This is a genomic window from Pseudochelatococcus sp. B33 (assembly GCF_053570585.1).
On the sequence record NZ_JBSEFH010000005.1, the window covers coordinates 56,674 to 114,344 of the forward strand.

General features: G+C 62.9%; 48 protein-coding genes and 4 pseudogenes (2 of these 52 only partly in view). 20 read left to right on the top strand and 32 right to left on the bottom strand.

What is annotated here, in order from left to right:
* From socA to ACUSIJ_RS06695, 5 genes are all read left to right on the top strand, one after another.
* A protein-coding gene (gene socA, locus ACUSIJ_RS06675; RefSeq protein WP_449307605.1) for a type VI toxin-antitoxin system SocA family antitoxin crosses the window boundary here: on the top strand, window positions 1-88 show its end. It extends 464 nt beyond the left edge of the window; the window shows 88 of its 552 coding nt (coding positions 465-552); its start codon lies off the left edge, out of view; its stop codon occupies window positions 86-88.
* Complete coding sequence (gene socB / locus ACUSIJ_RS06680) at window positions 66-791, top strand: type VI toxin-antitoxin system SocB family DNA replication inhibitor toxin (protein ID WP_449307606.1); 726 nt, start codon at window positions 66-68, stop codon at window positions 789-791. The genes socA and socB overlap by 23 nt, the downstream gene beginning before the upstream one ends.
* A 698-nt stretch (window positions 792-1,489) precedes the next feature.
* Complete coding sequence (locus ACUSIJ_RS06685) at window positions 1,490-1,930, top strand: very short patch repair endonuclease (protein ID WP_449307607.1); 441 nt, start codon at window positions 1,490-1,492, stop codon at window positions 1,928-1,930.
* Window positions 1,917-3,077, top strand: a complete 1,161-nt coding sequence (locus ACUSIJ_RS06690; protein ID WP_449307608.1) for a DNA cytosine methyltransferase — start codon at window positions 1,917-1,919, stop codon at window positions 3,075-3,077. The genes ACUSIJ_RS06685 and ACUSIJ_RS06690 overlap by 14 nt, the downstream gene beginning before the upstream one ends.
* Entirely contained in the window at window positions 3,074-3,727 is a 654-nt protein-coding gene (locus ACUSIJ_RS06695; RefSeq protein ID WP_449307609.1) for an Eco29kI family restriction endonuclease, read from the top strand. The genes ACUSIJ_RS06690 and ACUSIJ_RS06695 overlap by 4 nt, the downstream gene beginning before the upstream one ends.
* Before the next feature lie 193 nt (window positions 3,728-3,920).
* On the opposite strand, the gene ACUSIJ_RS06700 is transcribed toward ACUSIJ_RS06695, so the two are convergent.
* The 3 genes from ACUSIJ_RS06700 to ACUSIJ_RS06710 form a co-directional block, all read right to left on the bottom strand.
* Window positions 3,921-4,970: a Shedu immune nuclease family protein gene (locus ACUSIJ_RS06700; RefSeq protein ID WP_449307610.1), complete on the bottom strand. Its 1,050-nt coding sequence runs from the start codon at window positions 4,968-4,970 to the stop codon at window positions 3,921-3,923.
* 284 nt (window positions 4,971-5,254) lie between these two features.
* Complete coding sequence (locus tag ACUSIJ_RS06705; RefSeq protein ID WP_449307611.1) at window positions 5,255-6,703, bottom strand: tyrosine-type recombinase/integrase; 1,449 nt, start codon at window positions 6,701-6,703, stop codon at window positions 5,255-5,257.
* Window positions 6,704-6,961: 258 nt separating this feature from the next.
* Entirely contained in the window at window positions 6,962-7,840 is an 879-nt protein-coding gene (locus ACUSIJ_RS06710) for an amino acid ABC transporter substrate-binding protein (protein ID WP_449307612.1), read from the bottom strand.
* Window positions 7,841-7,967: 127 nt separating this feature from the next.
* Here ACUSIJ_RS06710 and ACUSIJ_RS06715 point away from each other — a divergent pair, with 127 nt between their 5' ends.
* Genes ACUSIJ_RS06715 through ACUSIJ_RS06730 form a run of 4 tightly spaced genes read left to right on the top strand, consistent with a single transcriptional unit; the run spans window position 7,968 to window position 12,595 of the window.
* Window positions 7,968-9,554: a transporter substrate-binding domain-containing protein gene (locus tag ACUSIJ_RS06715; protein WP_449307613.1), complete on the top strand. Its 1,587-nt coding sequence runs from the start codon at window positions 7,968-7,970 to the stop codon at window positions 9,552-9,554.
* Entirely contained in the window at window positions 9,551-10,246 is a 696-nt protein-coding gene (locus tag ACUSIJ_RS06720) for a hypothetical protein (protein WP_449307614.1), read from the top strand. Before ACUSIJ_RS06715 ends, ACUSIJ_RS06720 begins: the two co-directional genes overlap by 4 nt.
* The gene (locus ACUSIJ_RS06725) at window positions 10,224-10,673 is read left to right on the top strand and encodes an ATP-binding protein (RefSeq protein ID WP_449307615.1); all 450 of its coding nucleotides are present in this window, start codon (window positions 10,224-10,226) and stop codon (window positions 10,671-10,673) included. Before ACUSIJ_RS06720 ends, ACUSIJ_RS06725 begins: the two co-directional genes overlap by 23 nt.
* Window positions 10,670-12,595 carry a PP2C family protein-serine/threonine phosphatase gene (locus tag ACUSIJ_RS06730; RefSeq protein ID WP_449307616.1) on the top strand — a complete coding sequence of 642 codons (1,926 nt, stop codon included), beginning with the start codon at window positions 10,670-10,672 and terminating at the stop codon, window positions 12,593-12,595. Before ACUSIJ_RS06725 ends, ACUSIJ_RS06730 begins: the two co-directional genes overlap by 4 nt.
* Here ACUSIJ_RS06730 and ACUSIJ_RS06735 read toward each other — a convergent pair whose 3' ends face one another.
* On the bottom strand, window positions 12,596-12,928 hold the full coding sequence (locus ACUSIJ_RS06735; RefSeq protein ID WP_449307617.1) for an STAS domain-containing protein: 333 nt from the start codon (window positions 12,926-12,928) through the stop codon (window positions 12,596-12,598).
* Between the two features lie 408 nt (window positions 12,929-13,336).
* Between ACUSIJ_RS06735 and ACUSIJ_RS06740 the strand changes: the two genes are divergently transcribed.
* The 3 genes from ACUSIJ_RS06740 (at window position 13,337) to ACUSIJ_RS06750 (ending at window position 16,681) form a co-directional block, all read left to right on the top strand.
* Window positions 13,337-14,032 carry a carbonic anhydrase gene (locus tag ACUSIJ_RS06740; RefSeq protein WP_449307618.1) on the top strand — a complete coding sequence of 232 codons (696 nt, stop codon included), beginning with the start codon at window positions 13,337-13,339 and terminating at the stop codon, window positions 14,030-14,032.
* 26 nt (window positions 14,033-14,058) lie between these two features.
* Window positions 14,059-15,774 (top strand): uracil-xanthine permease family protein, encoded by a 1,716-nt coding sequence (locus ACUSIJ_RS06745; protein ID WP_449307619.1) that lies wholly within the window; start codon window positions 14,059-14,061, stop codon window positions 15,772-15,774.
* An 82-nt stretch (window positions 15,775-15,856) separates the two neighbouring features.
* The gene (locus ACUSIJ_RS06750; protein ID WP_449307620.1) at window positions 15,857-16,681 is read left to right on the top strand and encodes a class I SAM-dependent methyltransferase; all 825 of its coding nucleotides are present in this window, start codon (window positions 15,857-15,859) and stop codon (window positions 16,679-16,681) included.
* A gap of 425 nt (window positions 16,682-17,106) precedes the next feature.
* On the opposite strand, the gene ACUSIJ_RS06755 is transcribed toward ACUSIJ_RS06750, so the two are convergent.
* Window positions 17,107-18,006 (bottom strand): HD domain-containing protein, encoded by a 900-nt coding sequence (locus tag ACUSIJ_RS06755; protein WP_449307621.1) that lies wholly within the window; start codon window positions 18,004-18,006, stop codon window positions 17,107-17,109.
* 434 nt (window positions 18,007-18,440) lie between these two features.
* Window positions 18,441-20,075: a family 16 glycosylhydrolase gene (locus tag ACUSIJ_RS06760; RefSeq protein WP_449307622.1), complete on the bottom strand. Its 1,635-nt coding sequence runs from the start codon at window positions 20,073-20,075 to the stop codon at window positions 18,441-18,443.
* A gap of 946 nt (window positions 20,076-21,021) precedes the next feature.
* On the opposite strand from ACUSIJ_RS06760, the gene ACUSIJ_RS06765 reads away from it, so the two are divergent.
* Complete coding sequence (locus tag ACUSIJ_RS06765) at window positions 21,022-22,212, top strand: MFS transporter (RefSeq protein WP_449307623.1); 1,191 nt, start codon at window positions 21,022-21,024, stop codon at window positions 22,210-22,212.
* Complete coding sequence (locus ACUSIJ_RS06770) at window positions 22,209-23,507, top strand: HdeD family acid-resistance protein (protein ID WP_449307624.1); 1,299 nt, start codon at window positions 22,209-22,211, stop codon at window positions 23,505-23,507. The genes ACUSIJ_RS06765 and ACUSIJ_RS06770 overlap by 4 nt, the downstream gene beginning before the upstream one ends.
* Window positions 23,508-23,601: 94 nt before the next feature.
* Here the strand turns inward: ACUSIJ_RS06770 and ACUSIJ_RS06775 are convergent, their stop codons facing one another.
* Window positions 23,602-24,507 carry a LysR family transcriptional regulator gene (locus tag ACUSIJ_RS06775; protein WP_449307625.1) on the bottom strand — a complete coding sequence of 302 codons (906 nt, stop codon included), beginning with the start codon at window positions 24,505-24,507 and terminating at the stop codon, window positions 23,602-23,604.
* Window positions 24,508-24,601: 94 nt separating this feature from the next.
* On the opposite strand from ACUSIJ_RS06775, the gene ACUSIJ_RS06780 reads away from it, so the two are divergent.
* From ACUSIJ_RS06780 to ACUSIJ_RS06790, 3 genes and pseudogenes are all read left to right on the top strand, one after another.
* Window positions 24,602-25,483 carry an aldo/keto reductase family oxidoreductase gene (locus tag ACUSIJ_RS06780; protein ID WP_449307626.1) on the top strand — a complete coding sequence of 294 codons (882 nt, stop codon included), beginning with the start codon at window positions 24,602-24,604 and terminating at the stop codon, window positions 25,481-25,483.
* A 318-nt stretch (window positions 25,484-25,801) separates the two neighbouring features.
* Window positions 25,802-26,791 carry an ABC transporter substrate-binding protein gene (locus ACUSIJ_RS06785; protein ID WP_449307627.1) on the top strand — a complete coding sequence of 330 codons (990 nt, stop codon included), beginning with the start codon at window positions 25,802-25,804 and terminating at the stop codon, window positions 26,789-26,791.
* 374 nt (window positions 26,792-27,165) lie between these two features.
* Window positions 27,166-27,291 (top strand): annotated as a pseudogene (locus ACUSIJ_RS06790) (IS110 family transposase); the annotation flags it as partial.
* Between the two features lie 195 nt (window positions 27,292-27,486).
* Here the strand turns inward: ACUSIJ_RS06790 and ACUSIJ_RS06795 are convergent.
* The 4 genes from ACUSIJ_RS06795 to ACUSIJ_RS06810 all read right to left on the bottom strand — a co-directional run bounded on the left by ACUSIJ_RS06795 (window position 27,487) and on the right by ACUSIJ_RS06810 (window position 31,527).
* Entirely contained in the window at window positions 27,487-28,347 is an 861-nt protein-coding gene (locus ACUSIJ_RS06795; protein WP_449307628.1) for a p-hydroxycinnamoyl CoA hydratase/lyase, read from the bottom strand.
* 104 nt (window positions 28,348-28,451) lie between these two features.
* Window positions 28,452-29,960: a tripartite tricarboxylate transporter permease gene (locus tag ACUSIJ_RS06800; RefSeq protein ID WP_449307629.1), complete on the bottom strand. Its 1,509-nt coding sequence runs from the start codon at window positions 29,958-29,960 to the stop codon at window positions 28,452-28,454.
* A gap of 4 nt (window positions 29,961-29,964) precedes the next feature.
* A complete protein-coding gene (locus ACUSIJ_RS06805; RefSeq protein ID WP_449307630.1) occupies window positions 29,965-30,414 on the bottom strand; it encodes a tripartite tricarboxylate transporter TctB family protein in 450 nt (149 codons plus the stop codon).
* 138 nt (window positions 30,415-30,552) lie between these two features.
* Window positions 30,553-31,527: a Bug family tripartite tricarboxylate transporter substrate binding protein gene (locus tag ACUSIJ_RS06810; protein ID WP_449307631.1), complete on the bottom strand. Its 975-nt coding sequence runs from the start codon at window positions 31,525-31,527 to the stop codon at window positions 30,553-30,555.
* A 608-nt stretch (window positions 31,528-32,135) separates the two neighbouring features.
* On the opposite strand from ACUSIJ_RS06810, the gene ACUSIJ_RS06815 reads away from it, so the two are divergent.
* Together ACUSIJ_RS06815 and ACUSIJ_RS06820 are read left to right on the top strand one after the other, a co-directional pair.
* Window positions 32,136-32,876 carry an aspartate racemase/maleate isomerase family protein gene (locus ACUSIJ_RS06815; RefSeq protein WP_449307632.1) on the top strand — a complete coding sequence of 247 codons (741 nt, stop codon included), beginning with the start codon at window positions 32,136-32,138 and terminating at the stop codon, window positions 32,874-32,876.
* 59 nt (window positions 32,877-32,935) lie between these two features.
* Window positions 32,936-33,712, top strand: coding sequence for an aspartate/glutamate racemase family protein (locus tag ACUSIJ_RS06820; RefSeq protein ID WP_449307633.1), 777 nt, complete (start codon window positions 32,936-32,938; stop codon window positions 33,710-33,712).
* 51 nt (window positions 33,713-33,763) lie between these two features.
* On the opposite strand, the gene ACUSIJ_RS06825 is transcribed toward ACUSIJ_RS06820, so the two are convergent.
* From ACUSIJ_RS06825 to ACUSIJ_RS06855, 7 genes are all read right to left on the bottom strand, one after another.
* A complete protein-coding gene (locus ACUSIJ_RS06825; protein ID WP_449307634.1) occupies window positions 33,764-34,678 on the bottom strand; it encodes a LysR family transcriptional regulator in 915 nt (304 codons plus the stop codon).
* Between the two features lie 126 nt (window positions 34,679-34,804).
* Complete coding sequence (locus tag ACUSIJ_RS06830; protein WP_449307635.1) at window positions 34,805-35,542, bottom strand: enoyl-CoA hydratase/isomerase family protein; 738 nt, start codon at window positions 35,540-35,542, stop codon at window positions 34,805-34,807.
* Between the two features lie 9 nt (window positions 35,543-35,551).
* Window positions 35,552-37,012 (bottom strand): aldehyde dehydrogenase family protein, encoded by a 1,461-nt coding sequence (locus ACUSIJ_RS06835; RefSeq protein WP_449307636.1) that lies wholly within the window; start codon window positions 37,010-37,012, stop codon window positions 35,552-35,554.
* A gap of 20 nt (window positions 37,013-37,032) precedes the next feature.
* Complete coding sequence (locus ACUSIJ_RS06840; RefSeq protein ID WP_449307637.1) at window positions 37,033-38,157, bottom strand: ABC transporter ATP-binding protein; 1,125 nt, start codon at window positions 38,155-38,157, stop codon at window positions 37,033-37,035.
* Between the two features lie 42 nt (window positions 38,158-38,199).
* Window positions 38,200-40,353, bottom strand: coding sequence for an acetate--CoA ligase family protein (locus ACUSIJ_RS06845; protein ID WP_449307638.1), 2,154 nt, complete (start codon window positions 40,351-40,353; stop codon window positions 38,200-38,202).
* 230 nt (window positions 40,354-40,583) lie between these two features.
* Window positions 40,584-42,371, bottom strand: a complete 1,788-nt coding sequence (locus ACUSIJ_RS06850; RefSeq protein ID WP_449307639.1) for an ABC transporter permease — start codon at window positions 42,369-42,371, stop codon at window positions 40,584-40,586.
* A gap of 22 nt (window positions 42,372-42,393) precedes the next feature.
* Window positions 42,394-43,494, bottom strand: a complete 1,101-nt coding sequence (locus ACUSIJ_RS06855) for an ABC transporter substrate-binding protein (RefSeq protein WP_449307640.1) — start codon at window positions 43,492-43,494, stop codon at window positions 42,394-42,396.
* 60 nt (window positions 43,495-43,554) lie between these two features.
* Here ACUSIJ_RS06855 and ACUSIJ_RS06860 point away from each other — a divergent pair, with 60 nt between their 5' ends.
* Window positions 43,555-45,228: an SMP-30/gluconolactonase/LRE family protein gene (locus ACUSIJ_RS06860; protein WP_449307641.1), complete on the top strand. Its 1,674-nt coding sequence runs from the start codon at window positions 43,555-43,557 to the stop codon at window positions 45,226-45,228.
* Window positions 45,229-45,383: 155 nt separating this feature from the next.
* On the opposite strand, the gene mmsB is transcribed toward ACUSIJ_RS06860, so the two are convergent.
* From mmsB to ACUSIJ_RS06930, 14 genes and pseudogenes are all read right to left on the bottom strand, one after another.
* Window positions 45,384-46,574 carry a multiple monosaccharide ABC transporter permease gene (gene mmsB, locus ACUSIJ_RS06865; protein ID WP_449307642.1) on the bottom strand — a complete coding sequence of 397 codons (1,191 nt, stop codon included), beginning with the start codon at window positions 46,572-46,574 and terminating at the stop codon, window positions 45,384-45,386.
* Window positions 46,571-48,139 (bottom strand): multiple monosaccharide ABC transporter ATP-binding protein, encoded by a 1,569-nt coding sequence (gene mmsA, locus ACUSIJ_RS06870; protein WP_449307643.1) that lies wholly within the window; start codon window positions 48,137-48,139, stop codon window positions 46,571-46,573. Before mmsA ends, mmsB begins: the two co-directional genes overlap by 4 nt.
* Window positions 48,140-48,217: 78 nt before the next feature.
* A complete protein-coding gene (chvE, locus tag ACUSIJ_RS06875; protein WP_449307644.1) occupies window positions 48,218-49,282 on the bottom strand; it encodes a multiple monosaccharide ABC transporter substrate-binding protein in 1,065 nt (354 codons plus the stop codon).
* Window positions 49,283-49,404: 122 nt separating this feature from the next.
* A pseudogene (locus ACUSIJ_RS06880) lies at window positions 49,405-49,551 on the bottom strand (aldose epimerase family protein); the annotation flags it as partial.
* Between the two features lie 158 nt (window positions 49,552-49,709).
* The gene (locus ACUSIJ_RS06885; protein ID WP_449307645.1) at window positions 49,710-50,648 is read right to left on the bottom strand and encodes a Gfo/Idh/MocA family protein; all 939 of its coding nucleotides are present in this window, start codon (window positions 50,646-50,648) and stop codon (window positions 49,710-49,712) included.
* A 3-nt stretch (window positions 50,649-50,651) separates the two neighbouring features.
* Window positions 50,652-50,888: pseudogene (locus tag ACUSIJ_RS06890) on the bottom strand (dihydrodipicolinate synthase family protein); the annotation flags it as partial.
* Window positions 50,889-50,918: 30 nt separating this feature from the next.
* Window positions 50,919-52,658 carry an IlvD/Edd family dehydratase gene (locus ACUSIJ_RS06895; protein ID WP_449307646.1) on the bottom strand — a complete coding sequence of 580 codons (1,740 nt, stop codon included), beginning with the start codon at window positions 52,656-52,658 and terminating at the stop codon, window positions 50,919-50,921.
* Window positions 52,659-52,677: 19 nt separating this feature from the next.
* Complete coding sequence (locus tag ACUSIJ_RS06900; RefSeq protein WP_449307647.1) at window positions 52,678-53,403, bottom strand: FadR/GntR family transcriptional regulator; 726 nt, start codon at window positions 53,401-53,403, stop codon at window positions 52,678-52,680.
* A pseudogene (locus tag ACUSIJ_RS06905) lies at window positions 53,400-53,630 on the bottom strand (sugar ABC transporter permease YjfF); the annotation flags it as partial. The gene ACUSIJ_RS06900 and the pseudogene ACUSIJ_RS06905, both read right to left, overlap by 4 nt.
* Before the next feature lie 116 nt (window positions 53,631-53,746).
* Complete coding sequence (locus ACUSIJ_RS06910) at window positions 53,747-54,226, bottom strand: hypothetical protein (protein WP_449307648.1); 480 nt, start codon at window positions 54,224-54,226, stop codon at window positions 53,747-53,749.
* A gap of 138 nt (window positions 54,227-54,364) precedes the next feature.
* A complete protein-coding gene (gene dgoD / locus ACUSIJ_RS06915) occupies window positions 54,365-55,513 on the bottom strand; it encodes a galactonate dehydratase (protein WP_449307649.1) in 1,149 nt (382 codons plus the stop codon).
* 41 nt (window positions 55,514-55,554) lie between these two features.
* Window positions 55,555-56,190: a 2-dehydro-3-deoxy-6-phosphogalactonate aldolase gene (locus ACUSIJ_RS06920; RefSeq protein ID WP_449307650.1), complete on the bottom strand. Its 636-nt coding sequence runs from the start codon at window positions 56,188-56,190 to the stop codon at window positions 55,555-55,557.
* Window positions 56,187-57,122, bottom strand: a complete 936-nt coding sequence (locus tag ACUSIJ_RS06925; protein ID WP_449307651.1) for a 2-dehydro-3-deoxygalactonokinase — start codon at window positions 57,120-57,122, stop codon at window positions 56,187-56,189. The genes ACUSIJ_RS06920 and ACUSIJ_RS06925 overlap by 4 nt, the downstream gene beginning before the upstream one ends.
* A gap of 65 nt (window positions 57,123-57,187) precedes the next feature.
* Window positions 57,188-57,671 carry the 3' portion of an SMP-30/gluconolactonase/LRE family protein gene (locus tag ACUSIJ_RS06930; protein WP_449307652.1) on the bottom strand. 380 nt of this gene lie beyond the right edge of the window, so 484 of the gene's 864 nt are visible here — the last part of the coding sequence; the start codon falls outside the window, past its right edge; it ends in the stop codon at window positions 57,188-57,190.

The window sequence follows — 57,671 nt, forward strand, 5'->3', positions numbered from 1 at the left end:
CATCGTTAAGAGATTCAAGTTCCATAAGGTTTCCGTTGGCGCGACTCCGGTCGCGGGAGAGCCAGATGAAGATACGCCGCTTACCTGAGATCGATCTTGCCCGCATAGCACCGCTGCCGACCGATCTGAAGCGTCGTGCGCTTGAGCGTTTCAAACTCGGGCATCCGCTGATCACCTACAAGCATGTCCGAGCACTGTTCGCGGACATCTTCAACGTCCAGCCGGACTTGTTCGCAGCAGCCGATCTGACCCCGTGGTCTGTTCTTGAACACCTGATCCAGACGCGCGTAAGGTCGGACGAGGAGCGGAAGGCCAATCTATTGGTCGCCAAGGGGCTGCATATATTCGCGCAGACCAACTCCTTGTTCAGTCGTTCGCATGGTTTCCCCCCGCTGTCGCTCAGTGTCGGTGAGAAGGTAGCATACTGGTTGCCGATGGTGACGGCGATAGACGGCCTTCCGACTATCCTTTTCATTGATCCCCGACGCGGCAAGCGCCTGACGGCTGAGGCACGGCGCTTCGTCTTCTCCATGATGCATGAGCATATTCGGGTCGCGAACCCGGACTTCTCTGACGCACGTCTCGGCATCATCCAGTTTGGCGATGCGGTCGAAGATCAGCGACCCGTCGAGTTGTGGACCGATGAGGGAATTGATCTCTACGGGTTCGACCAACTCGACACGATGGTGCGAGAGACCTATGATATCTGGCACGAGGTCAGCGAGGAACGCGAGGCGGACGTGCGCCGTCGTAGGGCGGCTGGTGGGCATGGCCCGCTATTCGATGAATAGTCTCTGCAGCCGTTGAAACCGCTTCCTGATAGCTTCCCACGCCCCACACCAGAGCGGGCTGTTCTATGCTCTCGCAGCCATACCGTGCGCCCTCGTAGCGCGAGTGCCCCTTCAAACGCCGCGCATAAATATTCCTCAGCTCTGCGCATTCCGGGCTTGCCCACCCATCAACCAGACTGGTAAACACGGACGCATAGGTGAGACAAAAACCGTTGTTTTTCAATGATAAAAGGTGCTGGCGGCTCGTCACGCAAGCGGCACCAAAATCCCCAAGAAAATTCAGTTGGATAGCGTCGTCGGCCTTTATCGCCGGAGACCGGCAGGGGGCTTCGGGTAACGCACGGGGTAGAGGGAACCGAAGGTTTTCCCGGCGAGGCTCTGTCGGCCCTGCGGCAGATTGTCGCGCCGACGCATCTGCTCAGCGGGGCTTCGCGCTTCGCCTCATGCTGCGCACTCACGGAGCAACGCTGATTCACGGGATTGACGTCGAGGCAGCGAGCATGAGGCACCGCCAACCGGCAGGTCCTCGCATATGCGTGTTCGCATCTAACGTCGCAGCGCGAGCAATCGAATTCCTATTTGGGGGAGGATTGATGCCGCGCAGCACCGAGCCCGTGCCGTCGTTTGGCAAACGTGTTGCCCCACCGACAAAGCAAGGGGTATTATAAAAGCAATTATTTCAGTCGAAGTGACTCAGGATGACAGACACACTTTCCCCTTTGGCACGTTCTGAACGAATGTCGCGTATTCGCGACCGAGACACAAAGCCGGAACTTCGGGTGCGACGATTGCTCCATTCTTTGGGCTACCGCTTTCGGCTGCATCGTCGGGACCTCCCTGGTTCACCCGATATCGTATTGCCCCGTCACCATGCAGTCATTTTTGTTCACGGTTGTTTTTGGCATAGGCACGATGATCCGAATTGCCGATTGGCTAGGATGCCAAAATCTCGGCTTGATTTTTGGGGTCCGAAACTCGCTTCGAATCAGGTACGAGATGAACGGGTCAGACAATCCCTGATTGCTCTCGGCTGGCGAGTGCTTGTAGTCTGGGAGTGTGAGATTAAGGACGAGGAAGGACTAAAGAACAAATTCCTTGACTTCCTCGACGGTAAGGTGACAGGCGATGCGGGCAATTGAGCTTTTCGCGGGGGCTGGTGGACTCGGCATGGGCGTGAGTCTCGCCGGATATAGGCCAGAGTTGGTGGTTGAGTGGGATCGCTGGTGCTGTGATACCCTTCGGGAAAATCGCAAGCTAGCCGAGTCGGCGATTTCCTCTTGGCCCTCGCCAATCGAAGATGATATCCGGCACGTCGATTTCCGCGACCTTGAAGGCAAGATTGATCTTGTGACGGGTGGACCGCCATGCCAACCATTTTCAATCGGTGGGCGGCACCGTGCTCATGAGGACAGCCGCGACATGTGGTCGGAAGCGGTCCGCGCCGTGCGCGAGACTAGGCCCCGCGCGTTCATTTTCGAGAATGTGAAGGGCCTGACCCGGGAGGCATTCTCTACTTATCTTGGCTACATTCTATTGCAACTTCAATACCCTTCCCTAGAGCGAGAGAGTGATGAAAGCTGGCAGGATCATCGCGATAGGCTACAGCGGCATCACACCTCTGGTGGGCAAATTGAGTATCGTGTCGTTCATCAACTCGTGAACGCGGCAAATTATGGCGTGGCGCAAAAGCGGGAACGTGTCGTGTTCGTGGGATTCGCTGAGGGTATCACCGCCGATTGGTGCTTCCCTCGGGAAACGCATTCGTTGGACGCGCTGCTATACTCCCAATTCAAGAGCGGTGAATATTGGCATCATTATCAGGTGGCCAAGAAGGACCGTGTCGTCAACGAAAAACTCAAGGTACGAGGCGAAGCCCTAAGGGAAAAGCCAAGCGAAATGCCTTGGCGGACCGTCCGCGAGGCTTTGGATGGCTTACCTGAACCACGGTTGGATGGGGGCTCCCGCGCGTTCCTCAATCATCGGCTCCAGCCCGGCGCCCGCAGCTATGTTGGTCACACGGGCAGTCCACTCGACGAGCCAGCCAAGACATTGAAGGCAGGCGTGCATGGGGTCCCCGGTGGAGAAAATATGCTCAGGCGAGCTGATGGGAGCGTGCGCTACTTCACGGTTAGGGAGAGCGCGCGTTTGCAAGCCTTTCCGGACAATTACGTGCTTCATGGCGCTTGGAGCGAGGCGATGCGCCAACTTGGCAACGCCGTGCCTGTCACGCTTGGTGAAGTGGTGGCCAAATCGGTTCGTGACCACTTATCGGCGGGCTGTGCATGACGGACGGGCCGTATAACCCCCTCGACAAGCTTAACCTCGGCAAATCGGTGGCGGAGGCGCTCCTTGACCAACCTGAGCATCCAATTACCGATATCCCCGTCTTCGATGGGGCAGGAATCTACGTGATCTACTATCGGGGTGATTACCCACTTTATGCTCCGATCAGTAGGGCAAATGCCGCTGAGTTGCGCTGGCCAATATACATCGGCAAAGCTATCCCCAGTGGTTCTCGTCGTGGCTCCAGCTTGTTTTCGGAAACCACGGGTCGGTGGCTGTTCAATCGACTCAGGGAACACCGAGAATCCATCTCTATGGTAGAGCAACATGGACCGAATAACCTTAAGGCTTTCGATTTTCAGGTGAAATTCCTCATTGTCGACGACATTTGGATACCTCTTGGCGAAAGCCTATTGATCGCGACATTCAAGCCCCTTTGGAATCGCGTCCTTGATGGTTTCGGAAATCACGATCCCGGTTCTGGCAGATATAGCGGCCTGCGTCCGCTATGGGACGTTCTTCATCCCGGAAGGGGCTGGGCCATGAAGTGCCGAGAACGGCCAGAGAGCACGGAGGAAATCCAACAACGTGTTGCGTCCTTCTTCCGCCAGCATGAGCCTCCAAGAAGTGGGCACATGGTATTTGACCGATAGACCAGCGTCGCCACAATCGAATTCCGCCACAGCCAGCATTGGATTCGCATTTTTCAATGAGAGCGATCCCTTACATTGCTTAGCGATGGAACTTAACTTATAAAGCTCAAGATATTCAAGAAGAGATGACCTATGAGGCTAATTTCCGTGCTGGGCTGCTTGGAGCAAAGCACTGAGCATGGGCAGTGAATCCTCAAAATGGAATATCTTCTTCATCCTGAAGGATGCCTCCCTGTACGGCTTGATCCGCATTCTCAACGATGAACCTCGCGCGTTCATACAACTCATCAAAGGTCAAAATTTCAGGTTGGCGTAGGTTGCGGCGATAGTCCTCGAACGAACGGTAACGGGCAATATTCACTCCATGTTCACTTTGGAATTCAGCTAGATTGCCGATAATCAAGAAGGACCTTGGCTGAACGACCATGAGGTCCTCACCTGTAGGATTGCCGTCCTGATCAGTGAATTGATGATAGGTTCCCAGTTCATCAAGCGCAACGCGAACATTCTCCTGAGACTGCGCCACAGCACCGGATAGTTCAGCAGTAGGCGCCCATGTTCCGGGGCGATAAGACTCTTTTTTCAGCAGTTGAGTACTGTGCTTCTTAATTTCGACTAAACATAAGGCACTTATTGCGGCCCTCGTCTTCATTATCCCATCAGGGCGCTTGCCGTGTTTGATCAGGCTTGCCCCCCGAATGGTCGCCTGTAGACTTCCACCGTCGAGCCCAGTGGTGAATACGTAAGCAAGACCATATCCAAATATCCATTTATTTTGTTCGAAGAATTTCTGCCAATCAGCTTCTAATACGTTACCATTATTGAGTAATTTTCTGAACTCTTCGAGTTTTTTGCGGCGATAAGCAAGCGCAACGACATCCTCAGTCGTAATCTTACTTCGTGCAAATTCAGCGACTAATTCTGGATTTTCTTCTAACACCTTTCTTGCATCGGCATCTGGCAAATGAACTAAACGCAAGGCGTCAAAATTGACGTTAAATGTACGCTCGTGCGGGATCTCTAGCTTGACGATTCCTGAAAGGAACTCCATTAATCTAGAAATTTGTTCACCGTAAAGTACGACCTGTGTACCCGTAGGGTAATCAGTCTTAGTGTTCCATCGCTGAAACCATAGATGAGAAATATGACGACTGTCTTCGAGAAATTTTGCTTTCACCTGCTGAATGCCGGCGCCTGTGGTATGCAGAATTACTTCATCTTTTTCCTTCATGATCTCAGACATCACTTCCTCCGGAAACACGCGATGTCCAAATCGCCAACTAGAATCCTTCGGGGGGTGCGTGAAGCGTGCTGATATGTAGAGGCGTCCGGGATGTCTCGCTTTGGCATATTCGTAGTCCCTATCTGTATCACTCAAAATGTGGCCCACTTCTATTGCTGCATCTGAGATACCATATAACCAACTTAGGAAGCCGCAAAGTACCACCCTCTCCAGCTTGACCACTTGAGGAACGCATAGTGACGGTCCAGACAGTTTAGCTCTCCAGCCTAAAACAGCTTTCGCGCTTACGAGAATATATATCCGGATTTTTCTGGCAAAATGTCCAGGGTCGCTACCGTTTCCGGGTGTTCCTGCGGCGCCGCCAGCGTCGGCAGCTTCACCGCCTCCACAACCGCCCTTAACTGCTCCCTTAGTGGCCCCGCCGAATACTTCCCAAGGGACATGCCAAGGCGCTTATGCCCGACAAGCGCCTCTATGAAATGCGGAGGCTGTCCCGCCTGCTCCGCCTTCGTGATGAACCAGCGCCGGAAGCTATGGAAGTCAACGCGGCTCTGTCGGGCACCTTCGGGCACGTCGTCGACCCCAACCTTGCGCCGGTAGTTGGTGAAGGCTTTCACGACCTTCTGCGAACGCTCAATCGCGCTGCCCTCCTTCGGGACTGGCAATTCAGGGAACAGGGAAGCTTGGGGGTCTTTGCCCTTCGTCCCCGTGGCTCCGCCACATCGCCGCTCGATGACTTCCGTCAGGGCCGAATGAATGGGCACCATGCGGATGCCTGCGGGGGTCTTGGCAGCGGTGATGTCGAACCAGCCGGTCTCCACGTCCGCCACCGTCAGCCGGGCGATCTCCTCAATCCGCATACCAGACAGGGCCGCAATGGTCATGAAGTCCCGCAGGAACGGGGCGGGTTCCCCGGCAAACAGGGCTTTCATCTCGTCGTCGGTATAGGGCCGCTTAGCGTCCTTCTTGGCCGGTTCGGGTTCTTCAAGGGATTGTCTGGCCCATATGTTGGTGGAGACATATTCCTTGATTTCCAGCCATCGCCAGAACGACGACAGGCAAGAAATATCCTTGTTCGCGGTTCGGGGATTTGCCCCTGTCCCGACGAAAGCCTCCGTAACGTACCGCCCCGCCATCCTGCGGGTGATCCGTTCGACCGCCACGGGGAGCCTAGATTTCGACAACCATGCGTCGAATTTGGAGATGGCCCGCCTGTAGTCGATTTGCTGCCGGGGCTTCATGACCTTCTCGGCAAGCCACTTATCGACAACAGCCATGATGGGTGTCGCCCTGCCGGTGGCGATGTCCACGAAAGCCTCGGCCTTATCGAGACCCTCCCGCCGCTCTATCTCCTCCGCCCTGTCGGAAAGAAGATCACGAGCGACGTTGATGCCTATTTCGATCTCCCGCCCGTGTTCATCCCACTCCGTCACAATAAGCGTGGGGTTCTCTTCCTCTGCGGTAATGCCTTCCCGCCAGTCCAAGGCTTCTTCAATGAGCGGGTCCAGCGTGCGAGCCTTCGCCTGCCGCACCTTCTCCGCCTTGGCAAGCTCGTCCTTCATGTCCGCAACGATCCGGTGTTTCTGCCGGTTCGCTATGGCGAGGCTGTCGGTGTGCAGCGGACGCTTCAGGTGCGCCTTGCCGACAACCTCACGGAGACGGGCAGGGACTTTGATGACGACAAGCCATTGATTGCCGTGTTTCTTGAGGTATTTAGTATCGCGAGGGGCCATCGCTGATTTGCCTTCTATGGAAGATGGTATCCCAGAGGTAGCCCAATCAGGTAGCCCACGTCAACCCACGATTCCTTTGATATTCAAGCATTTCATTGGCTTAGGAGAGGTCAGCATGAGTCTCCTCCCGCCCCAGCCATTCCAATTTAATCAAGAAAAATCAGATAGTTATTACGATAGGCCAAGGAGCCCTCCGTAACACTTTTTGCGGATCATGACGGCATAAGGGCCATGGGGGTCCGCTGGCGGATCAATGCCCTATTGCGCCCAGATGTCGGTCCAGAGCAGGTAATCCCGGGTCGAGCGATCGAGCGGATAGACCATCATACCATCACGGCCGAACCACTTGTGATGGATTTCCATATAGCGGCCGCGGTAATCGGCAAGGCCGCGGGTCAGCTCGATGATCGCGTGATTGACGAGATCGCGCCACGGACTGTCGTTCTGGGGCAGGACGCAGGCCATGGCCTCGTTGCCCAGAGGGGCCGCGCGCGGCAGCAGGACGACGGAGCGGTTCGGTTCCAGCTTGCGCGACAGGCCGAGCAGGATGACGCCGACATTGGCGATGCCCTGCACCTCCCCCCGCTTCAGGGCGTGGAAAGCATCGTCCATGGTCGGATAGGAGCGCGTCGCGATGCCGGGAACGGCGTCGTTGAGGATGGTCGCCGTCGTCGTCCCCTCCGCGACGCCTACCACCAGATCCTTGAGGTTTGACGTGGTGCCCAGCGTGTCGCGGAAGGCGAGGATGCGCGTGCCGTCACGGAAGAAGGGCACGGAGAAGTCGATGGTCTCTTCCCGCGACCAGGTGGGCGTGGTGATCTCGCATACGATATCGAGCTCGCCGTCAGCCACCTTGGGCAGCCGGTTGGCGGGAGTGACCGCGGAAAGCTCCAGCCTGACCGGGCGGCCCAGCCGGGTCTCGACCGTGCGGTGAATTTCCTGGATGAGGTCGACGGAGAAGCCGACGAACTGCCCCTTCTCGTCGACGAAGGCGAACGGCACGGCATCGGTTCTCGTGCCGGCGCGCAACACTCCGGTTTCGGCGATCCGCTCCAGCGTGCCCGCCTGAGCGGCCGTGCCGGCAAGCGCCAGAGCGAGCCCGGCCAGCAAATTCGTCCACCATCTGTTTCCGATCACGGCAATTCCACCCATCGTCGCCCGCACAGGCAAACTACTATCACCTCCGGGCCAAATTGTTTATAGAGAGTTATCGTACCGGGTAATTCCGCCCGGCGCCTGAACCGATGATCCGCGCGCCCTCCCCGTGTCAAAATTCCGCTTCCTGTCTTGTCCCGAGACGGCCTTCCTGCTGATCCGCTGGATGGCGGTGCTGCTGGGCCTCCTCGTTCCGGCGCAGGCGCGGGCCGACCGGCTGGACGACATCCGCCAGCGCGGGGAACTGATTGCGGGTGTGAAGGTCGACTACGAGCCCTTCGGCTATCGCGACGCGGCAGGAAACATCATCGGGTTCGACGCCGATGTCGCCGCCGGCCTCGCCGGTATGCTGGGGGTCGAGCTGCGGCTGGTGCCCATCACCAGTTCCAACCGCCTGCAGAAGCTCGCCGCCGGCGAGATCGACGTCGTCGTCGCCACGCTCGGCGACACCGTCGACCGCCGCCGGCTGGTCCGCATGATCGAGCCGGGCTACTACGGCGGCGGCGCCACCGTGATGGTGCCGGACAACGGTCCCATCCGCGACTGGGCCGACGTCAGGGGCGCGACGCTCTGCGCCGTCCAGGGCGCGCTGTGGAACCGCGTCGTGGCCACCCGCCTGCTGGTCGACATCCGTTCCTTCGGCAACACGCGGGACGCGGAACTCGCCCTGCGCGACCGGGCCTGCGCCGGCTGGCTCTATGACGAAGCGGCGCTGCAGCACCTGATCGCCGGCGGCGCATGGCACGGCTACCGGCTGCTGCCGACCGACTTCGTCGCGCCTTGGGCGATCGCCGTGGCGAATGACGACCGGCTGGCCCGGCTGTTCGACGAGGCCGTGGCCGGCTGGCTACGCGACGGCTACCTGACGGCGCTCGAAGCGAAATGGGGCCTGCCGCCCTCCGCCTATCTGCGCGAGACCGGCGCCCGCTGGACGGTCAAGGACAGGGACGGACAATGGCATTGTCGCCGGCAGGAGGACGGACGCTGGCCGGCCGACTGCCGCGACCTCAACCTGATCGAGGCCCACGAGCTCACCGGCCTCGCCGGCCTTGCGGTGACGCTGCGCGATGAATTCGGCATCGACCTCGTTGCCTTCTACGATCCCTACAACCGCGGGCAGTTCCTGCGCGGCTTGCTGATCAGCGTGGGCCTTGCCCTCCTTGCCGTCGTGGGCAGCCTGCTGACCGGAATCGGCGGGGCCGCAATGATCCGCTCGCGCCTGCCGCTGCTCGCCCCCGCGATCCGGCTGGTGCTTGCCGTGTTGCGCATGACGCCGCCGCTGCTGCAACTCTATCTGGTCTTTTTCGGCATCGGCAGCCTGCTCGCCGCCAGAGGCTTCAGCCTCGGCGCCTTCACCGTCGCCGTCGCCGTGCTCTCCCTCTACGCCGGGGCAGCCAACGCGGTCGCCATGGCGGACGCCGCGAGCACGATCCCGGTGACGGCGGCGCAACGCCTGCACCGTATCGCCCGCCTGGCCTTCCCCGCCGTGATGGGCAATTGCATCAACATCGTCAAGGCGACGGCCATGGCGAGCGCCATCGCCGTGCCCGAACTCGTCCATGTCAGCACCGCGATCATCGCCGACTACGGCAACGGCGCGGAGATGATGAATCTCCTGCTCGCGTGCTACATCGGCATCGTGCTTCTGGTCGTCCATGGCTTCACCGTCTTCGAGCGCCGGGTGCTGCGGCGATGACGGCGCGTGACACGCTCGACATGCTGTGGACCTGGACGCCCTTCCTCGGCGGGGGCTTCCTGTGGAACATCCTGATTTCCGCCGTGACCATGGCGATCGGCACTGCGCTGGGGCTGGTGCTCGCGCGCATGCGTCTTTCGGATTCGCGTGCAGGCGCCGCCCTCACGGCGGCCGCACGCGTGCCGCCCACCTTCGTGCTGATCTACTACCTGGCCTACGTGCTGCCGCCCGAAATCGCGATCGGCGAATTGTCCGTGTCCCTTCCCGGCTGGCTCAAGGCATCGCTCGCGCTCTCGGTGGCGGTGGCCGGCTTCGTGTCGGACAACGCGCTGTCCGCCTTGCGCCATCTCCGCCGGGGCGAAGTGACCGAGGCGCTGTACTTCATCCCCGCCTGGACGACCTATTTCCTGATCGTCGTCATGGCCTCGTCCACCGCCTCGGTGATCGGCGTGCCGGAGATCGTCCAGCGCGCCAACACGGTGATCGCCGCCACCGGCGATTCCGGCGCGATCATCTGGGTCTATCTCTACACCATGCTGTGGTTCCTGGCCTTCTGCTGGCCGCTGGCGGGGCTGATGGGCCTCGCCAGGGTACGGCTCGCGCGGCGGGCGGGAGCCAAGGCGGATCTGACCGCCCTGCCGAAGCTGACTGCTCTGCAAGGAGTTGCCGATGACCGACGACACGAGACTTGAGCGCCGGTTCGACGTGCCGGCGCGCCTTGAGTCGATCGCCTTGATCCAGACCGAGATCGAGCGCGCGGCCGAAGGTGTCCTCGATGCGGGCAAGATCTTCAGGCTGGCGATGTCGGTCGAGGAACTCGTCACCAATGTCGTCACGCACGGCGGGGCCGGCGGCACCGCCATCGGCGTGACCATCGTGACCGATCCCGGCAGCCTGCAGATCGAACTGAGCGATGCCGGCATGGCCTTCGATCCCTTCAGCGAGACGCCGGCGCCGCGGCTCGACGAGCCGGTGGAAACACGGGCCGTGGGTGGTCTCGGCGTCCATCTCGTCGGCAAGATGGTCGATGGCGTCTCCTATCACCGCATCGGCGGCCGCAACCATATCCGGCTCGTCATGCTGCGCCCCGGCGCGCCTTTCGACGGCTCCTCGACATGACCCTGACACGTCACCTCGTCCTGATGGTAACGGGCTGCATCGCCCTGGCGATCCTGACGGTCAGCCTCGTGTTCGGCCGGCTTGGCCGCGATGCCATGATCATCCAGGCGGAAAACGAGGCCCGCACGGTCGCCCGCATCGTCGCCCAGAGCGCCCGGTTGACCGAGGTCTCGCTGGAGGAAACACAGAGCGTCCTTGCCAACGATCTCGGCACCATCGCCTTTGCCGCAGCGCACCTGAGCGAGAGCGCTGCGGGCGACATCGGCGACCGATTGGCGGAAATCGTCGCCCGCAGCAACCTCAGCGCAATCTGGCTGATCGACCGCGATTTCGCCGTCGTCGCCAATTCGCGCGGCAACTATGGCGCCATCATCGAGGGCGAGACGCTGCCGCCGGAGCTGTCGCGCGATGCGCTGGAAGCACTGACATCGGGCCGGAAGTTCACTGTCGACTTCGGCACCCTGACGGACGGCGCGCGCTACGTCGGCATCCGCGTGCCGGGCAACCACGCCCTGATCGCGAGCCAGCCGGCCCACGTTCTCGATGCCGTCCGCGATGCGAACAGCCTGCCCGTGCTGCTCGAAGCCCTGCTCAACCGCGACAACATCCTGGCGATCGAGGTCATCGACGATGCGAAGCGCCAGCTGGCGGCGGTCGGAGAGATGCTCTCGACCGATACCGCCGCAGCGCTCGCCGAGCGTGCCATCGCCAGCAGCGCCGCCGACTCCACCCTGACGGACGGGCGGCTGTTGGTCGCCGCCCCCATTCAGGATACGGCCGGCATCCCCATCGGCGCGACCGTGATCACCATGTCGACCAGCCGGCTCGACTCCATGCTGGACGACTATCTGCTTTACGGGGCGCTGTCCGCCGGCCTCGTCTTCGCCGTCGGCGCGGCGAGCGCGGCGCTTTACGCCGGCCGCATCGTCCGCCCCGTCTCCGCCATGACACGTGCCGCCGACGAGATCGACCGGCGTGTCTTCCGCCCCGACAGCATCGATGCGCTCGCCGCAAGTCCGGGGGAGCTCGGCACGCTCGCCCGCGTTTTCCAGCACATGGCGATCGAGGTGCAGACGCGCGAGGAGAATCTGGAGGCCCAGGTCCGCGCCCGCACCGTCGAGCTCGAACAGAAGAATGCCCTGCTCGAGGAATCGAAGCGCCGGGTCGAGGCGGAGCTCGATGCCGCCCGGTCCCTCCAGGCCGCGATCCTGCCCCAGGCGCTGCCGCGCCATCCCTCCTATGCCGGCAAGGCCACCATGGTGCCCGCGCGCGAACTGGGCGGCGACTTCTACGATTTCTTCGCCATTGATCAGCGCTATCTCGGCATCGTCATCGCCGACGTCTCGGGCAAGGGCGTGCCGGCCGCCTTCTTCATGGCGATCTCGCGCACCGTGCTGCAATCGAGCGCCCGGGAAAGCCGCTCGGCCGGGGCCTGCCTCGCACGGGCCAACGCGCTGCTGTGCGACCAGAACCCCATGGACCTGTTCGTCACCACCTTCTACGGCATTCTCGACACCGAGACCGGCGAGTTCGTCTATGCCAACGGCGGCCACAACCCGCCGCTGATGATCCGGCGCGCCAACGGCGACGTGGTCGATCTGCCGCGCACCGGCGGCATGGCGCTCGGCGTCATCCCCGACGTCGCCTATGCCGAGCGGACGGCGCGGTTCGAGCCCGGCGACACGCTGTTCCTCTACACCGACGGCATCTCGGAGGCGATGGATCCCGACGGGCGCGAGTTCAGCGAGGCCCGCCTGCGCGAGGCGCTGGGCTCCGCCCACAACGAGGCGGTCGAGATCGTCATCGAGAACGTGACCCGGGCGGTCGGCCGTTTCGTCGGCGCGGCCGAGCAGTCGGACGACATCACCTGCCTCGTACTCCGCTACATCGGCCCCCGTCCCGAGTTCGCCGTCGCCTCCTGATCAGAAGCGCGCGAGCGCCTCCTCCCTGCTGGCGACGACATCGAGGATGCCGAGGAAGCCGGAGATCTCGAACACATCCCGGATGTGGGGCTGCAGGCCGGCGAGGATGAAGTCGCCACCGGTCGCCTTCAACCGCTTCGCCACCACCAGCACGACGCGCAAGCCCGCACTCGAAATGTAGTCGAGGCGCGAAAAATCGAGCACCAGCCCGCCCGTGCCGCTGTCGGCACGCTCCAGCAACTGCGCCTCCACCACGGCGGAATTGGTGCTGTCCAGGCGTCCCTGAAGACTGGCGACAACCGGGGCTTCGTTCGCCTCGAAGGTAATGGTCATGCTGGTCGATCCTCAAAAAAACGTTGTTCCAATGCGGAAAGCTCTATACAAAAACCTTAATATCATAGTGCGTATCATCGCTGCGACATTAAAGCTTAATACCGTTATATGCAGCATATTGAGCGATTGATATGCGCCACCTGCGGGCAAATTTTCACCGTCCGCTCGGTCAGCGCATATCGGTCCGTCTCCCTGTGTCATGAAACAGCGCCTGGTCCGGGAACACCGATGCTCCGCTTACGCCTGTCTTCATCCCGGTCGCGAGAGCTGTCCCCGGCAGCCGACAAGCAGCCCCCGCCGCAACGCTGACGGGTCCGGACGGACGCCGATGCCCCGACCCGTGCGCAAGGCTCTTCTGCAACTGCCATTCTCACTCACAGAGCAACCATCGAACGACAGGGGGAACAATTGAGCACGAACCGCCCCGCGGGCTGCGCCTGCCGCGACATCGGCCATCTCACCGAGGGGATCCGTGCCTTCAAGGCCCGCCACTACGGCGCGGATCACAGCCTGATGCACACGCTGGTCGAGGACGGCCAGGCGCCCGCGACCCTGATGATTTCCTGCTCCGACAGCCGGGTCGATCCCGCCATCCTGACGGGGGCGGAGCCCGGTGAGCTGTTTGCGGTGCGCAACGTCGCCAATCTGGTGCCGCCCTATCAGCCTGGCGCCTCGCTGCACGGCACCGGCGCAGCCATCGAATACGCCGTCCGCGACCTCCTGGTCGATCACATCGTGATCATGGGTCATGCTCATTGCGGCGGCATCAAGGCGCTGATCAGCAGCGCCGGCGGCCAGCGCATGCAGCGCGACTTCATCAACGACTGGGTGGAGATCGCGCTCGACGCCTGCAGGATCCAGGTGGGCGATGCCGGCAATGCCGAGGGCCGGCGCGAGGTTTCCCTGAAACTGCTCAAGGAGAATCCGTTCCTGGTCGAGCGCGCGGCCATCGCCGGCTCGCTCGCCAATCTGCTCACTTATCCGTGGCTGAAGGAGCGGGTCGATGCCGGCACGCTGCAACTCCATGGCTGGTGGTTCGATCTGGAGACGGGTGACCTGTGGCAGACACGGCCGGGCGAAACCACTCTCTTCCCCATAGTCTGAGCGTTTTCTCCAATCCGAGTTCCTTGATGCGCCGCCCCGACTCGCTGCTTTACTGGATCGATGACGTACCGCCGGCCCGTTTCGCCTTCGGCCTCGCGCTGCAGCAGGTGGCGTTTCTCGGGGCGTTGCTGGCGGTGCCGGCACTGTTCGCCCGCGATGTCGGCATGGACCTTGGCACCTTCCTCAACCTCGCTGCCTGCGGCCTGATCTATTCGGCGGTGGCGCTGCTGCTGCAGGCGTGGGGGCGTTTCGGCATCGGCGCCGGCATCTTCCTGCCGGTGCAGGGCACCACGTCGGTGCTGCCCGTGCTCGGCGTCAGCCTCGCCAGCTCGGGGCTCGGCGGGGGCTTCGGCATGTTCGCGGTCAGCGGCCTGTCGATGATCCTCTTCAGCTTCATCATCAAGCGCCTGAAGGCGATCTTCACGGTTGAGGTCGCGGGCCTCGCCATGCTGCTGATCGGCTCCGGCATCGGCGTGCTCGGCCTGCGGATGATCTTTTCCTCGCAGGCCGGCACCGGAGGCCCCCTGCCGGAGCGCGTCGGCCTCGCCGCGGCCACGCTTGCCGTGATGATCATCTGCAACGTCTGGGTGAAGGGGACGCTGCGCCTGTTCGCCACCATCACGGGGCTCGGCTTCGGCCTTGCGATCAGCGTCGCCGCCGGCCTGCTGACCCCGGCCGACATCGCCGCCTTCGACAGTGCCGCGCTGCTGCACCTGCCAACCCTGCAGCAGTTCGGCTGGCATTTCGAGCGGGAGGCGCTGGTGCCCGCCATCATCACCGGCTTTTCCCTGTCGCTGAGCTCCATGGGCGTGCAGACCGTGGTCCAGCGCTTCAACGATGCGGATTTCAACCGGCCGGACCTCGATTCCATCGGCAAGGGCGTGCGCGCGGAGGGCCTCGCCCAGATCTTCGCCTCGCTGATCAACGCCATGCCGATGTCCGCCAGCGGCGGCGGAGCGAGCCTTGCACTCGCCTCGGGATGCACCAGCCGCCATCTCGCGGCGTGGACGGCGGGGCTGCTGATCTTCTTCGCCCTGTGTCCCAAGGTCATCGTCACCTGGATGATCCTGCCGCCCGAGGTACTTGGCGCGCTGTTCCTGTTTCTCTCCTCTTCCGCCACGGTCGGCGGCATCCAGATGATCGGCTCGCGCATGCTGGACAATCGCCGGACGCTGGCGATCGGCATCGCCATGCTGATCGGGCTCACCTATGGCGATATCCACGACCAGCTCAACCACCTGCTGCCGAGCGCCCACTACTTCGCCTTCTCGCAATTCGCCCTCGCGCTGACCGTGGCCGTCCTGCTGCAGGCCCTGTTCCGCATCGGCATCGGCCGCAAGACGCGCAAGGTCTTCGCCGTGGCCCAGACGCATTTCGAGGAAATGCTCGCCTTCATCGAGGACCAGGGCCGGATCTGGGGCGCCCGCCACGCGGCGGTGAAGAAGGCCGAACTCGCCTGCTGGCAGGCCTTTGAACTGCTGCGCGACAACGATCTGCTGGCGCAGGACTGCGACGCCATCGAACTCGAAACCAGGCTCGACGAGTATAACCTCACCATTTTCATCCGCTACCGGGGAACGCTGCCCGTACTGGCGATCCATCCGCCGAGCCATGAGGAAATGGTGGAGGACGACGAGGCGCCCCAGCGTCTTGCCGGCTACCTCATCAACCGCCTCGCCGACAACGCCCGCACCCGGAAGGTCGGGCAGCAGGCGGAACTGCGCCTGACCTTCAAGGATTGAGCGACCCGCAACAATGGCGTACCGATCCATCATCCATGCCCGCACCCGTTCATCCCGTTCCTTCCATTGAAAGCACAGTACCTTGACCGCCGCATCCGACCCCTCCACCCTGGACCATGACGCGCAATTGCCGGACATGGGCCGAAGCTACGATACCTATTTCGCTTCCGGCCTCTATCTCTCGCGCTATCCGCGGCCGAACCGGCGTACCTTGCGTCTGCTTTCCGGGCTTCTGCCGCGAGGCGGGCGTCTGCTGGATTACGGCGCGGGCGAAGGCCGCTATTGCCTGAGCCTCGCGCAATCGCATGCGGCCGAGGCGGTGGCCGTCGACATCAGCGCGGTCGCCCGCGACCATCTGTCGGCCCGTGTTCGTGAACTCGGCCTCGCGGAGCGGGTGCAGGTCTGCGATACGGGCGACGATACCTATCACGCCGAGGTGAGCCGGCGGGGCGACTTCGACGTGGCGCTGCTCGGCTTCGGCGTGCTCGGCCATGTCCCCGGCCACGAGCAGCGCCTCGCGCTGCTGACGGAACTGCGCAAGGCGCTCGCCCCGCAGGGGCGTCTGGTGCTCGGCCTGCCGAACGCCTTGCGGCGTCTGCGGGCCGCGCAGGCGGAAAGCGCCTCGCGTGTGGCAAGCGGCGAGCTTGAACCCGGCGACATCTACTACGAGCGCCCGTCCAGCGAGGGGATCATACCGCTGTTCTATCACCTGTTCCGGCAACCCGAGATCCGCCGTGATCTCGCCGAGGCCGGCTACGTGATCGAGCGCCTGACGAGCGAGAGCATGCTGCCCGAGAGCGCGATTACCCATTCCCCGGCGTTGGGGGTGCTCGACGATCTGGCATCCAGTCTCCTGCCGGTCGACTGGAGTTACGGCTATCTGGCCGTCGCCCGCGCCATTCCCTGAGAAGCGGGCCGGACGGCACGGTTGCGCGCGCAACTCCCTGACCTCGATATCGCCGGGAGCGCCTTGCGCCGCGTTCCGAGAAGGCGGCGGATCCCATGGTGGCGCGCAGTTCGTCCAGCACGCCCCGCGGTTCCCCCTCCTGGTGGAGCAGGTCGCCAACCGAGCGGAAATTGGAAGAGGCCCTCACCGGTGGACACCCACCTGTCGTCAGCGGCGATGGCAGCGAGGTTGAGATGGCATGGCGACGGGATCGAACCCCCTGCCATAGGAGACAGAGCCCCGATCCGACGATGACGATGGAGCCGACAACCATGGAAGCGTGAGGTATCTCCCGGACAACAGGAAGCTGGGCACGATCGCCCACAACAAGGACGTGTAGCGGAAAGGTGAAGCGGCGTGCGGCCCGGCGCGGAGACCGCGTGCGGTCAGCCGGTGTCGTCGGCGTAGACGCGGATGTAGCGCCCGCTCACCTCGATGCCGACGAAGCGCTGGTCGAAGACGATGCAGAGCCTTTGCGCCAGCGCCACCACCGCGTCGGTGCTGTCGCTGCGGATGCGCGCGAGCAGGATCTGCCGCCGGCGCCCGTCGAAGATCGAGTCGGCGTGCTGCACGGTGGCGGAGGGAAAGCTGCGGGAGATGGTCTCGCAGAGCAGGTCCATGTCCGCGTCGGTGATCGCCCGCCCTCCGGTGTTGGGCAGATAGACGAGATGCACCGCCTGGCCGATGACGCTGTCGAGATGCCGGGCGATGACCTCGGCGCCGTCGACCTCTAGGCCCGCGTCGGCGCGGATCGCCCGCTCGGCGTCGGCGGCGGTCTCGTCGAAGAGCCTCTCGATCACGGCGTTGGCGCCGCGGCCGGCGGCAATGAGCTGCCGGCACCCCTCGAGATAGCCGAGACGGCGGTCCATCGCCCAGCCGGCCGGCGGCGAGACGGCGATCGCGCGCAGGTTCGAGATCACGTCGGCGGTCTTGACGATGCGGGCTTCCGGCGACTTGTGCGCCATGGCGGCGATGCGCTGCCGGCGGCGCTCATCCTTGGGCAGGGTCATGTCGTCGGAATTCTCGGTGACGATCCGGGCCACCCGCGCCCCGAAGGCGGCGGCGAGATCCTCGGCCGAGATCGGCGTGTCCTCGACGACATCATGCAGCAGCGCGGCGGTCAGGAGCTCCGCGTCCTCGCCGCCGGTGGCGCGGGCGACGAGGTCGAGCACCTCGATCAGGTGATTGATGTAGGGCTCCTGCGCCGCGCCCTTGCGCCGCTGGTTGGCGTGCGCCTCGGCGGCGTAGACGAGGGCGCGGGTCAGCCCGAGAACGTTCGTGCTCATGCCGGCACCTCCGCCCCCTGGCTCTTGCGCCTCTTGGCCCCTGATCTCTTGGCTCCTGATCTGTTGGCTCCTGATCTGGAAGAAGGCACCAGCCTCGCCCGGCGCGCCGCCTGGCCCCACGGATCGGCCACTCCCCCGGCGACGAGCGCCTTCCGCCTATTCACCAAGCCCATGCCGAACCTCCGCCCATGCGCCGCGGAGTATATGTTGTACTGCGGCTTTATACATGTGAATTTTGTGCGACGATGGAAGATGCCGCGCGCGTCGAAGCAAAGAAATTGAAATCGGCAAAACACATTTAAATAGAAGGGTCCCCCCCACTCATCCCGTTTCCTGAAGCCGCTGGCGACTTCATCGCGCTAGTGTACGGTCCCGATGCCCGGTGAAGCCCGCTCCAAAGGAACACCGAAACCGTCCACATGAATCGAACCCGTCTACGCCCACACCGTGACGCCGTAGGCTGCGGCGTTCGCGTGAGCCTCGAAATCGATGCCGGCCAACCGTGTCACCAATGCTCCGTCCTCCGATGCCGCGCTGTCAGCATAAGCATCGATCAGCGCCTTGCCGTCGTGCACGTCAGGTGCGCGGAGCACTGCATGCGCGTCGGCGTCGTTCAGCCCGTGCTCGATCGCATAATACGCCGCGATCTGCGCCTTGTCGGCAACGGCCTGCGCGTCACTGCCGTCGACGTGCGAGCGCGCGGCGAGCGTGAAGGCAAGCGCGAACAGTTCGGGCGACAAGCGGCCGCTCTCGATCTCGTTCACCCAGAACTCCCGGCCTTCGGCATCCGCCTCCCGGTTGAGTATCTTTGCGTAAGCTTCGTCGACCTGGCGCGCTGCCGACCAGTCATCTCCGCGCACCTGCACCGCTTCCGCAGAATGGTAGAATTGGCGGGCAATTTCCGCGACCGATGCTGAATCAGCCAGTTCCGACGCCCAGTACGACAGGCCGATGCTGTCCGGGGCCCGGCCCAGATAGGCGACGTACAAATCCACCAGCGGCACGAAATCCTCCGGTGCTAGGCTGATTGCCTTCAGCAACCACGTCAGGTCGACGGTACGATCCCCGAATTCGAGAAGCTCCACGTTCAGGAGCCTGTCCGTCCCCTCGCCGCCTGTCCTGTCCCTCACCTCGACAGTGTCATTGTCCGGCGTCAGAAGGACTGCAAAATTGCGGGCAGCGGCGGCGTAAGCAACCGTATCGATCCCCTCGCCGCCGTCGATGAAATCGTCGCCGCCAAGTCCGACTATCCTGTCATTTCCGGCGCCGGCCTGGATGTACTCGCTGGCTGCGGTGCCAACCAGGACGTCATCGGCATTACTACCGAGGCTCTGGGCGATGTTCTCCACCCTCACGTAGTCGACATCCATATGGAAGGTTTGATTTTCCCCCGGATTCTGCGCGACCCTCAGGCTTGCATCCCCAGTGTCCTGCCATTCCGGCGGTGGCGCCCAGATGTTGAAATGCAGTTCCTGGGGATTCTGCGGCACCTTTCTCGTTTCGATACGTACTTCCTGCCCGTCGACAAGCCAGCGCACGGCACCGGGCAACCATTCGATCCGATAAGTATGGAAGTCCTGAAGTCCGCCCGGCAGCGGATACGATATCGGGCTTCCCTGGCCGAGGGGCTCGCTGGCGTAGATGTTCGTCTGGATAGAAGCGGGAGTTTTGGTGATCGCCTCGAAATCGATCTCGTCATGATTCGGATTCGGGGCGTTATAGGTGAAAAAGCCGCCGATTATTCCCGGCTGATGCTGGTCAATCCGGATCCTGGCTTCAATGGCGACAGGTCCGTTCGCGATATCAAAAGTTCTGTTCGTTATTGCTTCCGATCCGAACAATGAAGTTTTGATCTGATTTGGGTCCGAAGGATTATACGTGTCAAGCCGCAGCCGCAGGGATCCATCCTGCTGTTCCGGCAAGAATTGCCTTTGCTGCGTCCTGCCCAGAAACGACGGATTATTATGTTCGCTCCACACCGGATAATGCCATACGGCGCTGTCGATAGGGCCGCTTCCATTGAATTCATCGCTGAATATGATGCCGCTACCTGAAAGTTCCCCCGCCATTGCACACTCCCTAAAGCAGTTTGCGTTTAATTTGAGCATCAAATTAAACGCAAGTTGCGGAAAATGAAAGAAATGAGAACGGGTTGCGTAACGGCCCCTGACTCAACAATTATGCAGCCCGCTCCAGATTGAAAGTGACAACCCGTATCCGATCATCAGGCTCGCACACTATATCGGACACAAGGATGGATTTTGATCGTTTTTGATATTTGGATCGGAGCAGGCGGCAAGAGATGAGCCCGTTGAAAGCGCCGCGCTATCCCTGACGATGCCATCGCATGAACGTGCCATTGATATGAATCAATTTTTCGTTGTCATTCATGCACTGATCGACGCAGCGCGACGATTCGGGAGAACGGTATCATCAACTTGAATTCATATTTGATAGTATTTGATATTCAGATCAGAATATTGATATCGCTGATCCATACACCACTCATCGGCCTGGAAGCTGTCAATGACCATGGGCAGGACTTTGATGAGGTCAAACTGTCCGAATGCGAGGAGCGACGATATAGGGGCGCCACTCCCGCGTCTGTCCGGTCTGCACCGCCATGCAGCGGTTCTTTATCGCCCGCGCTGCGGCAAAAGTCATAAGACAAGCATCAAACCTGGAAGTGTGCGCACTTTCCCGTTTGACGCATAAGCAAAGAGATAACGCGGCAAAGCGAGTCAAACACCCGCCAGAGCAATTCCCCGGATATACAACATTAGCCTCCCACTATCGTTCGATACAGGGCACAGTTCCTGAAATGCTTGACTTGGCGCTTAATCCTTTCATAACGTTCACGTCCGGGGTTCAAACTTCAAGGGGAGCGGAGATGAAGCACGACTGCGCCGAGCGCTGTCGCATGCCGGCGGTTTGCGGTGAGATGGAAGCGAGACGCTCCGCTGTGCCGCAGCAGGTTGCCACGGTCCATTCGGCAATGACGACTGAAGTTTCCGAATGAACACCGATACGCCATTGGCGACAGAACGCTCCCTCGCCCGATCCCGGCTGATATCCCTTGTGGCGGTCATCGGCGCAGCCACGATCTTCGGACTGACCTATAGCCTCACGGCTCCGCTTGTCGCGCTCAATCTTGCCGCGAAGGGGATGAGCGAGACGATGATCGGCATCAACGCCGCGATGCACGCGGTCGGCGTGCTGCTGGTGGCCCCCTTGCTGCCGCGTCTCGCAGGCCGTTTCGGCGCAAGGCCGCTGATTGTCTTCGCGCTGTTGCTGACGATGGCGTTGTTGCTGCTGTTCCCTGCGGTGCCCGTCGTGGCCGTCTGGTTTCTGCTGCGCGTCGGCCTCGGCATCGGCGCGGAGCTTCTGTTCGTGCTGACCGAGAGCTGGGCGAGCGAACTGAGCGACGACGGCAACCGCGGGCGAATTATGGCCACCTACACCGCCCTTCTCTCGCTGGGTTTCGCAGGGGGGCCCATGATTCTGGCCGTCACGGGCGTGAACGGAATACTGCCGTTTGCCGCAGGCGCCGCAGTCGTGCTATGCGCGCTGGGGCTGATGCTGATCCCCGACCTGATCCGCCCCGCAATGCAGAAGCATGGGGCTCGAAACATCTGGCTCAGCATGGGCCTCGCGCCGATAGCGATGTCCACCACGACACTGAATGCCGCCGTGGAGACGGCCGGCCTGTCGTTCCTTCCGATCTATGCGATGCGTCTGGGCTGGGACGAGCAGTCGGGCACGCACTTCATCACGACGCTCATGCTCGGAGCCATCGTGCTGCAATTGCCCATCGGCTGGTTGTGCGACAAAATGGATCGGCGCCGTCTCATGATCGGCCTCGCCGCGCTCTCGACCGTTGGAGCAATGGCATGGCCACTGATGCTGCGAACGGAGTGGATCGCTTACCCGGCACTATTCGTGTGGGGCGGCATATTCGTGGGCATCTATACCACGATGCTGGCCGAGATCGGATCGCGCTTCCGAGGCACCGACCTTGTCGGCGTCTACGCGGCAATGGGCCTGTTCTGGGGTGGCGGCGCACTGCTGGGGCCGAGTCTTGCCGGAGTAGCGCTTGACATTACGCAGCATGGCCTGTCGCTGTTCGTCGCGATGGCGTGTGGAGCGTTCACGTTGTTTCTGCTGCTTTTCCGCAGCCGGACAGCCACCAGGACACCTGTGCCATGATCCGGATCATGCTGCTGCTTCTCGGCCAGGAAGTGATACGGCGCCGCTGGCGCATATTGATGACGATCGGACTGGTGTGGGCTGGTGTGGGCATCTTTCTGGGCATCGATGCGCTCGACGGCAAGACGCTGATCGCACCCCGCTTCTTCGGGTACTTCCTGTTGCCCGAGGCAGCCCTGAGTCTGCTCGCCGCGCTCGGAACTGCCGGCGAGGCGCGCCGGCTTCGCCTGATGAAGGGACTGGCACTATTGTTCATCGCCATCCTGCTGCTCAGCGGATATCCAAGGGCCAATTTCATCCTTGCCCTCATCCTCGGCATTGGATTTCTCGTTGACGGCGTCCTGCGGATTGCCAGCGCCTATGTGGTGCGCTTCGCGGGCTGGCGGTGGGCGACTGCGGGGGGAATTCTGGAGATCATATTCGCCATCGGCACCCTGCAGCCCTGGCCGACATGGTACGAGGGCACCGTCGGCTGCAATGTCGGGCTGATCATGGCAGTGGCGGGCATTGGCATCGTTCACCTCGCGCTGCGATTGCGGCAGCTGCCGCCCGGCGCCTCGATTACCATGCTGCTGCAGCGCAGCCCGTTGGCACAGGCGCTGCTGTATCCTTCTCCTGATCAGGACGACGGGCACCGGATATCCTCGCCCGGCTGCCTGGTCGTTCATGTCTGGACGCCGACCGGCACCCTCACCACGCCGCTGCACCGGCGGGCGATCGACCGCTACATCGCCGCCGTCGATGCCCAGGGAGTCATCTCCACCGGGCATGCGGCGCTCGAACTGGCCCCCGATCTGTACATCAGCCACTATCCGGCGGTGGAGATCGACCGATCGAGCGCGGATTTCGCGCGCGTCCTGCGCGCGACGGCCGAGAATGACGTAGCCGGTCGTTTCCTTCCCAGTTACGCCGAGGAATCCGCAGAGTGGTGCCCGTCCACGGCACAAGTCGTCTTTCGGGAATTCAATGCCGCGCGGCTGCACGCATTCTGGGACAATTACAGAAAGAACCCGACCTACAACCTCACCAGCCGGAATTGCTCCAGCGCCGTGGCCCTCGCTTTGGACGCGGCGCTGGAAGGGGTCTTCGTCAAGCGGCGCTGGCCCGTGATGTCCATCCTGGGCGCGATCACCAATCCGGAGCTATGGGCGGCGGGCCTGATCCGTGAACGGGCCGAGAGCATGGCGTGGACGCCCGGCCTGGTCCTGGATTACGCCCGCGCGATGAGTGCCGTCGTACACCCCCCCGACACAACATGGTACCGGGGCTTGTGGGGAAAGGGCGTTGCATCGTAAGCAGCCGTTGGCGCGATAGTGCGCCGAGGGTATGGAGGGCGAAGCGATCCCCTCGTCGGCCATTGCGCCCCGCCCGATTCCATACGTCCGGACCCTATCGCACAGCAGAAGCCTTGATGAAGTCGATGAACGCCCGCAGCGGCGCAGGCACGAAGCGTCGTCCGGGGTAATAAAGGAACGGCCCCGAAAAGGGCAGCCACCAGGGCTTCAGGACGGGTTCCAGCGCACCGCTGTCGAGATGCGGCCGCAGCCAGTCCTCGAACAGGTAGATGATGCCGGTGCCGGCGATCGCTGCCTCGACCGCGAGGTCCGTTGCCGCGCCGACGCTCACGAGCAGGGGCCCGGTTGGATCGACACGCACGATCTCGCCGTCGCGCTCGAATTCCCACACGATCATCGCGCCCGATGAGAATCGCCCGCACAGGCAGGCGTGGTGGAGCAGGTCGCGCGGATGTTCGGGGCGGCCGTGGTGGTCAAGATAGGCAGGCGCCGCGGCAGTGGCGAAGCGCTGGACACGCGGGCCGATCGGCACCGCGATCATGTCCTGTTCCAGCCGCTCTTCATAGCGGATGCCCGCATCGCAGCCGGACGCCAGCACGTCGACGAAGCTGTCCTCGGCGATCACGTCCAGACGGATATCGGGATAGGCGGCGAGGAAGCCGGGCACGACCGACGGCAGCACCAGCCGGGCCGCGCTGACCGGGACATTCAGCCTGAGCGTGCCCACCGGCCTGTCGCGGAAGCCGTTGACCACGTCGAGCGCAGCCTCTACCTCGCCCAACGCCGGGCCGAGCCGATCGAGCAGACGCGCGCCGGCTTCCGTGGGGACGACGCTGCGCGTCGTGCGGTTCAGCAGCCGGACGCCCAGTTGCGCCTCCAGCCGGCTCACCGCCTCGCTCAGGCCAGACGCACTGGCGCCACTCACCCGGGCACCGTCGCGAAACCCCCTGGCGCGCGCTACTGCCACGAAGGCGTTCAGATCACCCAGATCGACTTTCATTGTTCGCTCTCCCGAACAGCCTGTTCGGATTGTGCCTCATTATCGTGCGGGCGGACAATGGCTACCTCTGCGTCGTCTTGAGAGGAGATTGCTCATGTCCAGTATCGACCAGTCCGGCACGTTCACCCTCGGCGACCGCAGCGTGAAGCGGCTCGGCTACGGCGCCATGCAGCTCGCGGGGCCCGGTGTATTCGGTCCTCCCCGGGATCGTGATGCGGCTTTGGCCGTGCTGCGCGAGGCCGTCGCAGCCGGCGTGAACCATATCGACACCAGCGACTTCTACGGCCCGCACATCACCAACCAGCTGATCCGCGAGGCGCTCGCTCCCTATCCCGACGATCTCGTCATCGTCACCAAGATCGGGGCCCGGCGCGGCGCGGACGCATCGTGGAATCCTGCCTTCTCGCGTGAGGAACTCACGCAGGCGGTCCACGATAATCTGCGCAATCTGGGGCTCGATGTCCTCGACGTAGTCAATCTTCGCATCATGTTCGATGTTCACGGGCCCGCGGAAGGCTCCATCGAGGCGCCGCTCACCGTGCTGGCGGACCTTCAGCGGCAGGGCCTCGTCCGCCATATCGGCCTCAGCAACGTGACGCCGGCGCAGATCGCGGAAGCGCGCCGCATCTGCGCGATCGTCTGCGTGCAGAACCACTACAACCTGGCGCACCGGGCCGACGACGCGCTCATCGACGCGCTGGCCGGCGAGGGCATAGCCTACGTGCCGTATTTCCCTCTCGGCGGGTTCAGCCCGCTGCAATCCTCGACCCTGTCTGATGTCGCCCTGCGCCTCGGGGCGACACCGATGCAGGTCGCGCTCGCCTGGTTACACCGCCGCGCACCCAACATCCTGCTGATCCCCGGCACGTCGTCCGTCGCGCATCTGCGGGAGAATCTCGCCACGGCCGCGCTCGATCTGCCGGATGATGCCATCCGGGAGCTGGAGACCATCGGAGCAAGTGCCGATTCCGCATGAACGGGTTGTAGCGGGCCCCGTTCCCGCGATCAGCAGGCGGCATTGCGCAAGATGCTCTCCAAGGGGATCGTCAATCCTGAGGACGCCAACAGCGCTCCGCCCCTGAAACGCAATCCTCTCTGAACCGAGTGCCGAGCCGCCTGATCCGCAGCGCGTCGGCCACTCTCGAGCGCCGCAGTCCCCTCCGACGCAGCATTTTTTGTTACCCCTTCGGTACAAGTTTTATATTGGACGGATCAGCCACATCAAGGAATCCTGTCATGGATAGCAGCGCGGTCGTATCTGCGCAGAGGATGCTGGAAACTGAGAGGAGCTGTTTTGCGCACGGTCATCAACTTCGCATGCTGGGACTATGATCGGATGTTTCCGATTATCGACGGAAGCGTTACGCCGCAGGGTCTCGAGCTGAACTTCCTCAACATGCCGGTGGAAGAGACTTTCTTCCGGATGCTGCGGCATCACGAATTCGAGGCGGCCGAAATGTCGCTCTCGTCCTATGTCATGACGCTCCACAATTCCGAGCCGCCCTTTGTCGCGATCCCGGCATTCCCTTCGCGTTTCTTTCGCCACAACTCGATCTATGTGAACGCGGAAAGCCGCATTGAGAAGCCCGAAGACCTGGTCGGGAAGCGTGTCGGCTGCCCGGAATACCAGATGACCGCCCCGGTCTGGATACGGGGAATCTTGAGCGACCACTACGGCGTGCCGGTGGATTCCATGACGTATTTCACCGGTGGCGAAGAAGAGCCCAACCGCGTCGAGAAGGTGAAGCTGAACTTGCCGGACAACATCAAGGTGACGCCGATCGGCCCCGGCAAGACGCTTTCGCGCATGCTTGAGGATGGCGAGATCGACGCGCTCTTCACCGCCAGGAAGCCAAGCACCTATTCCGGGCCCAACGGTAAAGTGCGCAGGTTGTTCGAAGACTTTCCAAGCGTCGAAAAGCTCTATTTCCGGAAGACCGGAATCTTTCCGATCATGCACACTGTCGCCGTCAAGCGATCGGTCTACAAAGCGACTCCATGGATTTGCCAGTCCTTGTTGAAGGCATTTTGCGAGGCCAAGAACATCGCCATGCAGCGCCTGTCCGAAACCGCCGCGTTGAAGACGATGCTGCCTTGGACCCCGGCGCATTTCGAGGAAGCGCAGACGGTGCTGGGAACGGATTTTTGGCCTTACGGCCTGGACAAGAATCGCGAAACCATCGCAACCTTTCTCCGGTATTCGTATGAGCAGGGCCTGTCGCCGAGGCGGCTGGAGCCCGAGGAAATCTTCGCGAAGGAAACTCTCGAGTCCTACGTGATCTAAATCGACCGTCCGGCAAGGCGGCCGGAAGCCGCCTTGCCGGACGGAACCAGAAGGTGCTGCCGGAAGCAATTGCGTGCTGAACTTTCAAGATAGTCACTCTCCCTGCCGGCGGGGAGAAGGAGCCGCCAGCGCTGCGGACAATCCCCCATGCCGGGAGAGGATCCCGGCAGGAGGGGGATGAGGGACGATCCCATCCGCACCCGAACCAGTCCCTAATGCTTTGGAGCAAGCCTCGACCCACCTCCCTCTATCTGTCTGGATGGGATATTCGGCTGGGCCCGCTTTGGTGGTAGGGTATTCAGGTGCTGCGCTTCAAGCTGATGATAAACGTGGTCTGTGTGAATCAGCCACAAGCATCAGAAAGGAAGCGCAGCATGAAGTATTTTGCCGGATCGGACGTTTCTGTGAAAGCGACCTCCATATGCATTGTGGACAAAACGGGTAAGATTTGCCGCGGGATGAAGGGTGTCAGCCATCCTGACGACCTCGTGGAGGTTCTCCTCGAAGTCAAAAACACCGCCAAGGCCCCTGCCAAGGCGGGGGCGAAGGACATCCGGCGAGCGCTCCACCGGCTCTACTACCGAAACCATCCGCCAACGCGCTTGCTGCGTCGCGAGCTCACCGCTCAACATAAACCAGCAAGATGAGGACAACCCTCCCTTCCATCACGCCAAAAGGTGGTCAAACATCTCTCTCTAACGCTCGAATTCTCCAAGGCCGGGTTTGAATACCTTTTCGTCCAGGAATTGCGTCATCGCCTTTTCGCGACCTTTCTCCGGATCAGCGAACCGAAGGGCCTCTTCCTTGGCCGCCAAGTAGTCGAAGGCCTGTTCGCGTGACATGTTGCGAACGGAGCGTATGGCTTCCTTGGTGTAGCGGACGGCCAACGGGCTTTTCGCCTCCAGCTTCCTGGCGAGCTTGATCGTCTCCTCGCGCAGATCGGCCAGCGGAAAGGCGCGATTGACGAATTTCATCTCAGCCGCTTCCTTGCCGTTGAACTGGTCGCCCGTGACCGAATAGTACATCGCATCGCGATAATGCATGGCCTGCATGATCGCCCAGGCCACCAGTCCGCCCGGGATGATGCCCCAGTTCACTTCCGACAGACCAAAGACGGCGTCTTCCGCCGCAAAAGCGAAGTCGCACGCGACCACCGGCGTGAAACCGCCGCCGAAGCAGTAGCCGTGGATCATTGCGATCGTCGGCTTCGGGAATTTCGACAGGCGGTCCCACCGCCAAGCCTGCGAGGCGCGCCGCGCGCGCGCCTTGGCATTCGGATCGCTGTCCGTCGCCCGGAAATAGAGCTTCAGATCCTGACCAGCGCAGAAGTTGCCCCCGGCGCCCGTTATGATCACGACCTTGGTCTGCTTATCCGTCTCGGCCCAGTCGAGCGCCTCGCACATGTCGAGATGCAGTTGCGGGCTCATTGCGTTGCGCTTCTCGGGGCGGTTGAGGATGATGAACGTGGCGTTGCCGTCACGCTCGATCTTCACGGTCTCCAACGATATGACGTCGTTCGAAGTCTCCCTGCGTTCTGCTGTCGAATTCTCGCTCATTCCTTATCTCCTCGGGTTGTTCCTGTGCGCATGCTGCGCGTATGGGGAAGGCGAACTATGGGCACGCTCTCTCGGGCCAGAATTCGCCATAACGATGAATTTGTTCATTCCGCACCACCGTCCTGCTGCCGGGCACGCCGGTAGCCGTCCCACAAGGCCCACGCTAACAGGGCGAAGGTGAATGCGAAGATCGAGGTGCTGATCGGTCCTGCGACGAATATTTTGAAGCTGCCGCGCGAAAGCAGCATCGAGCGGCGGAAATGCTCCTCCATCAACGGCCCCAACACGTAGCCGAGCAGGAGAGGCGCAACCGGAAAATCGAGCAGCCTCATGCAATAACCCAGTACGCCGAAAACCAGCACGACCATGACATCGAACGTGCTGTTCTGGATGGCGAACACGCCGATACAGATAAGCACCAGGACGGCCGGATAGAGGATTTGATACGGAATCATGAGGACGCGCACCCAAATACCGATCAAGGGGATATTCAGTATCAGGAGCAGGAAATTGCCGATCCAGAAGCTCATGACCAGTCCCCAGAACAGGTCCGGCCTTTCGATGACCATCCTCGGTCCCGGCGTGATGCCGTGGATCATCAGCACCCCGATCATCAGCGCCATGGTGGCAGTGCCCGGAATTCCGAGCGCCAAGGTCGGAATGAACGCAGTCTGATCGGCAGCGTTGTTGGCGGCCTCAGGCGCCACGACGCCTTCGACGGCCCCTTTGCCGAAACGGGAAGGGTCTTTCGCGGCCCTCTTTTCGACCGCATAGGACATGAAAGAGGCGACGGTGGCGCCGGTCCCGGGAAGCGCGCCGAAGAAGGAGCCGATGCCCGTGCCGCGCAAGATTGGAACCCATGATCGCCGCACGTCGTCCCGTGTCGGCATCATGGATCTCAGGCTAAGTTTCTTGGCGGCTCCAGTCTTGGTGGACTTGATGCTGGCAATCACTTCCGCCACTCCGAACAGACCCATGGCGAAAGCCACGAGGCTGACCCCTTCCGCCAGTTCGATCATGCCGAAGGTGAAGCGTTGTGAGCCGGTGTATATATCCATCCCCGCCACACCGACCAGGATGCCAAGCACGACCATGGAGAGGCCCTTGACGGCTGACCCGTCTGAAACGACCGAGGCCGCGACGAGGCCAAGGATCATCAGCGAGAAATATTCAGGAGGGCCGAAGGCCAGCGCCACGCCGACGATGAGCGGTGAAAACAGCATCATGATGATGATGCCAATACTGGCTCCGACGAAGGAGGCTACGGTAGTCATCAGCAACGCAACGCCTGCGCGGCCCTGTTTGGCCATCGGATAGCCGTCCAGACAGGTGACTGCGCTGGAGGGTGTTCCCGGCAGATTGAGCAGGATCGAGGCCGTGGAGCCTCCATAAGAGCCGCCGTAGTAGATGCCGCCCAGCATGACCAGGGCGGGAATAGGGTCGAGCTGGTAGGTGATGGGAATCAGGATCGAGATCGTCGCAAGCGCGCCGATGCCCGGCATGACGCCGACCAACATGCCCAGAATGACGCCAATGGCGCAGAAAAGCAGGTTATCGAATGAAAAGGCGGTAGATACGCCGATCATGATGCTGGTGGAAAGATCGTGTGGCATGCCGTCACCACGGCCATGCGAAGATGACGATCGGCATGCGGAGGCCGACACTGAAAATCAGGTATGCGCCCACGGAAAGGGTCGCCGCTAGAATTAGGACCCCGCCGAGAGACAGCTTGCTGTCCGCACGGCTGGCTATCAGCGTGAGCGCCGTAATTGCGGGAATCATGCCAAGCGGCCGCATGAGGAGGCCAAAAGCGAGGATGGAGGCGACGACTGAGGCAAGCGAGCGAAAGTCGACTTCCCTCCCCGTGCCCGCTCGAAACCAAGCTGGAATCATGAGGATAAATCCGAAAATGACAAGTACGACGCCGAGTACGGCAGGAAACATCCCGGGCCCCATGTTCACCATCGAGCCAAGTCGAAGGGAGGTGAATGCATGAAAAACCGTGAACCCGCCGATGATGACGAGCGCCGCACCGCCTACAATGTCGCGATAGTCCCGTCTGTACATAACCGATCCGCCCTCGCTCAACTCACCAGACCTGCCCGCGACCCCGAGATCAGGAGGAGGCCTCAGCGCAGCAAATAGGGTTCGAATGGCTGCGGAATACAGCCGACGCCATCGTTCCGCAGCCGGCTCGCCGGGGCGTCACTCGGCTTCTATGCCCAGCTGTTCCAGCAGCTTTCCGATCACGGCGGCGCTTTCGACGAGCTCGGCCTCGAACTCCGCAGCAGAACCGCCGGCCGGAGCCAGGCTTTGCGCCAGCATCAGCTCGCGCGTGGCCGGATCGTTCAAAGCTTCGTTGTATGCGGCGTTAAGCGTTTCGATCACCTCGTCGGGGGTCCCCGCAGGTGCAAACAGGCCCCACCAGCCGTCCACGACGATTTCGGGGAAGCCGACTTCAGAGGCCAGCGGAATATGGCTGAAGTTCTCGAGACGTGTGGAAGTCGTCAGGGAAAGCGCGCGAAGCGCGCCGCTCTCGATCTGGCTCAGCACCACCGGCAGCCCCAAAGCCGCGAAATCCAGGCGTCCCGCAACGAGATCGAGCACCACGGGCGCGGCCCCCGGATACGGCACATGGACCATATCCGCTCCCGCCGCGCGGGCGATCAGCTCACCCGTCAAGTGGGACGGCACGCCGACCCCGCTCGATCCGAATGTCAGCCCTCCCGGCTTGGTCCGTGCCAGCTCCAGAAGCTCTTCCACCGAATGCGCGGGACTGTCCTTTGGCACGACAAGCACCGAAGTGCTGACCCCCAGCTTCACGATCGGCCGAAAATCCTTGAGCGGATCGTAGGTCAGGTCCTTGATCATATAGGGATTGGTCAAATGAGTGCCAAACGAGCCGACGAACAGGTTGTAGCCGTCGGCAGGCGTTTGCAGCACCGCCATCGCGGCCGGGACTCCCGCACCACCGGCTCGAAAATCAACCACGATTGACTGCCCCAACACCTGCTCCGCCTTCATGGAGGTCGGACGGCTTGCAACCTCCCCATTGCCTCCGGGACCTGTCGGCACGATGACATTGATGGTCTTTTGCGGGAAAGTCTGGGCGTTCGCGCCCGCGGCTCCCGCAAGAGCAAGAAGGATCACAAAGCCTGCAATATATGTTTTTCTCAGCATGATTGTTTCTTCTCCTCCCACTTACTTCTTTTATTTATGCCATTCTTGATTTTCTGGCTGCATCTCTGAAAATACGTCCGGCCTTCAGACAAGCGGGACGTGCATCATGATTCAGATTTGCATCTCGATATAACAGGAGGTTAGGCGGCGATCCAATGCCTGTCCAATGCAATCCAACTATGGAAGAAATACAACTGCTGTCTGGGCTAAACCGACCCGCGCCGTGTCAGACGGATCGGCGGCCTTCCGGCCTCTGAGAGATGAGTCAGGTCGTTTCCTAACACCAGTTAATGAAAAATTGTTCTTGTCCGCCCTCCAGGCGGGTAATAAGTTTTGAGGAGTCCAATCTCCTGGCGTCCGGGCGGTACGTCCAAGCGTTCAGGAAGCGCTCCGTTCTGCGCCGATGACAAGAAATTAATTAACAGGTCGAGCGCTTTTCTTTCCGGGCCGGCCACAGGCACGGGGGGTGAATTTCCGCGGATGGCCCGCCTCAAGTCTTTTCTCGCAGCGTCATACCGCGCAGCGCGCCGGAGACCTTGCAAGGCCCACGTGTCCCATACGGGGGCAGACCGGCCCAAGGTCCCGACGCGAGGAAGGAGAGAGTGAACATGTTCGAAGACGCTGTTCCGAAGAAGGTGATCGGCTGCCTGCTCCCACTGGAGCCGAACGACTATGTTGCTTACGAGTTCTATCGTCTCGCCCCGCCGGGCGTGATGAGCGCCTATGTCAGCGTCGGCCTCAGGACGTTCACCAAGGAAGACGTGCTGCGCGCGTTCGAGCCCATCGATCGCTTGGTCGACATGCTGACGGATCGAAACGTCGACATCCTGCTTCAATCAGGCGTGCCCCTTCCGATCCTGATGGGCGTCGAGGAACACGACAGCTTGCTCGACCGGATGCGCAAGCGAAGCGGCAAACCTGTGACGTCGAGCATCACCGCTGTGGTCAATGCGGCCGAACATCTCGGCATCAAGCGCATCGTCGCGATCAACAAATGGACGGGCGACATGAACGGGGTTCTCGCCCGGTTCTTCGCGCGCCGGGGAATAACGGTGGAAGGCGTGGGAGCGGAAGTGATGTTCCCCGAGCAATTCAAGAATTTGAGCACCGTGGACGGCATGCAACTGGCCTATGAGCTTGCGCGCAAGACCCTCAACGAGCATCCCAAGGCGGACGGCCTCTATATCGGTGGAGGAGCCTGGCTCGTTCTGCCCGTGGCGCAAATGCTCGAGAAGGAGTTCGGCATTCCTGCAATCAGCAATCAGGATTGCACGTTATGGGACACCCTCCACAAGATCGACTATTGGCGCCCCCGGCCGGGTTTGACGCGCCTGCTTGGCGGAGATTGAGCACGCCGCCCGGCCTCGCGCGATTCACGTTTTCTGTCTGAACCGGAGGAAACCTTTCCATGCGCATACTTGTCGTCAACCAATCGCCTGCCCGCGTGGGCAGGAAGGAGATTTACGATGTCGAGGAGGTGACCCGGCTTCTCAACTCGTATGCTTCGCCAGGAACAAGGGTCGAGATAGGCTTTCCAGAGGATTTCGAAGGAAGCCAGGTATTTTCAAAGCTTGGCGGCGTCAACGGCTTGAACGGTCTCCATCACATGATGGAAGTGCCGTCGATTGTGCGGAAGATATTCTGGGCCGCGCAAAATGGCTACGACGCCGTCATCTCGAGCAACACCTTCGACCCGGGCGTCGATGGCGGGCGCCTCGCGGTGGATATTCCCGTCATAGGCTTGCTGCGCTGCTCGATGCATGCGGCCACGATTCTCGCCGACAAGGTCGGCGTGCTGGTGCCGCTTAGTCCCCATGTCCCCTATACGAGGCGCCTTCTGCGCGGGTATGGGATGGAGCATTTTGCCAGCGAGATCAGGCCTCTGGGAATTTACGGGGAGGACATGGCCTCAAGGAAGGATCATATTCTCGAGGAAGCGGTGAAGGTCATCAGGGAAATGGTCGCCAACGGCGCGGAAATCATCGTGCCGCTCGGCGGTGCCCTCATCCCCTATGTCGTGAACCCTGACGACCTGGCGCGTGAAACCGGGGTTCAGGTTGTCAACACCAAGGCTATCGGCATCCGTTTTGCGGAAACCTGCGTGGCTCTCGGGATGTCGCAGAGCGCATTGACCTATCCGCGCGCAAAACTGGAATACGCCGATTTCCTGGGCAAGGAGGCATAGGCCGGATGTTTTGGCCGTTCCGCCCCGCATCGCACTGCTGGCGCTGACGGTCTATATTTCCCCCAAGGGACGGACGAGATCGCCGAGCTCGTCATACAGCCGCGAAAGGCATTTCTTGAGAAAGACCTGTAGCTCCCCTTCCGCCCGGAAAGGCTCATGGCGGGGCCGGCGCGCCAGATAGAGGGTCCGGCACACTTCGGGTCGCACGATGCGCCGGGCCACCATGAGGCCGCGATCGACGTCCTCTTTCACGCTGCCGTAGGGCGTGACACCGCTTGCGAGTCCCTTGAGAATCAGGTTCCTCATCGCCTGGTTGGACTGCGTCTCGTAGGGGACGTTCAGGGAAATGGAAAGGCGAGCCGCCGTCTTGTTTATCAGGGTACGGACGATGTCCATCTGCCCCGGCAGCACGAGGTCCCGCCGGGCCACCTCGGCGAAGGGAATGACGTCAGTCGATGAATCGATATCGGGTGAGCTGAGGAAAAGCAGGTCTTCGTCAAACAGAGCCGTAAACTCGGTCAGGGACCGGTCGCCGGCAGTGTAGACGAAAGCTGCGTCAATATTGCCTGCGTCGATCGTAGTGATGAGGTTGTAGCTCATTTCCTCGACCAGACTGAGAAAGACGTTCGGCATGATCTCCCGCGCTTCTATCAGGAGATCCGGACCCATGAGCTTCAGGATGCTGGGCGTCACCCCGAACCTTATCGTCTCGCGCGCATCCTCCACGAAGTTCATCACCTCCCGCCGCGTCTCGTTCATGGCCTGGATCAGCGAAACCGCGCGGCGATAGAGAAATTCTCCCGCCGGAGTGGTTTGAACACCGCGTGAATGGCGGACAAGAAGCGATACGGACAACTCCTCCTCCAGATTCCGAATCTGGAGGCCAAGAGCTGGCTGCGCAACATTGAGGTGGTCGGCAGCGCCTGTAAGGCTGCCGACCTCAACCACCTTGATGAAATATCGCAACTGACGGTCGTTGATAGTCCTTCTCCCTATCCCGTCACGATGAATGCCAAGCTCATGCGATTATCCCCTGATACAACAAAGATGAGCTTCCAGGAAAGCTCCGCATGCTCGACGGCGCACGGCCGGTCATGGATACCACGACGGCTTTCTCTTTTCGGACATCGCGCTGACACCCTCCCGCAGTTCCGCCTCGTCGGGGGGAGCGGTGCGCATTTCGGATGCGACCGGGCTTTGCCATGCCGCCAGTCGACGCTTCAGCACTCTTGTCGCGATCGGAGCGGCGTGCAGCAGCTGGTCCGCGATCTCGTCCACCCGCCTCTCCATCTCATGCGCGGGCGCGCTTTCCCGCGCGATCCCGAGCTTCACGGCATGCTCAGCTGCAATGCGTTCGGCGGTCAGCCCATACTGGCGAAAGTTGCGATGGCCGAAGATCCGTATGAAGTAGGGGAGCAGCTTGCTGGGAGCAATTCCGAGCCGGATCTCCGGGAGCGTGAAGAATGCATCCTCCGTAGCGAGCACAATGTCGCAACAGGCCGCAATCGCGATTCCCCCGCCGACGCACCCCCCTTGCACCACGCAGATGATCGGCTTTGGAAAATTGTCCATCTCCTCCAGGAGATCGACGATACCGGGAGAAACGCTGTGCTCCTTCGTGTCCGCCCCGGCGCAGAAGTGCCTACCGCGGGAACGCACCACCACCAGCCTCACCCGATCGTCGTTCGCACACGCCGACAACGCCCCGCACAGATCGACAATCAACTGCCGGTTCAGCGCATTCGCATTGTCCGGACGGTTCAGGATGACATGAACAATTCCCCGATGCGGCGCGCTTACTTCCACCGTCTCGTAGCATTTTTCTTCCATGACTGTATCTCAAAGCATCACATGAATCGTTTTCGTCTCGGTGTAGCTCAAAAGCTCCTCCAGCCCCTCCTCCCTTCCGAGCCCGCTGTTCTTCTTGCCGCCAAACGGCGTTCCCTGGTAATGGGCCGAAACGCCGTTGATCCAGACATAGCCGGACTGGATGCGGCGCGCGCATTGGAACGCCGCTTTGAGGTCGTTCGTCCATATCGCAGCGGTAAGGCCGTAATCCGTGCTGTTGGCGATCGACAGCGCCTCGTCCAGATCGTGCCAAGCCATAACAGAGAGCACCGGACCGAAGATCTCTTCCCGAGCGATGCGCATATCCGGCTTAACGTCGGCGAACACCGTCGGCTCGACCCAATAGCCGCGCTCGAAGGCCACTCCCGCCGGGCGCTTCCCGCCAGCCGCCAGCCGTGCGCCGTCGGCGAGGCCGTACTCGATATATCGCAGCACCCGCTCGTAGTGGGCCTTCGAATTTATCGGACCCATGTCGGAGTTGTAGTCCGACGGTGTGCCGAGACGGATGCCCGCAACCTTTGCGAGCACGGCGTCGAGGAACTTGTCATGGATGCTGTGGTGCAGAAGAAGTCTGCTGGTGGAGCCACAGGATTGTCCCTGCCAGGCGAAGTTCATGCCCGCGACAGCCGCATTCACGACCGCGTCGAGATCGACGTCCGGGAACACGATCATGGGATTTTTACCACCCAGCTCGAGCGTCACATTCTTGACCTTGGTCTCCGCCGCCGCGCGCAGGATGGCGAGACCGGTGGGCACGGAACCTGTGAAGGCCAGTCGCCTGACCTTCGGATGACGCACCAGCGCATCCCCCGCCGCCGCCCCCGCTCCCGAGACGATGTTGACCACGCCGGGCGGAAATATCCCGGCACAGATATCCGCAAGAATGCCGGCCGAGAGCGAGCTTTGCTCGGGTGGCTTGACGACGACCGAATTGCCCGCGATCACCGGCCCGGCGAGTGCGGCCGCCGCGAACCTGATCGGATGATTGAACGGAACGATGCGGCCGACGACGCCGTAGGGCTCGCGCAATGTCAGATGGAGATTGCGCGGCGTGGACGGTATCGTCTCCCCCTTCATTTCGGGGGCAACGCCGGCGTAGTAGTTGATCAGCGACACGGCAGCCGCCACGTCCTGGCTCATCTTCCGGATTGTGTTGCCTGTATCGGCAACCTCGGTCGCAAGAATTTCCTCACCGCGCGCAAGCAGCGCGTCGTTCAGACGGTGGAGATATTTGGCGCGCTCTTCGATCCCCAGCGCCGCCCACGCGGGAAAAGCCTCTTCGGCCGCGTCAACGGCGCGATCTATGTCGGCCTTCCCCCCCGCCGGTACGAGGCCTATCACCTCCTCGTTCGCAGGATTGAGCGACTCGAATGTCTCGCCGCCGGAAGCTCCGGTCAGCTCGCCGCCGATCAACATGCGGCTTGAAATCTGTTCAGTTGTCAAAATGCTCATCCTTCATCCGTTTGCGGTCCTCACGCGTCCAACGCGACCGATCCGGCCACGGGAAAGGTGAGTGTTACTTCGTCGCCCGGCGCCGCGCCCGTCCTGCCGCTGACCGCTTCGGAACCGGTCATGACGTGCACGGTCGCGCCCGCGGCTTCCACATGCATCATGGTCGTATTGCCCAGGAAAACACGGTTGCTCACGCGTCCGCTTATGCTGTTGCGGTCCGGGCGTTCTGATCCGTCGCCGGCGCCGAGCCTGATGCTTTCAGGACGCACGCACACGGTCACCGACTTGCCGGCGTCCGCACGCCAGGCCGGCGGCGCGCACCCGATGACGGATCCATCGTGCAGCCGCACGTTCAGACGACTTGCATCGCCGGCCACGACCTGGCCCGGAATCATGTTCGCCGAACCGATGAACGACGCGACGAAGCGGTTTCGCGGTGCATAGTAGATTTCATCCGGCGTGCCCCGCTGGATGATTTCGCCGCGATCGAACACGGCGATCGAGTCTGACATCGCAAGAGCTTCCCCCTGGTCGTGCGTGACGTAGAGCGCCGTGATTCCGGCCTCTTTCTGCAGACGTTGCAGTTCGGCGCGCATGCCCTCGCGCAGCTTGACGTCGAGATTGCTCAGCGGTTCGTCGAGCAGCAGCAGCGCCGGCCGGTGGACAATCGCCCGCGCGAGCGCAAGGCGTTGCTGCTGGCCGCCGCTGAGTTGCGTGGAGGAACGCGCTTCGAAGCTGTGCAAGCCGACGACCTCCAGCGCCTCAAGCACACGCTTCCTGATTTCGCTGTTGCTGTGGCGCCGCTTCTGATCGACGCGCAGTGGAAATGCGACGTTCTCGAACACGCTGAGGTGAGGCCAGATAGCATAGGACTGAAATACCATGCCTATGCTTCGGCGGTTTGTGGGCAGCGCGATTTGCTTCTCATCGTCGAACACCGGCTTGGCGTCGATCGTGATCGAGCCCTTGTCTGGTTGAACGAGACCGGCGATGCAGCGCAAAGTCGTTGTCTTGCCGCAACCGGACGGCCCAAGCAGAGTAAAGAATTCACCCCGATTGACATTGAAGCTTGCTTCCTTGACGCCTCCTATGCCACCGCTCTTGCTGTCCTTGTAAAGTTTGGTAAGCGATCTGACCTCAAGCACCTCTTCTCCTCCCAAGTATCGGACGTCGCCGTTCAGCGGCTTCTAGTCCGGGCGCAACACGACAAGCGCATCCAGGGCGTAGCCTCCTTCTCCAGGCATCACGACGAAGGGATTGACATCGATGCTTTCAAGGCGATCGCCGATATCACGGGCGAGCGCGCCCAAGGCCACCAGCGCATCGACGACCGCCTCGACGTCGTAGCCGGCCTCGCCCCTGAAGCCGCGCAGAAGCGTCCCGGCCCGCGTCCGCTCCACCATCGATCGTGCCTGCTCCCGGGACAGCGGGACGGGTCCAAACGCCACGTCCCTCACGAGTTCCAGAAGCACGCCGCCGGCGCCGAACATGACCACGGGACCGACCTCCGGATCGCGCTGCACCCCCAGCACCAGCTCCAGGCCGCCAGAAACCTGGGCCGCGACCAGAGTCCGGTCGAAGGGAAGCTCAGGATGATGGGCGCGCATGGTCCGCTCGAAGCGGGCATAGGCGCCTTTCACGTCGTCCGCATCCGCCAGATCCAGCGCGACGCCGCCGATATCGGATTTGTGCAGCACCTTGTCCGAGAGGACCTTCATCACGACGGGATAGCCGATGGCGTCGGCCGCAGCGACGGCTTCCGCCGCAGAACCAGCCACGACCTCGCGCGGCGAGCGGATGCCATATGCTGCCAGCAGCCGCTTCGATCTCGCCTCGTCCAGAACCAGCAAGCCGCCCTGCGAAGGCGACGTACCCTCAAGGAGCGCAGGATCGAGAGTCGCCCGGGCTGGTACGTCTTCCCCCTTGGAAGCGACCGTGGTCCGGTAGCGGTCGATTGCGCCGATAACCTTGAGGCTTTTCTCGACTTCATGAAGAAATGGAAGGTTGGGGCACTCGGCCCTGAACGCGCGTCCCTCATCCGACAGCATGTACGAGACCATCGACATAACGGCGACCGGCTTGGAGCCCCGCTCCGCGAGTTCGTCGACTTTCCGAAGGTTCTGGATCTTGTCGTCCTCCAGCACGACCGCCGGGAGTTCCTCCTGCACGAGGAGCAGGTCCACGCCGGGGTCGGCGAGCAGGGCCTCGACGCATCCGAAATAGCCCTCGCGGCTGCTCAGCGCCGTGAAGCCTGCATCGAGCGGATTGCCGAGCGAGGTGCCGATTCCCATCAGTTCTTCAAGCCGGGCGAGCGTGCTCGTGTGCAAGGGCGGGAAGACGACGCCGGCCCGCTCCGCCGCTTCCAGCATCAGCCCTTTCATGCCGCCGGAGAACGTCATCGCGCCTATGCGGAGCGAGGCGGGAACGGCGGCGCGGCTCAAATATTCCACGGCTTCGACGACCTCGTCGAGCGTATCCAGCCGGATGATGCCTGCGGGAACCGCCACGGCGTCGAAGCACTCCTGCGAGCCCGCAAGCGAGCCCGTATGGGCCAGAGCTGCGGAGCGGCTTGCCTCCGACCCGCCTATCTTGATCGCCACCACAGGTTTGCCTGCGTCCCGGGCCGCGCGGCAGGCGTCGAAAAACGCTTCGGGCCGTCGAATGGCCTCGATGAAGCAGGCTATCACGCGGGTGTCGGGATCATCGATCAGGAAACGGATGTAGTCGGCGGTGCAAAGCCCGATCTCGTTGCCGCTGGTAAGAGCGTAGCCTACGCCGACCCCGCGATTGCGCAAGGCGCGGTAGAGCGCCATGACGATTCCGCCGCTCTGACCAATGATGGCGCAGGGTCCCCGTTCGACATGCGTGATCCGCTCGTCGGGCATGGTGAGGAGCCGATAGGGGGCCGCGAGATTGCCGAGGCAATTCGGTCCCGAGATGGCGATCCCGCTGGCGTCTATGGCCGTGCGAAGCTGCGCGGCCAGCTCGCGCCCGGCCTTGTTGCCTCCTTCGCCGAAGCCGCTGGCGAAAACCGTGGCGCTGCGCGCTCCCGCCTCGCCCGCGTCCTGAACCGCCTGTATCGCCTTGTCACCTGGGATCAGCACGACAACATGATCCGGCGGCTCCGGCAGATCGCTCAGTTGCCCGTAGCACTTCTGGCCGTCCCAGACGGTCGCATTGCGCGGATTGACCGGATAGATCGGTCCCTCAAAACCCGACCGCACAAGCGACTGCCAAACCCCCCGGGACCAGCCACCGGGACGGTCGCTGGCACCGACAATGGCGATGTTCCTGGGTGACAGCAGAGCGCGCACACCTTCGGCGCCGGATTGCTTATTCATGCGAGCATCCATGGCTATCACGGTTCCACCGTGGCCGCTTCGAGTTCCGGGCGGCAGGCTGCCTTGGGGCAAGCACCCTTCCCCGTCCGGCTCGCGTCCCCCTGATCGAAAGCGAGCCGACTCCCGCATTCCCTCAGTCGGCGCCGACTGTCCTCGTTCTGATTGTCGATCTGAATGGTCTGATACTTTGCTTGCATCTCCGCTTCCTTGGTATCGGTTTGAGAGGAGAACTAGCCGGTCTCTGACGGACTGTTGCTGAGCCAGCTAGCGACGTAGAAGAAGATTGCGGCCACCGCCGACATGATCAGCGTCCACAGGAGTCCGAACGCGGCAAGTTCGGTGACCTGGCCGTTTTGCCAAAGGTCGAAGAGTTGGACGGCGACGACGCGGGAATGCGGGGAGGCCAGGAGCACCGGCATCGCCAGGTCACGGGCGACCAGGAGCATGATGAACAACCAGCCGGATACGAATGCCGGTATCACCAGCGGCACGACGACCCGGATGAAGCGGCTCGCAAGGCTTGCTCCGTTGGCCGCGGCCGCCTCCTCCATCTCGGAATCGATCTGAAGAATGCCCGCTGTCGAATAGCGCAGCCCATAGGGCAGGAACCGTATGCTGAACGCAATCAACAGGATCCACATCGTGCCGTAGATCGGAACAGGCACCGACAGGAAAACCTGCATAATCGCCACGGCGAGCACCAGGCCGGGAACGACAAGCGGCACTGCCCCCAGTTGGTCAATCAGCCAGGCTCCGCGACGATTTCGAGCGATGACCCAGCCCACCACCAGAGAGAGCGCCATCGCCGCCGTCGCCGTGCTGCCAGCCAGCAGAAGCGTGTTCCAGACGATCGTCAGGTCACCGCTGTTCGCCAGCACGTTCGAATAATTCTCCAGCGTGATCCGCTGGAGGCCGCGCAGGGACATCGCCTGATAGAAAGGCATCAGGGAAGCCCACACCAGCGAAACCAGCGGCAGACCGACCGTGAGGATGAAGCAGACGGCCAGCGCCGCCGCGGAAGCCCAACGGCCATTGCGAAGATCAGTGAGCCGTGGCCGGTATGCCTTGCCGACGATCGTCCTGTATCGCTCGGCCTGCCGCAGGATTCGCTGATAGGCGCGCAGGAGAAAGGCGACAATGAGCACCAGAAGCACCGCAAAGGCGCTTGCGCGGCCGAGATCGGGCGGCATCGACATCTTGAGCTGCAGATAGATTTCCGTAGTGAGGACGTTCACGCCGGTGGGCAACCCCATCATTGCCGGCACCTCGAACGCGCCTATGGCTTTGATGAACACCAGCAAGAGCACGGCCAGCACCGCCGGCGTCACCAGCCGAAGGCTGACGCGAAACAGGGTCGAAGCCTGGCTCGCCCCGCACGTCAGGGCAGCTTCCTCCAACGACGGATCGGCGGCGCGGAACACGGGAGACAGCATCAGGAAGACGAGCGGGGCCCAGAGCAGACCTTCCACAAGGATCATGCCCGCCATCGAATTCAGTTCCGGGAGCGCGGCACCGGGCCCGAACAGCAAGGTGAGCATTGCCGATATGGGGCCGAGCGGACCGAACGCGAACATCGCGGCGACGACATACAGCGCATACGGAATCGCCAGGGAGATAATCGCGCCGAGATAGGCCAACCACTTGAATGGCGTATTGGTACGCTCAACGAGCCAGGCCTGGAGCCCCCCGAGAAACAGCGCGACCATTGCGGAGCCGGCGGCGAACACGACGGAGTTCCACACGCTGGTCGCCAGTTTGGCGGTCAGCAAGACGCGGGCATAGTTGCTGAGGGAAAGCTCCCCCCTCCCCCCGGCGGCGTCGATACTGTAGAAGCTGCCGACAAGAAGATAGATGAGAGGGGGGACAACGAGAAGCGCGACAATTATCGCAAGAATGGGAACCAGGATTTCTCCCTCCCCGCCACCGCGAAGCCAGGAGACATGGTGCAGGCCAAAGCTCCGGCCCCTCGGCAACAGCGATTCCCCACCGCTGCCCGACATGGTGTTCTTGACGGTCATCTTTGTCTTACGATCCGTTAGGCTATCGGAACAGTTGATTAAAGATTTCGTTCCACTTGCTATAATTGTCGGCTACGATCTCGGGACTGAGGACCGTGCCGGCAAATCCAGCGTTCTCGGGCGTCAGGCCGGCCTCCAGAGGCGCGATATCGGGCCTTACGGGCAGGTAGTTCGCTGCCTGGAACACCTGCTGTCCCTCGCGCGAGACGAGGAAATCGAGCAACAGCATCGCCGCGTTGGGATGTTTCCCGCCGGTCAGCTTGCTCCCGGTCGAAATAGTCACAGCGGACGGAGAAAACGGCAGCCACGCGACGGGCGCGCCGCGCTTCTCGCTGATCGCGGCGTGGTGATTGAATATCTGCAGGGCGACAGGGTAAGTCCCGGCAATCACCTGATCGAGCAGCGCGCGGGCGCTGACGGCGACAATCCTGATTTCCTGGCCGGCCAGCCTGCGGAGATACTCCATCCCCTGCTCTTCGCCCATGTTGACGAGGACGTTGCCGATGAACCCCGGCGCGCCTGACAGGTCGTTCGGCTTCCACGCGATCCTGCCCTTCCACTTTGGGTCCAGCAGGTCTTCATAGCTTCCGGGGCGCCCGTCTTCCGGCACCAGATCGGTGTTTACCGCCGGCGTGAGGACGTATCGGTTGGTCGCTATCCAGTAATTGTCGGCATCGCGGTACTGCTCCGGCAAAGCCTCGGCGTTCGGCACGCTGAAGGGCTCGATGGCGCCGGCATTGCGCAGCACATGGATTTCGCTCGTCATCGTGCAGATGTCGGCGACGACATTGCCGGCGCGATACTCGTTGGTGACTCTCAGCACAATGTCCTGACTGTCGCCGCGGACGTAAGAGACCCTTATACCGTACACTTTCTGGAACGCCTCGACCATCGGGCGGACGAGCTGGTCGACGATCAGGTCGGTGTACCAGACCACCTCACCCTCGGCCTTGGCTTTCTCGATTAAGTCGGACGGCAACTCGGCCTGCACCGCGCCGGACGGCAGGAACAATGCCGCCGCGCCAGCGGACAAGATGAAACGCCGGGTGATTTTCGTGTTCATAGGCCTTCCTCCCTCAGCCAATGACATCGCATTTATGCGATAGGAAGATTTGACTTCCATATTGTGGAATTATATTCCTTATATTGGAAACAGTATCGTCAGGGCCTGGAAACTGTCAATATGAAAAGCAACCAAGGGACAAATCTCCTTCTTAAGGCTATCCGCGTCCTTGAACTCGTAGGCTCGGCCAACGTGCCGCCAAGGCTGACAGACGTCGTCCGCTACACGGGACTTCCGCCGGGAACCGCGCACCGGATTCTGGATACGCTCGTGAGCGAACGCCTGCTGCGACGCGACGAGGCGACGAAGGCTTTCCTCCTGGGTCCGCGGCTCCTTCAACTCGCCCGCAGCGCATGGGAGGATATGGACGTGCGCGCGGCGGCGGAGCCAGAGCTGGACAGGCTACACGCCGCCCTTGGCCAGACCGTAACGCTGGCGCTGGTGTCGGATGACGGGCTTGTCCTCATCGACAAACGTGAGGCCAAGGATGCGCTGCGAAGCTCACCGCCGATCGGCGCAAATCTGGGCTTGCATTGCACCGCGCCCGGAAAAGCCGTCCTATCCTCCTTCGACGCTGCGAGGCGGCAGGAGGCCATCCGGAAGCTGGAGCTGAACCCCGTGACGCCCAACACCATCACGGACGTGGAGACGCTCAAGGCGAACGTGGAGATCGCCGCGGTTCGTCATTTCGCCGTCGACGACGGGGAAAGCATGATCGGCGTTCGTGGGTGCGCGGCCCCGATCCTAGACCAGCGCGGCCAGCCGGTCGGCGCATTGGGCTATACTGGATCGACTCAGACGCTGGCCTTGGAGGAATGCGACGAGATCGGCCTCCAACTCGCCAAGGCCGCGGAAAATATCTCGTGGAACCTCGGCTTCAATCCGCCCGAGCGCTGGACGGAGTTTGTGGTCAGCCGGCCGTCTGACGCGGTCGAGCCGCTGGGTTCCATCAAGGCGTTCATGGGCTCGGACCCGCATTGGTCCGCGCCCCGCCAGGGCGTGTTCTGGGTCGACCGAATGCAGCCCGGGGTTTTCTTCACCAAGCTTGACGGCTCCGAGCGACGGATAATGCATTCCGTTCCCGCACGAGGCGTCCTGCTTTCGAAAACCGGCCTTATCCTTGTCCTGCCCGGCGGTCTGCATTGGCTCGACATAGAGAGCGGCGAGGTTTCGCAGAAAGGACGGCCGATCGCCCAGCCGGACGAGCGGTACGTCAAGGCGCGTTGCGATGCGCGGGGCCGCCTGTGGATCACCACGATGGACCAGACGCTGAGCCGGCGCTCCGGCAAGCTCTACAGGGTCGATCCCGACCTGTCGTCGCACTGCATGGCGGACAACATGCTCTTCCCTCTCGGCATTGCATGGAGCCCCGCAAACGACCGCATCTACTTCTCCGACGGTCCGCAGCGGAAGATTTTCACAGCTCGCTTCGATCTGGAGACAGGAACGCTCTCGGACACGAAAGTGTTCGTGACCATACCGGAAGACATGGGCAGGCCGACAGGTTTGGCCGTTGATCAGGAGGGGTTCGTCTGGAACACCCTCAGCGAGGGATGGCGCGTCATCCGCATCGCCCCGGATGGCGGCATAGACAAGGTGATTTATCTTCCGATCCCCAGCCCCGTCGACTGCGCGTTCGGCGGCCCGCACCTGAAATCGCTCATCATCACCACGGCGCGGCGAGGTATTCCTGAAACGCGCCTTCCCGAAGTGCCGATGTCGGGAGCCTTGCTGAGCTTCGACTGTTCTGTGCCGGGGATCGCGCCATGGAATTGCGCCCTGTCGGTGGATTAGGTGTGTAGTCCTGGACTGTGATGGTCATCATGACCCCTGGGCCGCCAGGAGGAGGATGCATTATGGGACGTATTCTTCACGGCAGCGCCCGCGCGACGCCCGTGTCCTGCGCGGCCCGATGACGGACTCTGCCGGAAGTCGGCCGCGGCCGGACCCTACTTCCGCTTGTTATAGACGTCGAGGCATACGGCGCCGAGGAGCACGAGGCCCTTGATCACCTGCTGGTAGTCGATACCGATGCCGAGGATCGACATGCCGTTGTTCATCACGCCCATGATGAGTGCGCCGATCACGGCGCCGCCGACGCGCCCCACACCGCCATAGGCCGAGGCGCCGCCGATGAAGCAGGCGGCGATGACGTCGAGCTCGAAACCGAGGCCGGCCTTGGGTGTCGCCGTGTTCAGCCGCGCGGCGAAGACGAGGCCGGCGAGCGCAGCCAGAACGCCCATGTTCACGAAAGTGAGGAAAGTCAGCCGTTCGGTCTTGATACCGGAGAGTTTGGCCGCCTTCTCGTTGCCACCCACGGCGTAGATCTGCCGGCCGATCGTGGTGCGCATCGTCATGAAAGCATAGAGCGCGACAAGCGCCGTCATGATCACGAGCACGTTGGGCACGCCGCGGTGCGAAGCGATCAGATAGGCGAAGTAGACGATGACACTGAAGAACACGAGGTTCTTGATCAGGAAGACGCCGTAGGGCTCCGTCTCGATGCCGTGGCTTTCTTGCCGGATGCGGCTGCGGTAGTTCTGCCAGACGATCGCTAGCGCCAGCAAGGCGCCGATCAGAAGCGACGTGGGATGGAGCGCCCCCGCCCCCGGCACCAGTTCCGGGATGAAGCCGGACGACAGCTTCTGGAATTGCGGCGGAAAGGGACCGACCGACTGTCCGGCGAGGATGGCGAGCGCCAGCCCCTTGAACACCAGCATGCCGGCCAGCGTGACGATGAACGACGGGATCTTGAAATAGGCGACCCAATACCCTTGCGCCGCTCCGATCAGACCGCCGAGGGCGAGACAGATGAGGGTAGCGGGGATGTAATGCACGCCGAGCTTGACCATCAGCACCGCCGCCACCGCGCCGATGAAGCCCGCCACCGAGCCGACCGAGAGGTCGATATGCCCGGTGACGATGACGAGCAGCATGCCCAGCGCCATGATGACGATATAGCTGTTCTGCAGCACAAGATTGGTGAGATTCAGCGGTCTCAGCAGCGTGCCGTTGGTCATCACCTCGAAGAACAGCATGATCACGAACAGTGAGAGCAGCATGCCGTATTCGCGCAGATTGTTCTTGACGAACCCGGTATGCCGGGGGCTTTCCGGCAGCACGGCTGTCTTGTCACTCATGGCTCTGTCCTCCCTTCGGCGTTGTTTCCCCCTTCCGCATGATGACTTTTGCGCATGATGGCGCGCATGATCATTTCCTGCGTTGCGCCGGCGGCCGGAAACTCGCCGACGAAGGCGCCCTCGTTCATGACGCAGATGCGGTCGCAGATGCCGAGCAGTTCCGGCATCTCGGAGGAGATCACCACGACACCCTTGCCGGCGTCCGCCAGTTCGTTGATGATGCAGTAGATTTCATATTTCGCGCCGACATCGATGCCGCGCGTCGGCTCGTCGAGGATCAGCACCTTGGGATCGGTGAACAGCCACTTGGACAGCACGACCTTCTGCTGGTTGCCGCCGGAAAGCTTGCCGGTCTCCTGATAGACGCTGTGGCAGCGGATGCGCATGCGGTTGCGGTAATCCGACGCGACGCGCAATTCCCGCATGTCGTCGAGGACGCGGGCAGCGGCAATGCCGTCGAGATTGGCAAGCGTGATGTTCTTGCGTACGTCCTCCGAGAGCAGGAGGCCCAGTTGCTTGCGATCTTCCGTGACATAGGCGAGGCCGGCGTCGATGGCGCGTCGCACCGTCGAGACGTCGACCTCCCTGCCCTCGATCTCCACCCGGCCCGAAACCTTCTGGCCCCAGGAACGCCCGAAGACACTCATGGCGAACTCGGTGCGCCCGGCGCCCATCAGGCCCGCGATGCCGACGATCTCGCCGCGCCTCACCGCGAAGTCGACGCCCTTGATCACCCGCCGTTCGGCGTGGAGGGGGTGGAACACCGACCAGCCGGATACATTAAGGATCGTCTCGCCGATCTTCGGCGTGCGTTTCGGGTAACGGTGCTCCAGATCGCGATCGACCATCTTGCGGATGATGCGATCCTCCTCCACCGCGCCGTCGCGGCAGTCGAGCGTATCAACCGTCCGCCCGTCGCGCAGCACGGTGATGCGGTCGGCGATCCGCGAGATTTCGTTGAGCTTGTGCGAAATCAGGATGGAGGAGATGCCCTGTGCGCGGAATTCGGCGAGCAGGTCGAGCAGCGCGGCGCTGTCCTTTTCTGACAGGCTCGCGGTCGGCTCGTCGAGGATGAGCAGGCGTACCCTTTTCGACAGCGCCTTGGCAATCTCCACCAATTGCTGCTTGCCGACCCCGATATTGGTCACGAGTGTGTCCGGGGATTCGTCGAGGCCGACCTTGGCCAGCAATTCGCGGGTGCGCCAGCGCACGGCATCGCGGTCGATGACGCCGAAACGGGCGGGCGGATGGGTGAGGAAGATGTTTTCCGCGATGGACATCAACGGGATGAGGGCGAGTTCCTGATGGATGATGATGATGCCGAGCGTCTCGGAATCGGTGATATCGCGAAAACGCCGCTCCTCGCCGTCGAAGATGATGGCGCCATCATATGAGCCGTGCGGATAGACCCCGCTCAGCACCTTCATGAGCGTCGACTTTCCCGCACCGTTTTCGCCGACGAGAGCATGGACCTCGCCCGGCGCAACCGTGAAGCTGACGTCGCTCAACGCCCTCACGCCGGCGAAGTGCTTGCTGATGCTCCGCATTTCCAGAAGAGCGTTCATAAGTCCCTGCCTGTTATGATTATCGGGACCTCCGCGCGGGGAGCGGTAGCCACCAGCCTCCCGCGCGGAGCCGGGGTTTCAGTTGATCTCGCCTTGCCGGTAATAGCCGCTGTCGACGAGCAGTTGCTCCCAGTTGCTCTTGTCCACCTCGACGGGCTTGAGCAGATAGGACGGCACCACCTTCACGCCGTTGTTGTAGGTCTTGGTGTCGTTCACCTCCACCTCCCTGCCGCTCAGCGCGGCGTCGACCATGTCGGCGGCGACGCGGGCGAGCTCGCGCGTGTCCTTGAAGATGGTGGAATACTGCTCGCCGGCGAGAATCGACTTCACCGACGGCACCTCGGCATCCTGGCCGGTGACGACCGGCATCTTCTCATCGCCGCTGCCGTAGCCCACCCCCTTGAGCGACGAGAGGATGCCGATGGACAGCCCGTCGTAGGGCGAGAGCACGCCGTCGAGCTTCTTGTCGCCGTAGAAGGCGCTGAGCAGGTTGTCCATGCGCGCCTGCGCGGCGGCGCCGTCCCAGCGCAGGGTCGAGACCTTGTCCATGCCCGTCTGGCCGCTCGGGATCTGCAGCGTGCCCTCGTCGATGAGCGGCTGCAGCACGGAAAGCGCGCCGTCGTAGAAGAAATAGGCGTTGTTGTCGTCGGGCGAGCCGCCGAACAGCTCGATGTTGAACGGCCCCTTGTTCTCGGGATAGCCGAGCCCCTTGAGCAGCGACTGCGCCTGCAGCACACCCACCTGGAAGTTGTCGAAGGTGGCATAGTAGTCGACATGCGGCGTGTCGCGGATGAGGCGGTCATAGGCGATGACCTTGATGCCCTCGGCGTTGGCCTGGGCGAGCACGTCCGACAGGGTCGTGCCGTCGATGGAGGCGATCACCAGCACCTTCGCGCCCTTGGTCACCATGTTCTCGATCTGCGAAAGCTGGTTGGGGATGTCGTCCTCGGCGTATTGCAGGTCGGTGTCATAACCGCGCTCCTTCAGCACGCTCACGATGTTGTTGCCGTCCGCGATCCAGCGGGAGGAGGATTTGGTCGGCATGGCGATGCCGACCGTCGGTCTGTCCTGCGGCATCGCCGGGCCGGCAAAAGCCAGCGCGCCGAGCGCGAAGGCGGAAAGGGTCATCATCAGGCGTTTCATGGATATCTCCCTGTTGTATCAGCCGGTCGCGTTTTCGCGTGCCGTTGCGTCACTCTCTCCGCGTGTCAGTCTTCGCGACGCGCGGCCTGTCTTCCGCCATGCTCGGCTGCACGGTCCCCTTCTCAGGTCGCGGGGAACCGGTAGATCGAGGCATGGCGATAGGTCTCGCCCGGGTCGAGCCGCGCGCTCGGATAATCCGGGCGGTTGGGCGTGTCCGGCCAGCACTGCGGTTCGAGACAGAATGCATCCGACTGCCGGTGGAGCCGTCCGTCGCGATCCGATGCATGCAAGGCCTGCACTGCCGCGCCCCAGGTGATGACGCAGACCTCCAAGCCTTCGCCGCCGCGCAATCGCAGCGGCTCGACGGCACGCCCGTCGGGCAGCGTGCCGAACGTCTCGCGCGTGCATGAGGATTCAGCCATCGCGCTCACCAGTCGAACGGTGCGACGATGGTGCGCCGCCCCAGCATGAAGGCGTCCGCCACGTGGATCAGCGGCGCGAGATCGACATCGGACACGCCGCCCGCAATGAGCTCGGTGAAGCGTGCGTAGATGCCCGCGTACTCGGCCTCCTTCTCGCTCACCAGCACACGCCCTTCCTCCAGAAGGCGCGCGCCGCCGCCCGACAGTGTCAGCCGGCCGGCGTCCGTGTCCACGTGGATGTCCCACGTCTGCGGTCCGGTCTGCAGGAAGTCCAGCTCGGCGCGGATCGGCAACCCCGCACCATCGGAAAAGGCGACCGTGGCGACGATCGGCGCCCCACGATTTGCCGGGAAGGCAAGCGCGGCGTCGGTAACGAAGAACGGCTGCGGAAGGATGCGCGTCAGTATGGACAAGGCATTGATGCCGGGGTCGAAGACGCCGAGCCCGCCCGGCTCGAATATCCAGTCCTGCCCCGGATGCCAGACGCGCACGTCCTCCTTCCACTCGACCGTTACCGAACGGATATCGCGCTCGGCAAGCAACTTGCGCGCCGGTTCGACCGCCGGGGCGAAACGGGAGTGCCAGGTGGCGAACAGGGTTTTTCCCTTGCGTTGCGCTGCCGCGACGAGCGGCGCGATCTCGCTCACGGTGGCTCCGGGCGGCTTCTCCAGCAGCACATGCTTCCCCGCCGCCAGGGCCAGTGCCGCCTGCGCCCGGCGCACCTGCGGCGGCGTACACAGCGCCACCGCGTCGATCCGCGGACCACGCGCCAGCAGTTCCTCAAGCGTTTCGAAATGGGCCACCCCGTCAAGGGCGGCGTTGCGGCTGGCGACGGCGATGAGGTCGATACCCTCCGTCACCGCAATGGCCGGAAGATGCTGGTCGCGGGCGATCTTGCCAAGGCCCACGATAGCGAGACGAACGGGATTTACGGCTGCGGTCATGGCTCAGCGTCCCCAGTTCAGCACGAGCGGGTCGAGACGCCGGGCGATCTCGATCAGGCCCGCGCGGGTGGCCGGATGCAGGAGCGGCTGCGGGGCGCGCACAGTGTCGTGCGCGATCATCCTGCCCTTCTGCATCGGCGCCCTGCAGGCGGCGAGGCCGCACTGGCGATGCTCGCAATTGACGAGCGGCAGCCGGCGCTGGTAGGCGGCGGCTTCTCTGTCGACGGCGAAACAGGCATCGGGAGAATTCGTCATTGCATCACCATGCAGTCAATGGTTGTCGCGCGGCACCGGCGAACCGGAGCGGCCGACGAGAAAGTCGAAGTCCGCGCCGCGGTCGGCCTGCAGCACGTGATCGACGTAAAGCTTCGTGTAGCCGCGGTCGGTGTGCAGCGCGGGCGGCGTCCAGGCGGCGCGGCGGGCGGTGAGCTCCTCGTCGCTCACATGCAGGTGCAGCGAGCGGGCCGGCACGTCGAGGGTGATGAGATCGCCGTTCTTCACCAGCGCGAGCGGACCGCCGGCCGTCGCCTCCGGCGCGACGTGGAGGACCACGGTGCCGTAGGCGGTACCAGACATGCGAGCGTCCGAAATGCGGATCATGTCGCGCACGCCCTCGCGCAGCAGCTTGGCCGGCAGCGGCATGTTGCCGACCTCGGCCATGCCCGGATAACCTTTCGGCCCGCAGTTTTTCAGCACCATGACGCAGGAGGCGTCGATATCGAGCGCCTCGTCATTCACCGCGCGGCGCATCTCCTCCACGCTCTCGAACACGACGGCGCGCCCCGTGTGCCGCATCAGTTCTGGCGAGGCAGCGGACGGCTTGATCACCGCTCCGTTCGGCGCGAGATTGCCGGTGAGGATGGCGATGCCCGCCTCCGGCTTGAACGGCATCTCGAACGGTGTGATCACCTCGGCATTCCAGCAGGGCGCGTCCCTGACGTTCTCCCACAGCGTATGCCCGTTCACCGTGAGCGCATCGCGATGCAGAAGCCCCCGCTCGCCCAAGCGGCGCAGCACGGCCGGCAGGCCGCCGGCGTAGTAGAAATCCTCCATCAGGAAGCGGCCGGACGGCATGAGATCGACGAGGCAATGCACGTCTCGGCCCAGCCGGTCGAAATCCTCCAGCGTCAGTTCCACGCCCACGCGCCCCGCGATCGCCAGCAGATGCACCACGGCGTTGGTGGAGCCGCCGATGGCGGCGAGCGTGCGGATGGCGTTCTCGAATGCCTCGCGGGTGAGGACGTCCGAAGGCTTCAGGTCCTCGCGCACCATCTCCACGATGCGCCGCCCGGCCATGCGGGCGAGCAGGTTGCGCCGTGCGTCGGCGGCGGGGATCGCGGCGTTCTCCGGCAGGCCGAGGCCGAGCGCCTCCACCATCGAGGCCATGGTCGAGGCCGTGCCCATGGTCATGCAGCTGCCGGCGGAGCGGTTCATCGCGGCTTCCGCCTCGTGAAACTCCTTGAGCGTGATCTCGCCGGCGCGCAACTGCTCGCTCATCGAGATGATGTTGGTGCCGGAACCGATGATCTCTCCGCGATAGACGCCGCGCAGCTGCGGGCCGCCCGACACGCCGATGGCGGGAAGGTTTGCGGAAGCCGCACCCATCAGCAGCGCCGGCGTGGTCTTGTCGCAGCCCATCAGCAGCACGACGCCGTCGAGCGGATGGGCGCGGATCGCTTCCTCGACATCCATGGAGGCGAGGTTGCGATAGAGCATGGCGGTCGGCCGCATGGTGACCTCGCCCAGCGACGACACCGGGAACTCCAGCGGATAGCCGCCCGCCTCCAGCACGCCGTAGCGCACATGCTCCGCGATGGTGCGGAAATGGATATTGCAGGGAGTCAGGTCCGACCAGGTGTTGCAGATGCCGATGACGGGCTTGTTCTCGAACTGATCCTGGGGCGTGCCGCTGTTCTTCAGGAAGGAACGGTAGTAGAAACCCATCTTGTCCTGCCGGCCGAACCACGCCTGGCTGCGCAAGGGCTTCCTTCCCGATTTCTCGTCACTCATGTCCGTACTTCCGTTCCGCTCAGCTTGCCGCGCCGTGGCGGCGCAGACCGTTGAAGATCACATTCGTCATCGCCGCGGCCGCCGCTTCCGGATCCCTGTCGGCGATCGTGTCGACGATGCGTTCATGGGCGGCGACGGTGATGTCGTAATCGCGCGCGCTGACCGGCGCGCTGAGCACGAAGGAGGCGCGCAGCGCCGCCTCGATCACCGCCCCGATGGAGCGCATGAACGGATTGCCCGATGCGTTGGCGACCGCGAGATGCAGGCTCAGATCGGCTTCGGCGAAACCGTCCGAGACGCCGCCGGCCTCGCTGTGCATGCGCGCGACCGCTCCGCGCATCACCGCGATGTCGTCATCGCTGCGGCGCTCGGCGGCGAGGGCCGCGGCGCGCGGCTCGACCGCGAGACGAATGTCGGCGAGATCGCGCAGGAAGCGCTTGTCGATGCCGGCGTCGAGATGCCAGGCGAGCACGTCGGAGTCGAACATGTTCCAGGCCGCGCGCTCGCGCACCACCGTGCCGACGCGGGACCTGGTGGTCAGCAGGCCCTTGGCGACCAGCGTCTTGACGCTCTCGCGCAGCACCGGCCGGGACACGCCGAACAGCTCCGTGAGCTCGGCGTCACCGGGCAGCTTGGCGCCCTCCGGGTAACGGCCGGAAATGATGTCGATGCCGATCGTGCGTGCCACTTCCTCGTGGTTGGAATGGGCGCGCCGGGCGGGAATGACGATGATCGGCGATGTCATGGCTGCATAGCTCCTGCTGGACGCAGGCGCGAACGACGCGCCACGTGGGCCAAGTGGAGAGTGACCTGCTGGCAGCCGATGAAGGCGAACAGAAGAAGGCCGGTGGCGATTTTCGCCCACCAGCTCGACAGCGAGCCGTCGAAACTGATGCAGGTCTGGATCAGCCCCTGGATCAGAACCCCCACTAACGTGCCGAAGACGAAGCCGTGGCGGCCCGAGAGCAGCGTCAGATCCAGCAGGGGTGTGTCGTCAGATGACATGAGGCCGCTCGCGGAATAGGGGATCGGTCGGGCGTGCCCGGCGGACGGACGCCGGACCGCCCGGCGCCCGACAGCCGCGGACCTCAGTAGCCCAGGTCCTTCTTGCTCTCGTAGACCGCCCGCGGATTGTCGGCTGCGGTGTAGAGCTTCGACTCCGTCTGGATCCACTTCGGCGGCACGGTGCCTTCGGTCTTGTAGGCGATGAGCGCGTCGAAGGCCGGGCCGGCCATGTTCGGCGTCAGCTCGACGGTGGCGTTGGCCTCGCCCGCGGCGACGGCCTTGAAGATGTCGGGAACGCCGGCGACCCGGCCTTCATGCACGCTGCCGGAGGTGACGGCCGTCAGACAGAGATCCTTGCCGGAAGGATCGATATCCCGGTCGAGCAGCACCACCGGAATCTCCGCTTCCTTCGCCTCGGCTTTCGAAACATTGGTCTCGGCGGCACGCCAGCCCGATTCCGAGCCGATCTGCGAGAAACCGATGATGAGGTCGGCGGCATGCGCACCGGTGGCCAGAACCGCGCCCGAAAGCGCGCCAGCCAGCGGCAGGGCCCTGAAAGACATGGGCGTTTCTCCCGATTTTCGCCGTCGCGCCGCTTTGGGGCGCTTACGGTGGAATCGTTATAGCATGCGTCTCTTGGGCTGAATAGTCATATTATTTGACTTTTTACGCTGCCCGGAATGCGGCGGGCAGCGGGGCCTCTACCACTCGGCGAGGCTGCCGTCCCGGTGCCGCCAGACCGGATTGCGCCAGCGGTGGCCCTTCGCGGCCGCCTCGCGGACGACGTCCTCGTTCACCTCGATGCCGAGGCCGGGCCCCTGCGGGATGGCGACATGGCCATCGCGGTAATGGAAGACGGCCGGGTCCACGATGTAGTCCAGCAGGTCGTTCGTGGTGTTGTAGTGGATGCCGAGCGACTGCTCCTGAATGAAGGCGTTGTAGCAGACGGCGTCGAGCTGCAGGTTCGCGGCCAGCGCGATGGGGCCCAGCGGGCAATGGAACGCGACCGCCACATCGAAGGCCTCGGCCATATTGGCGATCTTTTTCGTCTCGGTGATCCCTCCGGCGTGAGAGGGATCGGGCTGGAGAATGTCCACCGAGCCGTCGGCAAGGACAGACTTGAAGTCCCAGCGGGAATACAGCCGTTCGCCGAGCGCGATGGGCGTGGACGTCTGGTTCGCGATCTCCTTCAACGCCTCCGGATGCTCGGAGAGCACCGGCTCCTCGATGAACATCAGCCGGAAGGCGTCGAGTTCCTTGGCCAGCACCTTGGCCATGGGGCGATGTACCCGGCCATGAAAATCGACGCCGATGCCGAAATCCGGCCCCATCTCGTCGCGGATGGCCTGCACGCGTTCGAGCACGGCATCCACCTTGTCCCAGGTGTCGACGATCTGCATCTCCTCTGTGCCGTTCATCTTGACGGCGGTGAACCCCTTGTCCGCGCACTCACGCGCCATGCGCGCGGTGTCGCCGGGCCGGTCGCCGCCGATCCAGGAATAGACGCGGATACGGTCACGCACCTGCCCGCCGAGCAACGCATGAACCGGCACGCCCAGCGCTTTTCCTTTGATGTCCCACAGCGCCTGGTCGATGCCGGCGATGGCGGAGAGATGGACCGCCCCGCCCCGGTAGAAGCCGCCCCGGTACATCACCGTCCAATGGTCTTCGATCAGGCGGGGATCCTTGCCGATCAGGTAGTCGGACAGTTCCTCCACCATGGCGGCGACGGTGTGGGCGCGCCCCTCGACGACCGGCTCGCCCCAGCCCGTGACGCCCTCGTCCGTCTCGACCTTCACGAAGCACCAGCGCGGCGGCACGATGAAGGTGGTGATGGCAGTGATCTTCATGTCTCTTTGTCCTCATCTTTCGTGCGGGTGCTTTTCCGGCTTCAGCCGAGCGCCCTGTAGGCGCTGACGAAGGCTCTCGCGTGGGCGCGAACGGCCGCGGCGTCCAGTCCCGGCTTGTAGAGCGCCGAGCCCAGACCGAAGCCGGCGGCCCCCGCCCCGTGCCACGGGGCCATGGTGTCGGGCGTGATGCCGCCGACCGGCAGGAAGGGCGTGCCCTTCGGGAAGACGGAGCGCATGGCCTTCAGCACGGCGGGCGAGAGCGCCTCGGCCGGGAACAGCTTCAGCGCGTCCGCTCCGGCGGCGAGCGCTGCGAAGCCCTCCGTGGGCGTGGCGATGCCGGGGGCGGCGATCAGTCCGTGCTGTTTCGCCGCCCGGATGACGGCGGGGTCGCCATGCGGCGTCACGATGATGCGCCCGCCCGCCGCTGCGATCTCCGCCACCTTCGCCGGATCGATCACCGTGCCGGCGCCGACAAGAACGTCCTCGCCGAAGGCTGAAGCCAGCCGGCGGATGCTTTCCAGCGGCTCCGGGGAATTGAGCGGCACCTCGATGATGGCGAAGCCTTCCTCCACCAGCGCGCGGGCGACGGGGACGACTTCGCCCGGCGTGACGCCGCGCAGGATGGCGATCAGGGGCAGGCGGTCGAGAGAGGCCTGCAGGGCCAGTGGCTGGGTCATGAGATCTCCAGTGTTGCAAGCCCCGCCGCATTGGCGACATGCCGGAGGCCGGCGAGGGCGGCATCGGGGATTTCCTCGGCCCCGGCGGCGCCGAAGCGCGCAAGGGCCATGCGATAGCGGCGGCAGAGCACCGGGTCGCCGATCAGCAGGGGCGTTTCGCCCGGCGTCAGCGCGGCGGCGATCTCCTCGCCGATCAGCAGGCCGGACAGATAATCGAGCGCGGCGCCGGCCACGAGTTCGCCCGCCAGCACCCGCGCCCGGGCGGAAAAGTAGAGGCCGCTCGCCCGCCCCGCCGCGCGTGCCGCATCGACGCCCGCCAGAAAGGCGGCGTCCGCCGCCTCCGCGCCGGGAGCGGCCGCTCCGTCGCGCGAGAACCGGCCGAGAATGGAGTGCTCCTTCAGCACCGCGAACAGCTCTCCGGTCATCCAGCTGTCGAAGCCGGTGATGCGCCCTTCCTCAACCCGCACCCATTTGGAATGGGTGCCGGGCAGGACGAGCCGCGAGCGGCCGGCGAGGTCCGGCCGCAGCGCCAGTGCGCCGGCGACCTGCGTCTCCTCGCCGCGCATGACATTGGCCGGTGTGCGCTGGATCACGCCGGGAACGATGAAGAGATTGCGCTCGGGCACTGCGGCGAGAGCGCCCGCCAGTTCATCCGGCCCGGCGGGGCAAGGAAGATAGGGCGCTTCCACCCAGCCCTGCGCCGCGCCCACCATGCCGGCGGCCAGCGCGGGCAGGTGCGGCCAGCGGGCACGCCACGCCCCCGCCACCGCATCGAAGGCGGCGGCGAAGTTCCGGCCCACGATCTGCATGAGGCCGAGTGGCGCGCGGGCCGCCTCGATGGGTTGCCCCTCCCCGTCGATGAGCCAGGCCCGCAGTGAACTCGTGCCCCAGTCGAGCACGATAAGGGCAGGACTATCGCCGGCTGTCGTCATGGCCAGCGCTCTCCTCTATGATACCGATGAACTCGACCCATCGCCGGCTGAAAAGCCTGCGTGGATCAGGGCACGACCTGCGGCTCCGCCACGCCCTTCGACGCGATGTCTCGGGCGAAGGTCATGCCGGCCAGCGGTTCGGCCTCGCGCGCAGCCGCATCCATGCCCTGTTGGGCCGTGGTGACGAACAGCGTGGACAGTTTTTCCCCGCCAAAGGCCGGGCAGGATGTAAGGGCGGCGCCAAACGACTCAGCACCGAGGAACCGCCCGTCCCTGCCGTCGTAGCAGGCGACGCGCCCGGCGCCCCATTGGGCCGTCCAGAACCGGCCCTCGGCGTCAATCACCGCGCCGTCAGGCGCATGGCCGTCGGTCTGCCGTCCTTCAAGGAACACCTGTGGCTCGCCTTTCGGCCAGCCGGTCGCGGGATCGAGACCTTGCCGCCACACCGTGCCGGGCCGGGTATCGGCGAAGAACGCGATCTCCCTCGCCGGATCGAAGCAGATGGCATTGGGAATGGACAGGCCGGGAAAAAGCTCCCGCAATTCGCCC

Coding starts and splice junctions, on each gene's coding strand:
- socB (WP_449307606.1), top strand. CDS start 66: ATGAAGATACGCCGCTTACCTGAGATCGATCTTGCCCGCATAGCACCG.
- ACUSIJ_RS06685 (WP_449307607.1), top strand. CDS start 1,490: ATGACAGACACACTTTCCCCTTTGGCACGTTCTGAACGAATGTCGCGT.
- ACUSIJ_RS06690 (WP_449307608.1), top strand. CDS start 1,917: ATGCGGGCAATTGAGCTTTTCGCGGGGGCTGGTGGACTCGGCATGGGC.
- ACUSIJ_RS06695 (WP_449307609.1), top strand. CDS start 3,074: ATGACGGACGGGCCGTATAACCCCCTCGACAAGCTTAACCTCGGCAAA.
- ACUSIJ_RS06700 (WP_449307610.1), bottom strand. CDS start 4,970: ATGTCTGAGATCATGAAGGAAAAAGATGAAGTAATTCTGCATACCACA.
- ACUSIJ_RS06705 (WP_449307611.1), bottom strand. CDS start 6,703: ATGGCCCCTCGCGATACTAAATACCTCAAGAAACACGGCAATCAATGG.
- ACUSIJ_RS06720 (WP_449307614.1), top strand. CDS start 9,551: ATGACGGCGCGTGACACGCTCGACATGCTGTGGACCTGGACGCCCTTC.
- ACUSIJ_RS06725 (WP_449307615.1), top strand. CDS start 10,224: ATGACCGACGACACGAGACTTGAGCGCCGGTTCGACGTGCCGGCGCGC.
- ACUSIJ_RS06730 (WP_449307616.1), top strand. CDS start 10,670: ATGACCCTGACACGTCACCTCGTCCTGATGGTAACGGGCTGCATCGCC.
- ACUSIJ_RS06735 (WP_449307617.1), bottom strand. CDS start 12,928: ATGACCATTACCTTCGAGGCGAACGAAGCCCCGGTTGTCGCCAGTCTT.
- ACUSIJ_RS06745 (WP_449307619.1), top strand. CDS start 14,059: ATGCGCCGCCCCGACTCGCTGCTTTACTGGATCGATGACGTACCGCCG.
- ACUSIJ_RS06755 (WP_449307621.1), bottom strand. CDS start 18,006: ATGAGCACGAACGTTCTCGGGCTGACCCGCGCCCTCGTCTACGCCGCC.
- ACUSIJ_RS06760 (WP_449307622.1), bottom strand. CDS start 20,075: ATGGCGGGGGAACTTTCAGGTAGCGGCATCATATTCAGCGATGAATTC.
- ACUSIJ_RS06765 (WP_449307623.1), top strand. CDS start 21,022: ATGAACACCGATACGCCATTGGCGACAGAACGCTCCCTCGCCCGATCC.
- ACUSIJ_RS06770 (WP_449307624.1), top strand. CDS start 22,209: ATGATCCGGATCATGCTGCTGCTTCTCGGCCAGGAAGTGATACGGCGC.
- ACUSIJ_RS06775 (WP_449307625.1), bottom strand. CDS start 24,507: ATGAAAGTCGATCTGGGTGATCTGAACGCCTTCGTGGCAGTAGCGCGC.
- ACUSIJ_RS06780 (WP_449307626.1), top strand. CDS start 24,602: ATGTCCAGTATCGACCAGTCCGGCACGTTCACCCTCGGCGACCGCAGC.
- ACUSIJ_RS06795 (WP_449307628.1), bottom strand. CDS start 28,347: ATGAGCGAGAATTCGACAGCAGAACGCAGGGAGACTTCGAACGACGTC.
- ACUSIJ_RS06800 (WP_449307629.1), bottom strand. CDS start 29,960: ATGCCACACGATCTTTCCACCAGCATCATGATCGGCGTATCTACCGCC.
- ACUSIJ_RS06805 (WP_449307630.1), bottom strand. CDS start 30,414: ATGTACAGACGGGACTATCGCGACATTGTAGGCGGTGCGGCGCTCGTC.
- ACUSIJ_RS06810 (WP_449307631.1), bottom strand. CDS start 31,527: ATGCTGAGAAAAACATATATTGCAGGCTTTGTGATCCTTCTTGCTCTT.
- ACUSIJ_RS06815 (WP_449307632.1), top strand. CDS start 32,136: ATGTTCGAAGACGCTGTTCCGAAGAAGGTGATCGGCTGCCTGCTCCCA.
- ACUSIJ_RS06820 (WP_449307633.1), top strand. CDS start 32,936: ATGCGCATACTTGTCGTCAACCAATCGCCTGCCCGCGTGGGCAGGAAG.
- ACUSIJ_RS06830 (WP_449307635.1), bottom strand. CDS start 35,542: ATGGAAGAAAAATGCTACGAGACGGTGGAAGTAAGCGCGCCGCATCGG.
- ACUSIJ_RS06835 (WP_449307636.1), bottom strand. CDS start 37,012: ATGAGCATTTTGACAACTGAACAGATTTCAAGCCGCATGTTGATCGGC.
- ACUSIJ_RS06845 (WP_449307638.1), bottom strand. CDS start 40,353: ATGAATAAGCAATCCGGCGCCGAAGGTGTGCGCGCTCTGCTGTCACCC.
- ACUSIJ_RS06850 (WP_449307639.1), bottom strand. CDS start 42,371: ATGACCGTCAAGAACACCATGTCGGGCAGCGGTGGGGAATCGCTGTTG.
- ACUSIJ_RS06855 (WP_449307640.1), bottom strand. CDS start 43,494: ATGGAAGTCAAATCTTCCTATCGCATAAATGCGATGTCATTGGCTGAG.
- ACUSIJ_RS06860 (WP_449307641.1), top strand. CDS start 43,555: ATGAAAAGCAACCAAGGGACAAATCTCCTTCTTAAGGCTATCCGCGTC.
- mmsB (WP_449307642.1), bottom strand. CDS start 46,574: ATGAGTGACAAGACAGCCGTGCTGCCGGAAAGCCCCCGGCATACCGGG.
- mmsA (WP_449307643.1), bottom strand. CDS start 48,139: ATGAACGCTCTTCTGGAAATGCGGAGCATCAGCAAGCACTTCGCCGGC.
- chvE (WP_449307644.1), bottom strand. CDS start 49,282: ATGAAACGCCTGATGATGACCCTTTCCGCCTTCGCGCTCGGCGCGCTG.
- ACUSIJ_RS06885 (WP_449307645.1), bottom strand. CDS start 50,648: ATGACCGCAGCCGTAAATCCCGTTCGTCTCGCTATCGTGGGCCTTGGC.
- ACUSIJ_RS06895 (WP_449307646.1), bottom strand. CDS start 52,658: ATGAGTGACGAGAAATCGGGAAGGAAGCCCTTGCGCAGCCAGGCGTGG.
- ACUSIJ_RS06900 (WP_449307647.1), bottom strand. CDS start 53,403: ATGACATCGCCGATCATCGTCATTCCCGCCCGGCGCGCCCATTCCAAC.
- ACUSIJ_RS06910 (WP_449307648.1), bottom strand. CDS start 54,226: ATGTCTTTCAGGGCCCTGCCGCTGGCTGGCGCGCTTTCGGGCGCGGTT.
- dgoD (WP_449307649.1), bottom strand. CDS start 55,513: ATGAAGATCACTGCCATCACCACCTTCATCGTGCCGCCGCGCTGGTGC.
- ACUSIJ_RS06920 (WP_449307650.1), bottom strand. CDS start 56,190: ATGACCCAGCCACTGGCCCTGCAGGCCTCTCTCGACCGCCTGCCCCTG.
- ACUSIJ_RS06925 (WP_449307651.1), bottom strand. CDS start 57,122: ATGACGACAGCCGGCGATAGTCCTGCCCTTATCGTGCTCGACTGGGGC.